Genomic DNA, 45,911 nt, shown 5'->3' on the forward strand with positions numbered 1-45,911 from the left:
GGAAGTCATGCACGAGCGCAATGCTCACAACTTCCCCTTAGACTTGGCTGCTGGTGAGCAAGCTCCTGTTGCTATCTCTGCTCCTGCTATCAATGGCTAATCTTCTGAGATAGCAATGTTACAGCCTCGTAAAGTAGAAGAGTGAAGAAAAAAGCCCTCCATTTTGGAGGGCTTTTTTCTTCGTTTTGTAGTCTGATTTGTTCTGAACCTTAATTTATCTGATAAATCAAATGCGAGGCGATCTTCCACACTTTTCAAATTCTGATGTTTTCTTATTTTCCTCTGCTTATAGTTATTAAAGAGCGATATAGTTGAGGCCTGTAACTCTATCACCTATCACCTGCTATAAAACAATTGTGTAGTCAATAGATGTTGGTTATCACCTAAAAAATCAATCAGTTTGCCTTATGTGTATGGAATTTGGGCGGGAAATCTGCGGCAATCTCGAAATCGCAGAAACACGGGAATGGTTAGTGACCAATAGCATTGGTGGTTATGCTTCTGGCACGGTGGCAGGTTTACTAACTCGACGGTATCACGGCTTACTCATTGCCGCTTTACACCCGCCTTTAGGTCGCACCTTACTGTTGGCAAAACTAGATGAAACTGTATTGTATGGCGATCGCACTTATCCCTTACATACAAATCGCTGGGCAAATCAAACTGTGAGTCCCCAAGGTTATCGACACATTGAATCTTTTACCTTAGAAGGGACAATTCCCCTGTGGCGGTTGGCGGTGGCGGATGCTTTGCTAGAAAAGCGCATTTGGATGCAGTTGGGCGCAAACACTACATATATCCAATACATTCTGCGGCGTGCAACCCAACCTTTGCAACTAACCCTCAAAGCAATGGTCAACTACCGCGATTATCACAGCGACACCCACAGCAACGGTTGGCAAATGTTGGTGGAAGCGGTGGAACAAGGAATTTGTGTGACGGCTGATCCCAGTGCTACACCATTTTATTTGTTGAGTGACAAAGCCAGTTCTACACCCGTTCACAACTGGTATTATGACTTTGACTTGGCAGTAGAACGCGATCGCGGTTTAAACGACAAAGAAGACCATCTCCACGCTGCCACCTTCGCTGTGACTCTCCATCCTGGGGAAACAGTTACCTTTGTCGCCAGCACAGAAAAACAAATTGATTTACATGGTGAAACGGCTCTCAAATTACGCCGCACTCAAGAACAAAAACTATTAGGACTGTGGCAGAGTAATCGACCCATCACAGCACAGGAGTCTCCCGCCTGGATTAAACATTTGGTATTGGGGGCTGATCAGTTTATTGTTGATCGTTCTGTACCAGAAGAATCTCACGGCAAAACCATCATCGCTGGTTATCCCTGGTTTAGTGATTGGGGAAGGGACACAATGATTAGTTTACCTGGGTTGACAATTGCCACTGGTCGCCCAGAGGTAGCACGGGCAATTCTCCGCACTTTTGCCAAGTATGTCAATCAGGGAATGCTACCCAATCGCTTTCCTGATGTTGGCGAGGAACCAGAATACAATACAGTCGATGCGACACTGTGGTATTTTGAGGCAATTCGCGCCTATGACAATGCCACCAATGACGATCATTTACTCAGTGAACTGTTTCCCGTACTGGCAGATATTATTTATTGGCACTGTCGCGGTACACGCTATGGTATCCACCTTGATCCCACCGATGGTTTACTTTATGCAGGTGAGATAGGTACACAACTCACTTGGATGGATGCCAAAGTCGGCGATTGGGTAGTGACACCCAGAATTGGCAAACCAGTAGAAGTCAATGCCCTGTGGTACAATGCCCTACGCACAATGGCTAAATTTGCCCGTCAACTGGGTAAACCGCATCAAGAATATGAAGCAATGGCAGACCGCGCCTTAGCAAGATTTTCCCGCTTTTGGAACGAGGCTTTGGGTTACTGCTATGACGTGATTGATAGTCCTGATGGTGATGATGGGGCGTTGCGTCCAAATCAAATTTTTGCTGTATCCTTACCAGAAAGCCCCCTCACCCCTACCCAACAAAAAGGCGTGGTAGAAGTTTGTGGCAGAATGTTGCTGACTTCTCATGGATTGCGATCGCTCTCACCTGAACATCCACAATATCAGGGAATATACGGTGGCAATCAGTATCGGCGTGATGGTGCTTACCATCAGGGAACAGTTTGGGGTTGGTTATTAGGGCCATTCGTCCTTGCCCATTTGCGGGTTTACAAAAATCCACAACAGGCGCGGCAATTTTTAGAACCAATGGCAAATCATCTCACAGCATCCGGTGTTGGCAATCTCAGCGAAATTTTTGATGGCGATGCACCAATGACTCCGCGCGGCTGTACTGCCCAGGCTTGGACGGTGGCGGAGGTTTTACGTGCTTGGTTGGCAACGGAGAGTTAGGAGATGAGGGAAGGGAGACAAGGGAGACAAGGGAGACGAGGGAGATGAGGGAGACAAGGGGAGATTGGGAGTACCAGAATCAATCTGTTTGCTGTTTTTGTTTGTATAATCAGATACAGAGGCAATGCTATAATGAATGAAGGCTGGAGATTTGAGGAATCAATTAAGTAATTAGCGTTTCATCACCCTGACACCCCACGCACACCCCTAAAGAGAGATGAGCAATTTGCCACAAAATGGAACTCATAGCAGCGAGAATCAGCAATACGCTTCTTTGATAGAACAACTTGATTTGATGATTCGGGCGCGGTATCCCTTACTGTATGTGATTTCTGTGGAAGAAGAACCTGTAGAAGAAGTGCTGTTGCAAGTTGCAGCGCGTTCTGCGCCTCAGCGACAGGTGTTATTTTGGGATATTGTGCGGGGTTGGAGTGATAATGGTGCGGATAAAGGTTCTGTGATGGCGGCTTTATTACGCATTGCGAAAGCTGACTCGCAAACAGCAGCAATGTTTGTGCTGCGGGATTTGCATCCGTTTGTGAAAAATCCTACCACTGAGAAGAATGCACCGATTGTTAGGGAATTACGAAACTTAGCACGGGAGTTAAAGCGATCGCGTAAAACCATCATCACCACCAGTCATACTTTAGAACTTCCCGATGAACTACTGCAAGAGGTGACAGTTGTTGATTTTCCCTTACCCAGCGTCAGTGAAATCGATTATTTAATTACTCAGTTAGTCGTTCCAGATAAATTAAATATTGCAGGCTTGGCGCGAGAACAATTAATTAAAGCTTGTCAAGGTTTAAGCCGCACTCGCATTTCTAGGGTTTTGGCAAAAGCTTTAGCCGCCAAACAGCAGGTAAATGAGTCTGATATTGATGGTGTATTAGAAGAAAAAAAACAAGCAATTCGCCAAACAGGCATTTTAGAGTTTTTCACACCCCAAGAATCACTCAAGCGCGTTGGGGGATTAGATCAACTCAAACAATGGGTATTGATGCGCCAAGATGCTTTTACCGAAGAAGCCAGACGCTACGGTATTCCTAATCCCAAGGGGATGTTACTGGTGGGAATACAGGGAACGGGTAAATCTCTTTCAGCGAAAACTATTGCCCATGAATGGCGTTTACCCCTACTGAGGTTAGATTCTGGACGGTTGTTTGGTGGAATTGTCGGTGAAAGCGAAAGCCGAGTCCGCCAAATGATTCAGATAACCGAAGCAATGGCCCCTTGTGTATTGTGGATTGATGAAATTGACAAAGCCTTTGGCAATATTACCAGTGGGGTTGATGGGGATTCAGGTACATCGCGGCGGGTATTTGGCAGTTTAATTACTTGGATGCAGGAGAAAACTAGCCCAGTTTTTATTGTCGCCACTGCCAATAATGTGCAGATATTACCAGCCGAGTTGTTACGCAAAGGCAGATTTGATGAGATTTTCTTTTTGAATTTACCAACAGAAACAGAACGCCAAGAGATTTTTAAAGTTCATTTGCAAAGGTTACGTCCCAACCGCCTGCGAGAATTTAATTTAATTTCCTTGGCGAAACAAACACAAAACTTCAGTGGTGCGGAAATCGAACAAGTAATTATTGATGCTATGCACCAAGCATTTTCCACAAGAATAGAAGGACAAAGACGAGACTTCAATACAGAAGATATTTTACAGGCAATAGCGCAGACTGTACCCTTAGCTGCGATCGCCCGTGACCAAATCGAAGCCTTAAAGCAATGGGCAGCAGAAGCCGGTGCCAGGGCAGCGTCCAATGATATTCAATTAGTGGAGGAATTAAAACAATACTCAAACCAAAAAGGCATTGGCCCTTTAGAGGTCGATTAAAATAGAAAAACTATTTATTTTCTGCGCCTCGTTTTTAATCCAAAATCCCAAATCTAAAATCCAAAATTGGAATTATGTCTCATTTCACAACCATCAAAGTACAAATCAAACGCGGTGAAATTCTGCATGAAGTTTTGCAAGAACTAGGCTATCAAGTTGAGTGCAATACTAATGTTCGTGGATATCAAGGAAATACCACTCAAGCCGAGTATGTAATTCGCCAAAAAAACGGTTATGATTTGGGCTTTCGCCGCAATGGGGAGAATTACGAAATAGTAGCCGATTTTTGGGGCGCAAAAATTAATCAACAACAATTTGTTAACTCAATTAGTCACAAATATGCTTATAAAACTTTAATGGTAACAGTGCAAGAACAAGGTTTTAATGTTGAAGATGAAGAAGTATTAAAAGATGGCACTGTGCGGGTAGTAGTTGGGCGTTGGGTTTAATTATATTCGTGAGAATCAAGATACCCGACTTCTCGAAAAAGTCGAGTATCTGAACCTCTACCAAATTCATCCGCGTCCATCTGCGGTTAATTATTTTTTCCTCTCGCTTAATATATTGAAAATAGCTATATATTCAGCACAAAATATGTCACACTTTACTAGCATCAAAACTCAAATTAAAAATTCAGACGCATTAATTAAAGCCTTGGCAGATGTTGGGTTTAAAAATGTTGAACATCACCAAGTAGCACAGGCATTATATGGTTATCAAGGTGATGTGCGTCCTGAAAGTGCAGAAGTGATTATTCGCAAACAATATGTTGGTTCTTCGAGTAATGACATCGGCTTTAAGCGCCAAGAAAACGGTCAATTTCAAGCAATTATTTCTGAGTACGATCGCAGAAAATATAATCAGTCTTGGTTAAATACCTTGATGCAGCGTTATGGATATCACGCCTTGATGGCATCAGCTGAGGCGCAAGGCTTTACAATTGAAGCAGATGAAGTGCTGGAAGATGGAACAGTTAGAGTAGTTGTGGCAAGGTGGACATAATTAATTTGTGTTGAATTTACCCTGATATACCCCAAATCTTGATAGTTTTATCAAGACTGGTGCTAACAAGAGTTTTGCCATCAGGACTCAAAGCCATAGACCAAACAATCCCTAAATGTCCTTCTAAATTGTGAATGGTTTCACCTGTTAGTAAATTCCAAATTCTAATCACACCATTCTTTAAACCACCAAACAAAGTCTTACCATCTTGGCTAACACATAATGAATGAATATCATTATCGGCTTCTAGGGTAAGTGTATAAATTTTCTTGCTTGTTTCGATATCCCAAACATCAAGTTGAGTTTCTCCTCCAGCAATAGCAATTTTGCCATCTGGACTAATAGCAATACAAGAAATTCCTGGCATCGAAATATTTAAACCAAATGTTTCATATCCTAGAGTTGTGAGTTGTTTTTTGCGTTTCCAGTCCCAAACTTTGATTGTCCTATCATTAGTACTACCACTAATCAAAATTTGACCATCAGCACTCAGAGCAACTTTAACAATATTCATTCCCCAAACGTGACAAGGATGACTACCTAATTTATAGTATTTTCCCAAATGAGGCTGTTGCCAAACATGAATATTTTTATCTTGGCTACCACTAATTAAAGTGCCATCAGGAGCAACCACAAGTGATAAAGTAGCGTCAGTATGACCTTTGAGTGTGCGAATTTGTTGCTGGTTTTCTAAATTCCAAATTTTGATTTCCTGCCAATCGTTAGCATACAAAGTTTTGCCATCTGGACTAAATGCCAGTCCATAAGGTGCTGATAAACCTTCGCTTAATGTGCAGATTAATTGGCTTGTTTGAATATGCCATAATTTAATAGTTTGATCGTGGCTGCTACTAGCAATAGTTTTTCCATCGGGACTAAATGCGATTCCACATACATCTGATGTATGTCCACTAAAAGTAGTTAAGCATTCAAAAAATTGATAATGATATAAATTGAATTCGGCAATAATTTGTTCAGCACTAACTTTTTTTCTTTGATGTAATAACTTATATGCTGCTGCTTTTAACTCTACTGGTTCATGTTGCAAACTTTGAATGACTAACTCTACACCTACATCACCATAATCTATTGCTGGTGCGATCGCAGCGATTTTTGCTTCCAGATTATTACTTAACAGGCGATATTTAACACCTTCAATTCCGCCGAGAACTAACCCATTTACAGGAGGTGGTGTTTGTCCTCCCAGCACAACATCATATCCTCGCGGTTGCTGGAGATTTTCTGGCATTATTGTTTCCTCGATACTAATTAGGACTAACGCAGGAAAACTAAAAATTAAAGCTTTGGGGAAGGGTATAAGGGTTTTGAATAATTACACCCCTGCACCTCTACACCCAATCTCAACAGATAGTATTGATGTGTAAGTCCTGACTAATACCAGTGTTCCCAAATTTCAGATGATGTTACATCTGGCTAATTTCTCTGCAAGTGCAGATAAGGTTCTGCAACCTGTCCAAAAGTCACCTAAACCCCAACCGATAAATGCACCACCACGGGGTAAATGTCCGACATTAGCGTTTAAACCAAATTGCAAATCGTTCCAATAACGCCAACTACCTTGAGAAAACCATCCCACACCTTTACCAAAGCGACACCAAGCTTCCCAGTCAGGGTTAGCTGTACCGCCAACTTTTTGCCAAATATAAGTTTGGACTGCAAAGCCAAAGCGGCCATTGCTATATTTTTGCCAGAGAGTTTCAATGGTGTTTAAGTCTGCACAGGGAAATTTTTCAATGTCGGTGGGATCTAAACATCCTTGTTGTGTGCGATCGCAAATTTGCAGCATCATAGCGGCAGTTTCTTGATCTGCATCTTGCCATTTTCCCGCAGCCAGTAATTTTTGTAAATTACTGTAGTTTGCGCCAACCGCAGAGATTAAGGGAGGTTCGGTGTCTAAAGAGGATTGTAATTTTGCTAATGCTTGTTGTCCCAGCAGTGATGATATTGTTAATTGCAGTTTTTCCGATTCAGGATTGATAATTTCAAACACCAGCCTGATTCCCGCTTCACCATATTTTAACGCTTCCGCAACAGCCAGAACTTGTTCTTCTACCGAGACAGCACTAGTCAAACGCCGTTTCACACCTGCAATACCACCTAAAACCACTCCATCTTTTGGCGGTGGGATTTTTCCACCCAGAACTGCATCATATTCTCGCGGTTGATTGAAATTTTCTGACATTGCGGTTGTTATTTGGAGAAGGCTTGCACTCTATCAATACAGCCCCGGCTTACTGCTTCTCGTAAAATATCTGTGATCCCCCGTCGTTTAAAGTAAAGTGCTGCATAGTTACGTTGTATCTGTGTACCGTTGAACAGGTAATGTCGGATTCTGTCTTTACCTTCATGAGTATCAACTAAGCCAAGTGTAAAGTCAATTAACTTACAAGTGGCGCTATTGCGATCGTGTTCTAAATTATCCATTAGTGTATCGATATCAGACACGCCGCCAGCACGCGCCATCGCCACAAAAGCATCATATCTGTCAATTTTATGGCTATATTCTTGTAGTATTTCTTGCACTATAGGTTCTGGTCGAGAAGCAAGTAGGGAATAAGCTGCTTGGCGGACTTTCCACAATCTATCTTCTAACGCCCAGATTACCAGTTCTAAACCTGCTTCGCCATACTTGAGTGCTTCTTCTAGTGCGGCAATTTTTTGTTCAATTATTGGATTTGCCAACCGTCTTTTAACACCTTCTAGTCCTCCTAAGACTACAGCACCAGCAGGGGCATTTTCTTGACCACCAAGCACAGCATCATACACTCTGGGGCGATTATAATTTTCTTTCATCAAGTTTTTAGTATTAAGCCTACTACTTAGTATTCCCCATTACTAAGGTTAGGCGATCGCAATTTTCATTCAACTTTTTTTCCTGGAAAAGCACGAATCTTATCAAACGCTACTACTTGATTCTAAAATTCCTACCAAAATCTTCATTAAATCTGGCAAATCATCGGGAATGCGATACAGCGAAATATCCTGAAAAATCTGCTGCTTTGTTTTTTCTAAACGACCAAAACGCCAAGCATCACCAATTGTTACTGCACCATAAAAAATATCACCTTCTTCTACTTCAGAAATAGCAATTAACTCTACTGCCATCTGCGTAAAGCCTCTAGTTAAGTCATCATTTTTCGCTTCAACTACCAATAAACTTAGATTGCTTTTCAGGTAATAATCTAAATTACCTTTTAACCAGTTGTTTACTGTCAATGAATACTCAATCCTGATTTGACATTGACAATAACGAGCAACTTCCAGCAATGTAGGTGCTACAAGTGTTTCACGTCGTGCTGTCTCGCTGCTCAAGCTAACTAGTGGTAAAGATTCATCAATTCGCTGTTGTAATTCTGGCAAACGTTCTAAATTGCGATCGCTACGTGGTAACTCCATTCGTGTCTTTAGCAAACTATAACCCAATTCCGCTAAAATTTCGTCTGCTTCGTAAGGCATTTCAAAATAGGAGCGAAATGTGTAAGATTGCCCTTCTTGCAAAAGATGACGACGAGTCATAATTTTTTGTTTGCAGCTACACATTAAATTACTATTAAATGTTAGCGTTTTAATTAGCTAGTACAACAAGTCAAAGGTAAAAATAAATAATACTTATCAAGTAAGCGTTTTGAGTATCTAAAACAGCGTCATATTGTTTTGGTTGGTTCTGATTTTCTGGCATTACAATTTACTAAATTAATATTATTTTTGAAACGAACCGCCAAGGCGCAGAGAGAAGATTATTTGAGTTTAGCGATCGCACCTCTATTTACTAACATTTTCCCTGTCAATAAATCCTTAACTGTTACTACTAACACCCGTTGTTCGTTGACTTCAAATTGTGCTTGGATTCTGTCAATTCCGGTTTGTCCTGGTGGTTCAAGATAAGCGACACATACTTGTTGATGATGGGTTTCTAGGGAACGATAGCTATCTTGTTTGATTAAGTGACTACTCGTCATTCTGCCTTGTGCATCATAAGCAACTTCCGCTTGGGAAACTTCGGCTACTTCACCGATGTCAAGGCGAATTTCTCGCTGTCCTTCGGTGGCTACTTGCAATGTTAAAGCTTCCGAACGCGCCCCTGGATATTTTGCTCCTTTTTCAATTAAGGTGAAATAAGAATAAGTTTTGCTGTGGGGTTCCCAAAGGCGAATCGCGTAACTGTGGCGGAGGTAATCATCAACTGCTACCATTTCGCTTAATGCTAATGCGCCATGTGCGACAGCTTCAAAGGGTTTATCTAACTTGACTTTTTGTCTACCAAAATAAGAAATTACTAATTGTTGAATGGCGGGGATTTGACAAGTACCACCGACGAGTAACACTTGTTCTATAGATGATTTACTGATACCTTTAGCAAGTGCGATCGCTAATACTTCATCGATGGCTTGTCTTAACTGTTCTAATAATTGTTGATTTTCTAAAATTTCGCCTAACTCTTCCCGATGTAACTGCAATTCATGGGACATAAAATTTTCATCATCAAACCAAGCTTCCTTGGCTAAATCTGTTGTCGAAAGTTGAATTTTTACCCTTTCTGCTACTTCCAATAAATTCATAAAACCGATTTCCCCGACTTCTTCACGGGAAGAACCGATTTTGTGTAAATAATGTTCTACAATCCAAGTATCAATATCGACACCGCCAATAAAAGCATCCGACTTGGCGAGAACTTCCGCGCGTATGGCTTGCTGTTCGGCTGCAACACTCACAGTCCGCACTAAACTTAAATCCAGAGTTCCGCCACCAAAGTCCACCACCAAAACCACACTACCAGGACGCTTGACGGCATAACCAAGGGCGGCGGCTGTTGATTCATCCACAATTTGCACTGTGGGCATATTGAGTTTATCGCCCAAGTCCCGAAACCAGTCAAGATACCTTTCAAATGCACCTACAGGAACGGTAAAAATAACGTGACTTGGCTGCAACTGCTGTTCAACTTGCTGCCAAATCTCCTTCAGAAACAATTCTGAAATGATCTCTGCACTATAACTATTACCATCCAACAGTCGCGGAGGCGGGACAAAATCCGCCGCTAAGTCTCGTTTAAAAGCCCGAAAACAGCGTTCCGGCTGGGAAAACCCCAAGCGTTTAGCGCGTACCGCTTCACCAAACAAAATGCTATTTTGTCCCTCAACAAACACCAAACTTGGTACAACACTTACCTGTTCCGTCCCCACCTCAAACCGCCGCGACATCCCCTCAAATCGCAAAGTCCGCGGCTTTTGCGTAATCAAGTCTGTGGTACAAACAACAGTATTACTCGTACCAAAGTCAATTATTACTGTAGTCATTAGTTATTAGTCATTTGTCATTGGTCATTTGTCATTGGTCATTGTTACAGACTTATCCCCCTCATCCTCCTTGTCCCCCTTGTCTCCCTTGTCTCCCTTGTCTCCCTCATCCCCCTTCCTTCACCTCCCCCCCGGCAAAGTCCGACTCACCTTAGCTGGACAAAGAATTTTACCTTGATGCTGATAGCCGACAAATCGGATGTAAACCAATTCACCTTCAGTAATATCAGTTTTGTCTGGTTGATGAAGTTGGGAATTATAAGGTACTTGTTCCCAAGGTTTACCAATGAGTTCGTAACCCCATTTACCAAGGAGGTTATCTAGAGGGGTAAACATAGAAAGGAGATTTTTTGCAGGTAATTCAGGTTTCACACTCACCATTTGATGAATGCTGGGATAGTTGGTGAGTAATGTCTGCAATTGTTCAAAGGTGGTAACGCGCAACTCTTCGGTGAGTCGAAGTTGCTGCTGTTGCAATTCTTGATGCAGTCGCAAGCCTTCTTGGTGTAGTGCTTCTTTTTCAGTAGTAATTTGGGCTAGTTTGTGGGCTAATTCTGAGTATTTATCTTGCCAGATGAGGACTTCAGCTTCTAGGAGTTGAATTTGAGATTGTTTGTTGAGTTGCAGGATTTTCGCACCATTGATCATTAGAATTATCAATAGTGGCGAAAAAGTTGCGATCGCCATCACAACCAAGCTTTCTACAGAAAACATTCCGATATCTTGGATATCTGCAATCATTTCCGCCCCTCCTATTTTTGCTTGAGAGACTGTTGTTCTGTTCCTGTAACGTTTTCTTCTCCTTCGTAATATTCAGGAAGCAGTTCTTGGCTTTCTACCTCTCCTAAAGCACCCTCAATTCCCGATGTTGCATTGGTACAACTTACACCAGAACCATTAATCACAGTCTCGGTAATTTTGCCGTCTTTACCAATGCGATACTCAATTTTTTGATACTCTGCCATAACTCAAATATTGATATTTTCTAGGTTTTACAGAACTACTTAGCTACTTTGTTGTATCACTTCTGCTAGTAAACGGCAATTGTCAAAAAAAGTCTGCTTTGGCGAGTAGAGCTTGAGTGTTGAAAACCTACCACTTATTGGCTGCTCTACCTCTAATTAATATAGGTTGGGGAATAGTTGTAAATTTATCAACTGATCCCAAGGAATAATCATCTAATTTAAAATCAGCGAAGGGCTGATTGATTAACCGATATCTCAGAGCTTCATCAACAATTACCCCTTTAGATTTCTTGCGTATCCCAATAATGATAATACTGCTTTGATAATCTGTTATATCTTGATTAGATGGGCATTTACCGCGCTGAAATTGACCAAGATTTAATAAGCGATAACCTTTGACACTAGATGTATTTTTAAATAATTTTTGGGATAATAATTGCAGTTGCTTGGCACGTTCGAGGGCGAGACGTTGGGCAACAACTAAATTACCTTCACAAGTTGCTGTCCCCACAGAAATAATTTCTGTAGGGTATTCCATAATTTTCTGAATACCTTCTTGTTCAAGATTTAACTTTAAAAAATCAACACTTACAACTTGGTCATTATATTTAATTTGGAAACTGCTATTTAACAGCCATTTATATTCTGTTGATAAAATAGCAATGCTAAATTCTGCGGTTTTACCTTGACTATCTCTACCTTCTTGATAACCAAAAAACTCGATTTTACCTTTTGCTTCAGGGGCTTGGGTTTGGGTAATGAGGGTAGAAATTTTAGGCGATCGCATCCCCAAAGCCATGACACTAATTACACTTAATGACACCATTAATGCTGCTAAAAATGCAATTAAAGGCAGCTTATCTCCTATTTCTGTTTTGGCAACTGTAGGAGAAAAATATTTTTCTTGTAGATTACTAGTTAAATTCAACTTCACATACTGTTGTTCAATTTCTCCCAACTGCTGCAATATCTCTTGAGCATTCTTAGGTCTATCTGTAATATTCGTTGCCATTAACCAGTCAACTAAATCTAACAACCCTGGTGAGACATGAGCGGAAAAATTTCGCCATTGCAGCAAATTTTTCCGTGCATCATACATATCTAAAGGATGTCGCCCGGTTAATAAAAATGCAAAGGTACGTCCCAAGGCAAAAAAATCTGATTGTGGTACGGCTTGACCTTGCATTTGTTCTAATGCACCATAGCCCGATGAAATAATTGATGTCATTTCACCACCATGATTAAATTGCGCCAGATATTGCCTGCTGACTGCTTGCGATGTGCCGAAATCAACTAAAACTAATTGCCCATTAGACCGCAGTTTAATATGAGATGGTTTAATATCTTGATGCAGATATTGTTTACTATGTACCAAATTTAAAATTTCGGCTAATTGTTGCAACCATGCAATAGCTTGGGTTTGAGAAATAGGACGATATTGTTGTTGATTCATCCACTGTTCTAAATCCCAACCATCGATTTTTTCCATCGCTGTGCAGTGTAATATCAAACCATCGCGCGTTTGATATTGAAAATAACCATCAACTTTAGGAATTCCGGGATGATGTAATTGACCTAAAACAGTCGCTTCTTGTTGAAAAATCTTAATAGCTGCTGCGTCATTTGACAGTTCCTCGCGCAGTACCTTGAGGATGTTTGGCGTATCGTTGGTGTGTGCTTCATAGACTTTGCCAAAGCCAGTTTTGTCACTCAACAAGCGAATGACACGGTAACGCCCCGGTAATTCTAACGGAGAACCACAACTTTGACAGAAGCGGTGTTTATCGTTATCTTGATTGTTCGGTTTAGGACAAACTGGATTTATACAAAGGCTCATGGGAAGTCAAAAGTCAGAAGTCAGAAGTCAAAAGTCAAAAGTCAAAAGTCCAGAAATTTTGACAAATGACTAATGACCAATGACCAATGACAAATTACTCATTTACACTCTGCTAAAAAAGCAGCCACAGTCCGGTTAAATGAGTCGGGTTCAGTCAGAAAAGGCCAATGATTTCCCGGAACTTGACACAGGCGTAAGTTTTTCAGATTGTTTTTATAGGGTTTTAATTGCCATTCTTGGCGGTTGAGACCTTTATCGGACTTAACAAACAAGGCGGGTGTATCGATGGGGTTGATAAAGCCCGGTACGCGCATCACATCTTCAAAAATGCCATCACGGGCGGCTATGGTGAACTTACTACCCCAACTCCCATCCGGTTTTTGTTCGATTCCCCCTTGGAATACCTGCTGTTGTAGTTCGTTCCAACCTTGATATTGGTTTAATTGTCGGGCGATTTGTTCGGCTTCAACATAACTAGCAAATGGCCCCATCCCTTTGAGAAAGGATAAAAAGCGGTACAAGAAGGGAAAAGTCGCCTTGAAGAATTCGGGCATTTTCCAGATGAAAATCGGGTCAACCAAAACCATACTCCGCACTCGCTGGGGGTTTTGCCTAGCCCAGATTACAGCTAATTTACCAGTCCAGGAATGACTTACTACATGGGCGGAAGACCATCCCAATTTATCCATGAGGGCTTCGAGGTCAGCGATCGCACTTTCAAAGCTATAATCTTTTTCTGGTTTGCTGCTTTCACCATGACCGCGCATATCTGGCGCAACTATGTGGTAATCTGTCGCTAAATATGCGCCCAAGCTAGACCAAACAAGTGCATGGTCGCCTAAACCATGTAACAACAACAAAGGTTCTTGACCTTGATTCCACTCTAAATAAGAAAGTTGAATATCAGATTTAACTAAGGTTTGTCGTCTAGAGATCATTGTCAATCTACCTTTGGAGAGATAGCTTTGCGATTATATAGTACTGCGAAAAGCTCTACCTGCTAAAGATCAGCCTGAATAGTTAGGTAAACCTAGCCGTCCCCAGCACCAAATTTCATCACCTACACGGAGTCATCCATTGCTTACATAACTTTATATAACACTTTTAGTAACTCACCCCTCATCACTGCTTGCTATGTCATACTAGGAAGTGAGAGTTAATTCGGCGACCGCGTTTGTTTTTATTATTGACAGGCTTTTTCCTTTTGGTATTTACAGACTTTTCTCCGAAACCTAAATCTCTACACATCTATGATTTCGGAGACAATCTATGTCAGTTTATGTAGGCAATCTTTCTTATGAAGTTACAGAAGATAGTCTGAGTGCTGTTTTTGCAGAATATGGCTCAGTCAAGCGTATCCAGTTACCTACAGACCGTGAAACAGGTCGGATGCGCGGTTTCGGTTTTGTGGAAATGGGTACAGATGCTGAAGAAACAGCAGCTATTGAAGCCCTTGATGGCGCTGAATGGATGGGACGCGACCTCAAAGTAAATAAAGCTAAACCAAAAGAAGATAGAGGTTCATTTGGCGGTGGTAATCGTGGTGGCGGGGGCTACGGTGGTAGAAACCGCTACTAAGGCTTTATCAAATTAGCTCTTGCAGCTAACCCATTAATCCAGCATCCGAATTGCATTTATTACCGGCTTAGGCAGAAATGCTTGAGCCTTTTTAATACAAAACTGGGCTGGAAAATCAGCTAATACCATTTTGGATTTTAGATTTTGGATTGAGAAAGTGTTTACTGGTAAGCTTTTGGGCAATCCATTTGTCACAATCATTCTCCAATTTGGTATAAAATCTAATTTCTGGAGTTCTCTATGTCAAACTCAACCCCTCCCGTTGAGCCTGCTGTTTTAGTTACTATTATTGGTGAAACTGTCCTGAAAGACCGGATTGTGAAGCTTCTCAAAAGCCATAACGTCAGTGGCTATACAATTAATCAAGTGCAAGGTGAAGGCGGTCACGGAAGACGCTTGGCAGACTTAGCAGGCTACAACACTAATATCGAAATCAAGACCATAGTTTCATTAGAAACATCAGATGCAATCCTTTGTGTCCTCAAACAAGAGCAAGGTCAGCACGCTTTAATTGCTTTTCGCCATAATATAGAAGCATTTTATTGATTAAATTTTTCTCAGGCATTCTTTAGAGATATGTAGTCTTATACAACCACGACCAGTACTAGTACAACAAGTCAAAAGGAAAAACCTTTAATATTAAATGGCTGAATGTCATATCCACTAACATTCCAGAATCGAGAATCGTGTTTTTCCAAATAACCAATTACCAGGTGTATCAAGTATGGAAGCTACTGAAAACTTAATTCCCGAATTTGAAAAATTATTTAGACAAAAATTACAACTAAATAATTGTAAACTTAGAAAAAAAAGACAAGAGAATAATTACGAAATCATTACTCCTGCTAAAGACATTTTTTTGATGTACTGGAGTAACTTCCCAGAAATTAAGTTGGTATATCAGGCTGTAGGAATACGCACACAGCAGACTGTAGTTTACGAGCGAGCTATTCGCGCTCATATTGACTTTTGTGTGAGTAGTATCTAAGCCATTCAGCGTTCTCTAGGTCTTATATAGTGCTGATAGCAACTATCTTAAATTTACAGCACTTTTAAAGTAAGTGAGGCACATCATGAGTAATGAGTAATAAGTAAATTTCTTACTCATTACTCATTACTTTTTTCAATCAGTTGCTGTACTTCATCAACATCGAATCTGCTGTGCTACCAGCACCTACCATAAAAAACTACTTCGGTTTCATGCTTTACCTAGTAAAACACTGAAGATATTTTAAACAGGCATAATTTGAACAACTAGTGCGCGTTTATCAAGGGACTGGACTTTACCAGCTTGACCCAAATCATTAACAATACGGTCTAGCATATCCCCAGCCTGCTGACGATATTGATTTTCTCGACCCCTTAAACGAATAGCAAATTTTACTGAATCGCCTTTACTTAACCACTGAAGTGCTTGACTAATACGCAAATTATAATCACCCGCACCAACATTCGGACGGAAGCGAACTTCTTTTACAGTAGGTCTAGCACTTGAACTTTGGCGTTTCTTCTTTTGATACTGAAGTTTGCCATAATTGAGAATCTTAGCTACTGGAGTATCTTCGTTCTGGGAGACTATTACTAAGTCAAGCTCAACACTTTCGGCTAACCTGAGAGCCTCAGAAGTGGCTATCAAACCACGATTATTATTTTCATGGTCAATCAAGAAGACTTGAGGTGACTTAATTTGCGAGTTAATTAGCTGCTTTTGGACTACGATAATTTTTTCCTCTCAATTATTCAACGACTTTGCTTTGCTTTGCAAGTATTACTAAGGTAACACAAGTACTATCTCTCTTTCTTCAGCCATCTGGCAGAAAATACTGAATGTTGATTTGCCATAGAATCCTAGTTTATTGTGGCAAGTTATCTGTGTTGAGTTCTCCACCAGCATCTACTGTTCCTGAATCCTTGACATCACTGCTTAATACTTCTTTAGTAAAATATTTTAAAGTTGAAGCTAAAGCTAATTGAGCAGCTACGTTATAAGCAAGTTCTTGAGAAATTTCTGGTTGTTGATGTAATAATGTCTCAACAAAGCTTTCAAAATCACGCATTACGGAATATCTGTGTAATGCTGCTTTTTTATCGATAAGATTAAATTTTTCATCAATTTTCTCTTTCGCTTCTTTTTCTGCTTCCTCAACAGAATTAGCAAATCCACTGTTATGACACAGTTCGCCATAAATCTTGTAGTAATAAGCTTTGCGGCTTAATGATTCCTCTGCAATGATGATTGAATGGAATTTGTATTCAATTCTGTAATTATTAGGTTCCATAAATAATTTTACATAATTAACGAAAAGTTGTTTTGGAGCTAAGATATAAGCCTATAGGAATCCGCTTTGATTGTTGAAATTATCTGTAAAAGCTGGGAGTGTGGAGTAGAAAAGAGCATTTTGTGGGTGTACTGATTTTTTTCAGAAATCAAATATGAGTCCTATATTGCTACTAAAATAAATTGAATGCACCAATTTAAATCTCATCTTCCAGATTAACATGAGATTTAAAAACTTTACAGAATATATTTATTCAACTTGATTTAATTATTTCCTGTTGAGTTTATCTCATAAATATTTCATCGTTGCATTCGCCAAATTTTGATACTTTTGTCACTACTACCACTAACTAAGGTTTGGGAATCGGGGCTAAAAATTACAGAATAAACAGTCGTAGTATGACCCGTCAATGTCTTAATTAGTTTACTATCACTCAAATTCCATAATTTAATTGTGGTATCACCGCTACCACTGGCTAAAGTTTTACCATCTGGGCTAATGGCAACAGCAAAAACATCTGCGTTATGACCTGTTAGTGTCTGAATTAATTCACCTGTTGCTAAATTCCAAAGTTTAATGTTTTTATCGTTACTACTACTGACTAAAGTCTGTCCATCTCTACTAATAGCGAGAGAAATCACAGCATCATCATGAGCAGGAATTGTCTGAATTAGTTCACCAGTTGCTAAATCCCAAAATTTAATGGTTTTATCATTACTACCACTAACTAATGTTTTGCCATCAGGACTAATTGCTAATGACATTACAGAACTAGTATGGCTACGAAGAGTCTTAATTAACTGACCAGTTTTTAAGTTCCACAGCTTGATAGTTTTATCACCGCTACCACTAGCTAAAGTTTGTCCATCGGGTGTAATCGCTATTGACCAAACAGCACCTTCATGTCCCTTAAGCTTGTGAATTAATTGCCCAGTTGCCAAGTTCCAAATTTTAATGCTCTGGTCATTACTACTACTGGCTAAAATTTGGTCATCTGGACTAATAGCCAAAGCAATTACGCCACTATTATGAGCCGAGATTTCTCGAATTAAACTGTTATCTGCTAAGTTCCAAAATTTGATGGTTTTATCACTACTCCCACTCACTAAAGTTTTACCATCTTGAGTAATTGCTAGGGTTTTAACGTAGTTAGTATGAGCGTTAAGAGTTTTATCTAGTTGCAGATGCTCGATTTGGTTATGATGTAGAAATGGCAGTTTTGGTAATTGAAATAAACCATAACTCAATACTCCACCAAAAAACAAGAGAGTAGCAAAAGTGATGATTCTAGGAAATCTAGAAGTCTGGGTGGTTTTGGGTATGGTTGCCTGTTCTAGTTGGATTAGCTGCTGTAAAATAATTTCCGCAGTTTGTGGCCTATCTGCGGCTTTTCTCGCCATTAAATTATCTAAGAAATCGGCAAATTTTGGTGACACATTGGCAGATGAACGCCAGTTTAAAACATCTTCACGAGCGTTGTAAAATCTCAGTGGATATTGTGCCGTGAGTAAATAAACAAAAGTCCTACCAATAGCGAAAAAATCTGATTGGGGGACAGCTTGACCACTGGCTTGTTCTGGTGCAGTATACCCGGCTGAAAATACTGCTGTAATGCGATTACCTTCGCCTAATTTGGCTAAATAAGTATGGGTAGCATCTCTCGCAGTGCCGAAATCAATTAACACTAATTGACCATTATTTCGCAGCATGATGTTGGCTGGTTTGATATCACGATGAAACCAGCCTTGACTATGGACTATATTTAAGATTTCAACTAATTGCTTTAACCAAGCGATCGCCTGTTTTTCGGAAATCGGTTGATAACTTTGTTGTTGTAACCATTCTTCTAAATTAACTCCATCAATTTTCTCCATTACTAAACAATGGAGTTTGAATCCATGACTGGTTTGATATTGAAAATAACCGTCAATCTTGGGGATTCCTGGATGATTTAATTGACTCAAAACATTGGCTTCTTTCTGAAAAAGTTCCACTGCTTTAGAATGGTCGTTGAGGTGTTCTTTTAAAACTTTGAGAATTTTGGGCGTATTTCTGGTGTAAACTTCATAGATTTTGCCAAAGCTAGTTTTATCACTTAACAGGCGCATAACCCGATAGTGGTCTTCTAGAAGTATTTGGGAACCACAACTTTGACAAAAGCGGTGATTATCATTCTCCGGGTTTTGTGGATTAGAACAAAAGGGGTTGATGCACAGGCTCATATCAAGCTACAGGCAGAATGTATCAGTAGTATACGTTGTGTTGAGTTTAGAGTCATTTGTTATAAGTGAATCTATCTAACTTATCACCCCAACTCGGTGTTTTTACGCTATAAGAATAATAATGGGGACTAAGAAAGTAAGAAACACTCTGCGACAATCTCTGTCTGTCTTTCGCTACAGTGGACGGGCGATAAATTTAGTGTGGACTACCAGCCGTGGTTTGACGTTGAGTTTGGCGACGTTAACTTTAGTGGCTGGACTTTTACCAGCTGCGATCGCCTACATCGGTAAACTGATTGTAGATGCTGTATTATTGGCGGCGCAAGGTAATGTAGTCACTGGTTATCACCCTTTATGGTATGTTGCTTTAGAAGCGATCGCAGTTATTTTATTAGCTGGTAGTCAGCGCGGTTTGCTTATTTGTCAATCTTTACTACGAGTTTTACTTGGTCAACGGGTAAATGTTCTCATCTTAGAAAAAGCCCTGACTTTAGAACTGCATCAGTTTGAAGACTCAGAATTTTACGATAAACTCACCAACGCTAGGCGCGAAGCCTCTGTTCGTCCCCTTTCTCTCGTCAACCGCACATTTGGCTTAGTCCAAAACGCCCTTTCTCTCGTTACCTACGGCGTGTTGTTAGTGAAGTTTTCCATTTGGGCTGTCATAGTTTTAATTGTAGCAGCCATGCCTGCGTTCATTGCCGAAACTAGATTTGCAGGTGAAGCCTTTCGCTTATTTAGTTGGCGTGCGCCAGAAACTCGTCAACAACACTACATCGAAAATCTCTTAGCACGGGAAGACTTTGCAACCGAAATCAAACTCTACCAGCTAGGAGAAATGCTGTTAGCACGTTACCGCGAAGTTTTTCATCAACTTTTCGGCGAAGACAAAGACTTAACTCTGCGTCGGGGACTGTGGGGATATCTGTTAAGTTTAGTCAGTACCATTGCTTTTTACATTGCCTACGCATGGATAGTTTTAGAAGCAGTGGCGGGAAAAATTTCGTTGGGAGATATGACTATGTATCTCACCGTGTTTCGTCAAGGACAGTCTACTTTTTCTAACGCTTTGACTTCCATTGGTGGGATGTACGAGGATAACTTATATTTATCGAATCTCTACGACTTCTTAGAAGAAAAAGTTACTCAACCTTGGGGTTACGCTACCAAAGGTTTGTTTCCTCAAGATGGGATTCGCTTTGAGAATGTCTCTTTTACTTATCCTGGAAGTAATAAACCAGCTTTAAAAAATATCTCCCTACATTTACAACCAGGGGAAAAACTCGCAATTGTGGGTGAAAATGGTTCTGGTAAAACAACTTTAATTAAACTCCTGACTCGACTTTATACACCCGATTCCGGGCGGATTTTATTAGATGGTTTGGACTTACAAGAATGGGATGTTGATATTTTACGGCGGCGCATTGGTGTGATTTTCCAAAACTTTGTGCGTTATCAATTTACAGTGGGTGAAAATATTGGTGTTGGTGACGTGAAAAATCTCGAAGATAAACATCGTTGGCAAATTGCAGCCCAAAAAGGATTAGCCCATTCTTTTATTGAAAAACTACCTCAAAACTTTCAAACTCAACTCGGACGCTGGTTTAAAGGTGGACAAGAATTATCTGGCGGACAGTGGCAAAAAATTGCTCTTGCTCGTGCCTTTATGCGTACCCAAGCAGATATTTTAGTTTTAGATGAACCAACATCGGCTATTGATGCTCAAGCTGAATTTGAAATTTTTAATCATTTTCGTACCTTGACGGAAAATCAAATGGTGTTTTTGATTTCTCACCGCTTTTCTACTGTCAGAATGGCTGACAAAATTGTGGTGATTGAACATGGCGAAGTCAAGGAACAAGGTACCCATGAAGAGTTACTGAAATCGGGGGGAATTTACGCCAAGTTATTCTTGTTGCAAGCAGCCGGATATCAGTAGTTTAGTAAACCCTTTCTCAATCCACAACGGTATAAACTTGATTATCAAAAGATTAAATCAGGTTAATGGTTAGTTATTATTTTTTACATTCACTGGTAGCATGAAATGATTTGATGATAAATAGTCAACATAATTTCCTCTAGAATTTCAAGCGATCGCCCAGATGGATATTCAAGCGATCGCTCTTCATTCTAACTATTTAGACATACATAAAAATAGTTAAATATTTGCAAAGACATAATAGAAAAGTATAAATTTATTTGTGAAATGAATATTAAATTTTTTGTAAACAAAATTTGCTTGATCGCCACAATAACCTTGTAATGCACATTTAGATAGATACTAATGTTACAACAAGAATATCTTGTGAAGTGTGCATCTATGAAAGAACAAGCTTTATCCTTCTTACGCCAAGCTTTAAATAAACCAACAGCGAATTTTCGTCCTGGACAATGGGAATCTATACAAGAGTTAGTTGAGAGGCGATCGCGGTTACTCGTTGTTCAACGTACTGGCTGGGGTAAAAGTTTAGTTTATTTTTTAGCAACACGATTACTTAGAGATCAAGGTGCTGGTTGTAGTATTTTAATCTCACCTCTTCTAGCTTTGATGCGAAACCAAATTGCAGCCGCACAACGGATAGGAGTAAAAGCCGCAACCATTAATTCTAGTAATCAAGAAGAATGGGAACTGGTTCAAATTAAATTGTTAGCAGGAGAAGTAGATATTTTACTAATTTCACCTGAAAGATTAGCTAACGATGAGTTTAGAGAAAATATTTTATTACCAATATCACAACGCATAGGTTTATTTGTAGTTGATGAAGCTCATTGTATTTCCGATTGGGGTCATGACTTCCGTCCCGACTATCAGCGCATTATCAGAATCTTACAAGCACTACCACAAAATATTCCTATTCTAGCTACGACTGCTACAGCGAATAACCGAGTCGTTGATGATATTATTAATCAATTAGGAGCTAATCTACAGGTTAGAAGAGGTGATTTAACTAGAGAAAGTTTGCGTCTACAAAATATTTACCTTCCCAGTTCAGCCCAAAGAATGGCATGGTTAGCTGAAAATTTATCAAACTTACCTGGTAGTGGAATTATCTATACATTAACTGTTAGAGATGCTAATCGAGTTGCTAATTGGTTAACCATCCAAGGTATTAACGTAAAAGCATACCATAGCGATTTAGAAAGTGAGAGTCGTATAACTTTAGAAGACGAACTCCTAAATAATCAAATTAAAGCTTTAGTAGCTACGACTGCTTTAGGTATGGGTTTTGATAAACCAGATTTAGGTTTTGTGATTCATTATCAACGTCCTAGCTCTGTTGTACACTATTATCAACAAGTAGGAAGAGCAGGTAGAGCCGTAGACACTGCTTACGGTATTCTTCTCAGTGGTGATGAAGATGATGAAATTACTAATTATTTCATCAACACAGCCTTTCCACCACGAATACATACACAACAGGTATTAGATGCACTCAACCAAGCTACAGAAGGTCTTTCTGTTCCGCAATTAGAACAAAATCTCAATCTTTCACGAGGGCAAATTGATAAAGTTTTAAAACTTTTATCTCTAGAATTTCCTTCACCTGTAAGTAAACAAAGTTCAAAATGGTATGCTAACCCCATAAATTATCAACCTGATATTGAAAAGATTGCCAAATTAACAGAAATTCGTCGCCAAGAACAAGCCAAAATGTCAGAATATATGCAAAGTACAGGATGCTTAATGGCTTTTTTGGCAAAAGAATTAGATGACCCTCATTCAGCTAATTGTGGTAAATGCGCTATTTGCTTAAGTATGCCTTTATTACCAGTAACTTGTTCAATAGAGATGGTAAATCAAGCAGTTATATATCTACGCCGTAGCAATCAAATTATTGAACCGCGTAAAAAATGGCCATCACAAGCATTGCCAAGTTATAGATTTTCTGGAAACATTAGAGACAATTTAATAGCAGAAGAAGGAAGAGCATTATCTCTGTATGGTGATGCTGGATGGGGAGAATTAGTAAAGCAAGGTAAATATAGAGATAATCATTTTGATGATGCATTGGTGCAAGGTATGCGGGAAATGATTCAACGTTGGCAACCACAACCTTTTCCTACTTGGGTAACTTGTGTTCCTTCATTAAATCGACCAGAACTTGTACCTAATTTCGCACAAAGATTAGCTAATCAGTTACGTCTACCTTTTAAACCTATTGTGCGGAAAGTGCATCAAACAAAGTTACAGAAATCTATGAGTAATAGTTACCAACAAGCCCATAATTTAGATGGGGCATTTGTTATTGATACTTTCCCAGGTATGAGTGGTGCTGTCTTTCTTGTAGATGATATGGTAGATTCCCGTTGGACTTTTACAGTAATTGCTGCACTGTTACGTAGTGCTGGTAGTGGTCAGGTTTTTCCTGTAGCCTTAGCACTCAATTCATTAGGACAAGGGGAGTAACAATCATGTTAAACCATGTTTTACCACCAGATACACAAGTAATTTTACTTTTATGTGCCAGCTTTGGGCAAAATCGCCAGATTGAACCTCAACCTCTTACCTTAAATGAGTATAACTCTGTAGCTGAATGGTTGATAGAAAATCAAATGCGTCCAGCAGATTTACTCGAAGCAAATGCAAAATATCTATTACAAAAAGCTAGTTTTAATAAGATTGAAACTGATAGACTATTAGCTCTATTAGAACGCGGTGTAATGCTAAGTTTAGCAGTAGAAAAATGGACGAGTAAGGGTTTATGGATACTTGGTAGAAGTGATAGCAACTATCCAAAACTTCTGAAACAACGCTTAAGACATTCCGCACCAGCTATTCTTTATGGAGTAGGAAATGTTGAATTACTGTCAAGAGGAGGATTAGCAATTGTTGGTTCTCGTGATATTGATGAAGAAATTCTTAATTACACTCAAAAAGTTGCCAAAGCTAGTGCTATGGGAGGAATACAAATAGTTTCAGGAGGAGCGCGTGGGGTAGATCAAGCAGCAATGCTCAGTGTTTTAAATGCAGGTGGAACATCTGTTGGTATACTGGCAGATAGTTTGACTAAAGCAGCCGTTAATAGCAAGTATCGCTCTAGCATTAAAGACGGTAGACTTACCTTAGTTTCTAGTTATGATCCTGACGCTGGTTTTAATGCTGGTAACGCGATGGGACGAAATAAATACATATATAGTTTAGCTGATTATGCCCTTGTCGTTAGCTCATCCTTTGGCAAAGGTGGTACTTGGGCTGGTGCAGTAGAAGCATTATCTAAAATTAAGGAAGTTCCCGTTTTTGTCAGAATGTCTCCTAATGCTGCTGAAGGTAATCAACAATTGTTTAATCAGGGAGCAAAATCATTTCCTTCTGAACCTTGGAATGATTCTTTAAAAGAACTTTTAGAAAAACATAGTTGTTTGGTGGAATCTGTTGAATCTCCCAAAATTCAGACAAGTATAAAAGTAAATGTGTCCACTGATAATCAAGATTTAAAGGTAATTCCAAAAATTGATATATATACTGCTGTTTTACCTGTAATTCTTAGCCATTTAAATCAACCCAAAGATACGAAATCTTTAGCACAATCTTTGGAAGTTAGACAATCACAGATGCAAGATTGGTTAAATAGAGCAGTGGAAGAAGGAAAAGTCAGAAAAATTACCAAGCCTGTTGCTTATGTAGTAAATCAATCAGCTAATCAACTCTCTTTATTGTGATGTTTAATTTTTTGTTGATATATTAATGATTTTATCGAAAAGTAGGAAGTTGCTGATCGCACCACAACTCCTAAGTTAAACCAAAAAAAAAGCCCCCCGGTAGTTAGCCGAGGGATTCTGCAAGTCGGTAATTGTCGCACAAAGACATTCGCGGATATCACCATACCAACTTAGACCTGAGGAAATCTGCCAAAATGCCAGATTGGTGTTTGGGTGGAAAATAGTGATTACCTTGACTCTAAAGACCAACTCTCGGTTACTTGGTGAACTAAAGACAGATGTTTCACAATCAACCGGCAACCCCGATTAGAATTTAAGTAAAGAAATATTGCGTAGCTTACGGGCATGAAACGGATCGTCTTAATTGCTGGGTTTGAATCGTTCAACGCTGACTTATACAGGAAAGCGGCTGCTGTGGCTGAATCTCGCTGTCCTGATTTAGACATTCGCGTGTTTAGCGATCGCGATATTATCAGTAAGCGTGCGGAAGTGGAAGCAGCACTGCATAACGCCGACGTATTCTTTGGCAGCTTACTATTTGATTATGACCAAGTTTTGTGGTTGCGCGATCGCCTTACCCAAATTCCCATCCGGCTTGTGTTTGAGTCAGCTTTAGAATTGATGAGTTTAACCAAGCTGGGAGACTTTGCCATTGGTGACAAACCCAAAGGAATGCCCAAACCAGTAAAATTCATCCTCGACAAATTCAGCAACGGACGCGAAGAAGACAAACTCGCAGGTTACATCAGTTTCTTAAAAATCGGCCCAAAACTCTTAAAATTCGTTCCAGTCCAAAAAGTCCAAGACTTACGCAACTGGCTAATTATCTATGGTTACTGGAATGCTGGCGGCCCCGAAAACGTCGCTTCTTTATTCTGGACATTAGCCGAAAAATATTTAGGCTTAAAAATTGGCGACATCCCCCCGCCAGTCGAAACCCCCAACATGGGATTACTCCATCCCGACTATCAAGGGTTTTTTGAATCGCCAAAAGCATATCTGGAATGGTATCAGCAGATCCCCCCTAACCCCCCTTTTCAAGGGGGGTTGGGGGGATCTAAACTTCAAAATCCAGTTGTTGGAATACTGCTTTACCGTAAACACGTCATCACCAAACAACCATATATTCCCCAACTAATTCGCCGCTTTGAAGCAGCTGGTTTAATTCCCTTACCCATTTTCATCAACGGCGTAGAGGGACACGTAGCAGTACGGGATTGGATGACAACCGACTACGAACAGCAACAACGGCAACTTAATAATATTGAAACTCCCTCACTTTCCCCAGATGCAGTTAAAGTTGATGCCATAGTTTCTACCATTGGTTTTCCTTTAGTCGGCGGCCCGGCTGGTTCAATGGAAGCAGGACGGCAAGTAGAAGTAGCCAAGCGTATCCTCACAGCGAAAAATGTGCCTTATATTGTCGCCGCACCATTATTAATCCAAGATATCCATTCTTGGACACGCCAAGGTGTCGGCGGCTTACAAAGTGTAGTTTTATATGCCCTACCAGAACTCGACGGGGCTATTGATACCGTTCCCCTCGGCGGTTTGGTTGGCGAAAATATTTATCTCGTACCTGAACGGGTACAGCGATTAATTGGTAGAGTCAAAAGCTGGGTTGCTTTACGCCAAACACCAGCATCGGAACGGAAAATTGCCATTATTTTATATGGTTTCCCTCCTGGTTATGGTGCAGCCGGCACAGCTGCATTGTTAAATGTGCCTCGCAGTCTAATTAAATTCCTTCACGCACTTAAAGACCAAGGTTATAACGTTGGCGACATCCCAGAAGATGGGGAAGAATTAATTCGCCAAGTGAAAGCAGCTGATGAAGAAATGGAAAGATGGGAAGTAAATCAACCTTTTCCTGATTCAGCCAATACTGTTAATGCAAGAAAATTAGAAAAATGGTTAGGATATCTCCGCACATCTCGCGTTGAAAAACAATGGAAATCTTTAACAGGTAGCGGGATTAAAACTTATGGCGATGAACTACATATTGGTGGAGTGCAGTTAGGAAATGTCTGGATAGGTGTACAACCACCGTTAGGCATTCAAGGCGACCCGATGCGGTTAATGTTTGAACGCGATTTAACTCCGCATCCTCAATATGCGGCTTTTTATAAATGGTTGCAAAATGAGTTGCAAGCTGATGCTGTGGTTCACTTTGGAATGCACGGTACAGTGGAATGGTTGCCGGGTTCGCCTTTAGGAAATACAGGTTATTCTTGGTCGGATATTTTGTTAGGTGATTTGCCGAATCTATATATATATGCAGCGAATAATCCTTCGGAATCAATTTTGGCGAAGCGTCGCGGTTATGGTGTGTTAATTTCGCACAATGTACCGCCTTATGGGCGTGCAGGTTTGTATAAGGAATTGGTGGCGTTGCGCGATTTAATTGCGGAGTATCGAGAAGATCCGAAAAAGAATTATGTGTTGAAGGAAGGGATTTGTAAAAAGATTGTTGATACGGGTTTGGATGTCGATTGTCCGTTTGAGGATACGAAAAAGTTGGGCATTCCTTTTACGCCAGAAAATATCAGAATGTTTAGTGGTCACGCTTTTGATGATTATCTGGTGAAGTTGTACGAATATTTGCAGGTTTTAGAAAATCGGCTGTTTTCTTCTGGGCTGCATACTTTGGGTGAAGCCCCAAATGAGGAGGAGATGGCGGCGTATTTGGAGGCTTATTTTGGTAGCGAACCGCCAAGTCGCCAAGAACGCCAAGAGGAAGAGGTAGAGATAAGAGATTTACTGGAGAGAACTACGGATGAGTTAACAAATCTGTTGCGGGGGTTAAATGGTGAGTATATTCCGCCTGCGCCTGGTGGTGATTTGCTGCGTGATGGGGCGGGTGTTTTGCCAACGGGTAGGAATATTCATGCGTTAGATCCTTATAGAATGCCTTCACCTGCGGCCTATGAAAGGGGTAGGGAAATTGCCCAGAAAATTATCGCCCAGCATTTAGAAGAACACGGGAAATATCCTGAGACGGTGGCGGTGTTGTTGTGGGGTTTAGATGCGATTAAAACTAAGGGTGAATCTTTAGGAATTCTACTGGAATTAGTTGGTGCTGAACCTGTGAAGGAAGGTACTGGCCGAATTGTCCGTTATGAATTGAAACCTTTGGCTGAGGTGGGACATCCCCGCATTGATGTGTTGGGTAATTTGTCAGGGATTTTCCGCGATAGTTTTGTAAATATCATCGAATTGTTGGATGATTTGTTTTTACGTGCGGCTGAGGCGGATGAGTCGGAAGAAGAGAATTTTATTCGGAAACACGCTTTAGCTTTAAAGGCGCAAGGTGTAGAAAATGCTTCAGCAAGGTTATTTTCTAATCCTGCGGGTGATTTTGGTTCTTTGGTAAATGATAGGGTTGTCGATGGTAATTGGGAATCTGGGGAAGAGTTAGGTAACACTTGGCAAAGCCGCAATGTGTTTAGCTACGGGAGACAAGATAAAGGCCAGGCTAGACCAGAGGTGTTGAATCAGTTGTTAAAAACGAGCGATCGCATCGTCCAAGAAATCGATTCGGTAGAATATGGTTTAACCGATATTCAGGAATATTACGCCAATACAGGCGGTTTGAAAAAAGCAGCCGAAAAACAAGGCGGTAAAAAGGTAACTACCAGCTTTGTGGAAAGTTTCTCTAAAGACACCACCCCCCGCAACCTAGAAGATTTGCTGCGGATGGAGTACCGCACAAAATTACTCAATCCCAAATGGGCGCAAGCAATGGCCAATCAAGGTTCTGGCGGCGCGTTTGAAATTTCGCAACGAATGACAGCCTTAATTGGTTGGGGTGGTACTGCTGATTTTAAAGATGATTGGGTATATGACCAAGCCGCAGATACCTACGCTTTAGACCCAGAAATGGCTGAGAAATTACGCCAAGCCAACCCCGAAGCTTTCCGCAATATTATTAGCCGAATGTTAGAAGCATCGGGGCGCGGTTTCTGGGAAGCTGATCAAGATAAGTTGGATAAGTTGCGTCAGTTATATGAATTAACTGATGAAGAGTTAGAAGGCGTGACAGTTTAGAAAATGCCAATTTTATGAATAGCTTAAAGGAGTTCTGTAATATAATTTTTCAGTAATTCAATTAGCTCTTCTTTACTCAATATATTTTCTGCAACTTGCATTGTTAATTCATAAGCTTGCTCTGGTGACATATTCAATTCATAATCATTCAGATTCAAAAATGTCACCATCACATCAAAAGCAGTACGCTTATTACCATCTACAAAAGCATGGTTATGAGTAATATGAAACAAGTATGCTGCCGCTTGTTCAACAATTGTAGGATGTAAAAATTCACCTGCAAAAGTAGCTTGGGGTTGATAAATAGCCGAATCTAGCAAGCCTTCATCGCGTACACCTAGTGAGCCACCATATAAATTAATCTGCTTACTATGTATACTTAAAACATCTTATTTTTCAATAAATTTAGGACTATGCAAGATTTCTGTACACCCAATCCCATTTTTTCGTAGATGCCAAAGAAATTAGCATAGCCTCTGATTCCTTGGGAGTAATATCTTCCAAAGCCAAATTTTTTAATTTCTCTTCAGCTAGTATGTTGATTAGTAAACCAGCTTTGATTAAGGCTTGTATTGCATATTTTATACTTTCTTCAAGAATATATTTTTCATTATGGTTATAAAATTCAGATTCAGCTTCATTTTTAATTAACCTGTATAAATTTTCAGCATCTGTAATGAGATTGGCCAAAATTATCTTTCCTTGTTTAAAAAAAATTAAATCTGAGAATTGATCAAAAATTTCTTTAAATAGAAGATTATATTTCACAAAAATCAAAACTAGTAATTGTCCTTGCTGTACTTGTTCCTTTAATACATCACCAAGATGACTCAATTTGCTGAGTTTGCTCTGTAGCCGCGTCAACTCTTCCTGAATTTGACTTAGAGATATTTGCCGACTATTTGCGAACTCGTATAATGCTGCTATTGTTTCATCTCGCGGATCTGGTTCATTCAGGCATTTCTCAAGTGTTTCTATGTTCTTTTGAATGCTTGCAATTGTTTCTTGTGAGAATATAAAGCTGTTTACCATTATTTATGTACTGGCTTGTTTAACTATAAACTTTGCCTATAACTATTTTAGCTGCTCTTCAGCTATTTGAATTTTTATTCATCTCTATCGCAATCCTAAATGATTTACAAACATCTATCTCCCTTGTCTACCTTGTCTACCTTGTCTCTCTAAATAAAGTCTCTTTTTCCGACTATTCACTCTCACCACTGTAATGTAAAGGCAGTTTAACTATTACCGTAGTCCCCACATCTTGTTGACTTTCTAAGCTAATTTCACCACCATGTAAGTCTACACACTGTTTCACCATCGCCAGCCCTAAACCTGTTCCTTGAATTCTCCGCGCATTACTCGCCCTGTAAAAAGTTTGAAATAAGTTAACTTGGTCGGTTTCTGGAATACCTATGCCCTCATCTTTAACCTGAAAAATTGCCATATCATCTTCCAAAGTTAAATTAAACCAAATATGACTTTGTGGCGGAGAATATTTCACAGCATTGGAAATTAAATTAGTCAAAATACAATAAATTAATTCCTCATCCATATAAATTAAATTACATTCTCCTGCATAATTAAAAATAATATTTTTCTGTCCAGCCGCTTTCATTTGCATTACTTCTGTAATTTCTTGACAAAAGCTAATCAAATTTAAAGGCGCAGGTTTATATTCTAATTTGGCAGTTTCACTTTTACTCAGAAATAAAACTTCATCTAATAGCTGCAACATGTGGTTGAGAGCATCTTGCACACGCTCGAAATAAATATTTCTTCGCGCCTCATCCATATTATTTTGATTTTGCAGAATATCTATAGCAGTTCTAATTGTAGTCATGGGGTTACGAAACTCATGGGAAACCATCGCCACAAAATTAGACTTTAGCTCATTAAGTTGTTGTTCTTTTGCTAAAGCTTGACGGCTAATTTCTTCACTTTCTCTTAACTTATTGAGAATTTCTTCTCGTTCAATAGCATAGCGAATAGCCTGGACTAACCTTTGGATAGTAATTTGGTCTTTGACTAAATAATCTTGAGCGCCTTCTGCTAAAGCCTGCATTGCTAATTCTTCATCATCAATTCCTGTTAAAATCACTACAGGAATATCTGGAACTGCGGCTCGATATGTCTTCAAAGTCTCTAGCCCAAAAGAATCTGGTAGTCCCAAATCTAACAAAACGACATCAAATTTTTCTCTTCGGGGATTTATCTTCTCCAACTCATTTACTTTAGAATTATTCTCTGATAAACTTAAATTTATCGCTTCAGATAATTGTTCAACATGCAGCATTTCTAGTTTATGTTGAACTGTATGAGCAAATACTTGATGTAATAGTTTGGCATCACTAGGACTATCTTCTACCAACAGAACGCGAATTATCATTTTTTGCATAAAATATATTTATATAAGTTGCTGCAATGAGCATTAAATTTCTTGATTGTGAAAATAATGCTCAATCATAATCGATATTGAACAATATAGAAAAATATCTATGAAACTGATAAATCTGGTGGTAGGGTAACTGCCGTTAACCAAAAATCTTTAATTAAATGCACAACCTCAAGAAATTGATAGACATCAAGAGGTTTGGTTACATAACAATTAGCACTGAGATGATAAGAACGTAGTATGTCTTGTTCATCGGCTGAAGTAGTCAGCACTACAACCGGAATATGCTTCAAATTGGGGTCAGATTTAATTTCTGTCAGCACTTCTCGCCCATCCATCCCCGGTAAATTCAAATCAAGTAAAATTAAATCGGGACGAGGAGCATTAGCAAACTCTCCTTGCTGGCGTAGATAATTCATTGCTGTTTCACCATCTTCTACCCAGTGCAAGTTATTGGCAATCTTGGCATTGACAAAGCCTTTCATCGTGAGATTAGCATCGCTGGGAGAGTCTTCAACTAGCAAAATTTCCACACGCCGATGTACCTGAGTCTTTTCAACACTGTCATTAACCATATATTACACGTCTTTGTTTAAACTTTCTGGGATAGCTGATTCATGAAGAGTGAAGTAAAAAGTTGTACCAACTCCCAACTGAGATTCAGCCCATATATGACCATTGTGACGCTCAACGATTTTTTTACAAATAGCTAAACCAATTCCTGTCCCCGAAAATTCACGCCTGGTATGTAGACGGCGAAAAACTTCAAAAATCCGGTTAAGGTACTGAGATTTAATCCCAATACCGTTATCTTGTACTGAAAATAACCAAATTTGGTGGTTGTGAGTCAAATCTTCTTCCCCTACACCCTTCCACCCCTGCACCCCTACACCCCTACTCTTGTCTACTCTCGCTGCACTTATATGAATTCGTGGCGGTACGTCTTGGCTGCGAAACTTGATAGCATTACCAATCAAATTTTGAAATAATTGGATTAACTGGGTTTTGTCTGCAAGTAGGTTGGGCAATAACTCATAAGTGATCACAGCTTGACTTTCTGCGATCGCCACCTGTAAATTACTCAAAGCCTCACTCAGCACAAGATTGCAATCAGTCAGCGTAAATATTCGACCCCTTGTCCCTATGCGCGAATAAGCCAGCAAGTCTTTAATCAACTGCTGCATTCGTCTCGCACCATCAATAATGTAATCTATATATTCTTGGGCAGAATCATCTAACCTTTCTCGATATTCCTCCACCAATAATTGACTATAGCCAGTTACAGCCCGCAACGGTTCTTGCAAATCATGAGACGCTACATAAGCAAACTGTTCTAATTCTTGATTCGAGTTTCTCAGTTCCTCATTTAGTTTTTCTAATTCTGCTGTACGTTCCTGAACTTTAACTTCTAATTCGGCTTTGGCTTGTTGTAGTGCTTCCTCTGCGAGTTTGCGGTCTGTAATATCAGTATGAGTTCCTATCCACTCTTGAATTTGGTTATCAGCATCTAATATTGGAACTCCCCGCACAGCAAAAAATCGATAACTACCATCAGCGACTCGCACACGATGTTCCAATTTATAAGGACTTTTCCATTCTCTAGCCTGATTCCATAAAAACTGAGAAAACTCTCGGTCTTCAGGATGAATTGCATTCAGCCATCCCCATACTTGAATTTCTTCCTGAGTTTGACCAGTCAAAGCTATCCATGAGGAATATTCTTGAGGAAAACCTTGAGCATCAGTGAACCATACTGCTTGAGATGTCGCCAGTACCAATGAACGATATCGTTTTTCACTTTTTTCTAAAGCCAGTTCCGCCAACTTGCGCCGCGTAATATCTTGAAAGAAAATTGATAACCCTTCTTGGCTAGGATAGATGCGATTTTCAAACCAGCGATCCCACGGTGGATAATACTCTTCAATCTCAATTACTTTCTGTTCGGACACAGCTTGGTAATAAGCATCATAAAACTTTTGTCCTACGCCTTCGGGAAACTCTTCCCAAATATTTTTGCCAATCAAATCTTCTGGAAGACGATTGAAAATTTGTCCCGCCCTTTGATTCACGTAGGTATAACACCAATTTTCATCTAAAGCCACAAAAGCATCAGTGACAGTTTCTAAAAGATTTACCAGCTTTGCTTTAGCTGCTTGCTGTTCTAAAAAAATCGCTTCTGCTGACAAAACTTGATTAATCTGAATTTGCTTTTGCAGTAGTAAATAAACTCCTACTATCAGAACAGCACTCAAACCATACCCTAAAAACACTAAAAAAATAATTTGGATTACACCTTCATCTGTGTTTGCTATCCGCCGCTTTAATAAGTTTTTTTCTTCCCTTTCTATTACTTGCTTGATATTGTTAATTTGATTATCTATATTTATATTTATGGTCTGATTACTTTTAGCAAATTCAATATTTATTGCAAAACTTTTCTGTTCCAGAATTTTAATAGATGTTTCTAGAAAATGAATTTTTTGCGTAATTTTAAGTTCAAGTTTTTGAATTTGCTCTTGTTGTTTAAAGTTATCCCTAGTTAAATTTCTGATAATTTGAATTTGTTGTGATACCTTTCGTTTTTCTTGCTCATAAATTTCTTTATATTTTACCTGGCGGGTGAAAATATAACTGCTGTGTGCAGTTTCGGCATTTCTCAGATAAATGTACAGATGATCTGAAGTTTCTAGCACTTGCTGAGTATGAATAACCCAGTGTTTTTCTTGCATTAACCGCAGAAAACTGATATAAGAAATCACCCCAACACCACAGAGCAATAATAATGCTAAAGAAAAGCTGACTGCAACAACTTTTGAGGAAAGTCTATTCATGAGCAACTCGCAGGATTGCAGATGATAAATAATATCTAGTCTTTATCAATCATTAACAATGTCATGAATCAAATGATACATCCATTAGGTAAAAATTTCATTCAATTTTTGTGTATATTTAAGATTTATATTTAAATTTGGTTGGTATCATTTTTTCTAAAAATTTGCTGCTTTGACCCTTTGATTATCTATATTAAAAATATATCCAATGATAGATGACAAAATAATATATTAGATTTTTATTTTTCCTGACTCATACCTAATTTACTAAGAATACTCAGCAAATATAAAAATTGAGTGAGTAATTAGCTTTTTATCACTTCTACTCACTCAATTTATTCTGATTTAAAATTATCAAATAATTTCTATCAGACTATTTTATTTTTACCTGATAAATAATCTCGCCAATTAACGAGATTCGGTACCTTGATTAGGGCTACCTGCTACATCATCTTCCCCAGGTGCTTCTGGTCTAGCAGTCTTTCGCGCATCAGACTTTGAAGCATCGCCTGTTTTGCGAATATCTTCTTGTAAAGGGGTTTGATAACCACCAGAAGCTGTCGGGGTGGTATCTTGATTGTTATCAGACTTTTGTTTTTGTTCTTCAGCCATAACCATAAACTCCAATGATTAATTCTTGGCTTTATTGTAGGAATATTAAGAATGTAAAGTTATCTATCTAAAATATGGTTATGACTGAATGTTTACTCTGTCATAAGTATTATTTAGTTATTTAAAAAACAAAGAGCTTAATGTACGCCCAAAATTTATCATTACCATCTGGATGTGTTCTGCGTCAGGCAAATTCAACTGATAAGTGGTCAATTCGCTCATTAGTATTTTCGGCTAAACTTGACCCTACTCAATTACGTTGGCAACAGTTCTCTGTTATTGAGTGTGAGGGTAGTTTAATTGCTTGTGGACAACTGCGTAATTTTTCTGGCGCACAAGAACTTGGTAGTTTGGTGGTTAAATCAACTTGGAGAGGTCATGGTTTAGGTAGTTTGCTTACGCAGCATCTAATTAGTCAAGCTACACAACCACTATATTTAGAATGTTTGGGTGAGCAATTGTCAAGGTTTTATAGTCGCTTTGGTTTTGTAACAGTTGCTTTTGAAAATCTACCTCCATCTCTTCAGCCTAAACTTCGCGTCTCGCAATTGGCTAAGAAGCTATTACGAGTACCTGTTGTGTTTATGAAATATGAGAGGAGTGGGAGATGAGGGGGACAAAGAGATAAGGGCGATGAGGAAGAAAGACAAAGCATCACTGTTGACTATTTGACAAAAATTGTGAGCAGAACAGGCCCTAATAAGTAATGATGACTGACACAGGTAAGTCCAGATGCAGAACCTAAAGTTTCTCTTTGTTTGGGACTGTAAAAACGGACTCCTAAAGGAGAAATTGGCAGTTTTTTAGGTTCTAGTTCTTGTTTAAAGGTAAAGTCAACTAAGTAAAAGCGTCCGCCGGGAGTCAGGACTCGCGCTACTTCAGTGAGAACTTTTTGCGGTTCTAAATAATGCAAAAAGCTGATAGTGTTGAACACAGCATCAAATTGACCTTCTCCAAAGGGTAAAGACTCAGCATTACCCTCGACATAAATTAAACGTGGATGGTGGCGGTTGCTAATTCTCGCCATTCGTAACATATTTGGTGATAAGTCTAAACCTGTACCACGCAACTCAGGAAATTTGGTGGCGAGGCGTTCTAATAAGCGTCCAGTCCCACATCCTAGATCGAGGACGTTGACTTGTTCTGGTAAATCAACATATTCTAATAGGCGTTGGTGAATAGCTCGATAAAATACTGAGGGAAATGTCCAATCGTAGCTAAAAGCCCAGTTGTTAAAGAGAGATTTTTTGTTAGCAAAGAAATTTTCAGTCATTGGTTTGCACTTGTGTGACAGCGATATCTAGCCTAACGTGCAGGTTCACAACTGTGGGAACTCAATCAATGATTCCGAAATCTAAAAACTTGGATATGTATTTAAAGATGTGACAGGAAAAGATGATCTGTGAGTCTAGCAGACTCAAGCGATCGCATCATGATATTTATCTATATTTAATCTTCCGGTAAATTACTATGACATCTATAACTTTGTTTCATTTACACAAAGATTTCTTACAAAAAGTTCGTAAATGGTTAGAAAGTCGAGAAATAAATAACATTCAATTGGCTCATTTTGTGTGTAGAGTGATACCATCACAATGTCCCTTTGAAAGAGATGTCACTTTATTTGGACGGAAACTGTTTCACATTCCAGCAATGTGTAAACTAAATCCCTTTTATGAGCAATTAGTAAGTCTACGTTTTCGGGCTTTGTGTTATCTTGCTGATGAATGTGGTGAAGATGTAAATGTTTATTGCTAAACTTTGAAATTCACAAATATCAGCCATCGGTAATTACAGACATACGCTTGTTATCTGCTTTAATCTATACTAAGCTATTTAAGGACTAATTAGACATACATCAAACTAGTTCTCGATTTGTATCACTCATAGCAGTCGAAGTATAAGTGAGGAAATTTAAAAAGCACGAATACAAGGCATAGTAAGACTTTTACCTTCTGCCTCCTGCCCTTCGGGTTCGCAGTCGCTCATGGGGGAAACCCCCAAGACCGCGCTGTCTCACCTCCTGACTTCTGCCTCCTGCTATACTGCCTTACCTTGCTGAAATTATTAACATCATCAATATGACGCACATCTTACTTGTAGAAGATGAGGTCAAACTGGCGCGATTTATCGAATTGGAACTGAATTACGAAGGTTATCAAGTCAGTGTCGCCTACGATGGATTAACTGCCCTAACTGCGGCGCGAGAGTTACATCCAGACTTAGTTATTTTAGATTGGATGTTACCAGGGTTATCAGGTCTAGAGATTTGCCGCCGTTTGCGGAGTACTGGAGATAAAGTCCCAGTCATATTATTAACTGCTAAAGATGAAGTCAGCGATCGCGTGGCTGGTCTAGACGCGGGTGCTGATGACTATGTAGTGAAACCATTCAGTGTGGAAGAACTATTAGCCAGAGTCCGCGCTCATCTGCGCCGCAACCAAGAAGCCGATGCAGCCGACATCTTAGAATTTGAAGACCTCAGCTTAAATCGTCGCACCAGAGAAGTGTATCGCGGCAATAGATTAATTGAATTAACCGCCAAAGAATTTGATTTGCTGGATTATTTGCTGTCCCATCCCCGACAAGTAATTACCCGCGATCGCATTTTAGAAGAAGTTTGGGGTTACGACTTCATGGGCGATTCCAACATCATCGAAGTTTACGTCCGCTACTTGCGCCTCAAACTCGAAATCAACCATGAAAAGCGCCTGATTCAAACCGTCCGAGGCGTTGGCTACGTACTGCGTGAGTAGAAGTATGAAGGTTTGTAACCTGTAACCTGTAACCTCTCACCTGTAACCTCATTGCAAACAACCGTTAAACTTCATTGCAAAATAAGAAGGTAATTCGAGCAACATGATAAGTTTTGATGATGTGAATCAACAGTGCGATAAGGAGAACACAGTGGCAACGGAATCTCATTTACTAACGGGCAAAGCTGTACAAAACGACGATTTTAGTGAATATGTTGCTCATTTACAGCTACACATGACGCTACAAGCTCGCAATCTGGTTCCAACCTTCAAGCATTCTGTGGAAGATAGCAGACAACAACTCCTCCATCAAACCCAAGCCAACTTTGAAAAGTTAATTTCTCGGCAAGGTTTGTAAATATAGGAAATTTAACGAAAAGTCAAATAAAATAAAAGCAGGTATTTTTGGGTTAACGCCAATAGCGGACTCATCTAACCTGCTTTTTTTTGCTTTTGTAAGTCTTTGAATCAAAAAATCAACCTTTTGAAGCAATAGCCAGCAACGGAAAGCCGTTAAAATTGTTATTGCAACAGTTCCACCCACGAGCAGTTAGTTAAGGCTAAATGGCCGCTTGAATCAAAATGACTTCATTACTTCCTCGAAATCTCAGCGTTGTCATCCGGCCAGTCCACTATCGGGATCTGGATGGAATTGAGCGATTAACACAAGAGTCATTCACCGCCACGACTTTGGCAGGCTCCAATTCTGCCGAGGGTCAAATGCAATCCCTCCGTCGGTGGTATGGCTTACTTAAATTTTTGAGTTGGTTCCCCAACCCACTCCAGTATCGTTTCTGCGCTTATGTTGCTGAACAGGGGCGAATGCTGTTGGGAATGATTCAAGTATCACCATTCAACCGCACTCACAGTACTTGGCGCATTGATAAGGTGATGCTAGATCGGGCTGCGGACAAACAAGGAATTGGCTCACAATTGCTGCGCCATTGCTTCGAGTCGATTTTAGAAGCGCGGACTTGGTTATTAGAAGTAAATATTAACGATATAGAAGCATTAGCTCTCTATCGCCAAAATGGATTTCAACGTTTAGCAGAAATTACCTATTGGAAAATAGAAGCCGATTTACTGACAGAATTGGCACAAGCAGAACCAGATTTACCCAATTTGCTGCCAGTAAGTAACGCTGATGCCCAGTTGCTTTATCAACTAGATACAGCATCAATGCCACCTTTGGTACGTCAAGTCTTTGACCGCAACACCCGCGATTTTAAAACCAGTTTATTTGGGGCGTTGACCGATGCTGTCAAGCAATGGATCACCAAAACAGAAGTTGTCAGTGGTTACGTGTTTGAACCGCAACGCAAAGCCGCCATTGGCTATTTTCAAGTACAGCTTGACCGCAAAGGCGAAACTCCCCATGTGGCAACGCTGACCGTCCACCCTGCTTACACTTGGTTGTATCCAGAGTTGCTTTCGCAATTGGCACGGATAGCGCAAGACTTCCCCCAACAAGGTTTGCGATTGGCTTCGTTAGACTACCAACCTGAAAGAGAAGAATATTTAGAACGAATTGGTGCAAAACGCACGGAACATACTTTGATTATGTCGCGTTCAGTTTGGCACAAACTCCGAGAATCAAAATTTGTCTCCTTAGAAGGGATTCAATGGACAGATGTGCTGCAAGGTTTACAACCAGCACGTAAACCCATACCAGGAGGGATGTCTTGGGCAAAAACTGGACAGCAGCCATCTTCAGAGATACCAGTGCCAAGCAAATCAGAATCCATCAACTTTAAATGTAACAACGGTCACACGGAGCCATCTTGCCAAAATGAATCAGTCGATGGTCAACAGGAAAAGTAGTCAAAGCTTACATGGTGAGGTTTAGAGGATGAAGGTTTCAGACTCAGTACTCACTACGTGGCACAGATCATAATGGATAAAAAACAGTATATTTCAGCACTAGGATTAGATGTCGGACGGAAACGAATTGGCGTAGCAGGATGCGATCGCACCGGTTTAATTGCTACGGGAATTACAACAATTGAACGCTCATCTTTTGAGCGCGACGTTGAGCAGTTCCAAAATATCGTCAATGAACGTCAGGTAGAAATTTTAGTTGTTGGTTTACCTTATTCAATGGATGGTTCATTGGGATTTCAGGCTCATCAGGTGCAGAAATTTGCCACCAAACTGAGTAAGGCTCTCAAACTACCCATAGAATATGTTGATGAGCGCCTCACCTCTTTTCAAGCAGAGCAAATGCTCATCGCCGAGAATCTCTCACCATCGCGTCATAAAGGTTTAATTGACCGCAAAGCCGCAGCTTTGATTTTACAACAATGGTTAGATTCTCGGCGCTCTGCCGCAGTTAAAATGCTGTCGAGTATGGATAGCTTTTGACGTGATATTCTGAAAGCAATTACTGAGCAGTTGTGTCTAAATGTGAAACTATTAGCTTGGCATTATTTGTCATTTAACAGGAAAGCAATATTCACAGTTGCGGTAAAGATAAAGTTTAACTAATCGGCTATGTTTCCTTCTCCATTTTCTGAAGATAACGATCGCGATCACACAGGTTCCATCACCTTGACAGATGACACAGGGCGAACCCTCGAATGTTATATAGAACATTCGCTCTCTGTAGATGGACAAGAATACGTCTTACTGCTTCCTGTGGACTCACCCATAGAAATTTTCGCTTGGGAAGGTGACGACGACGAAGAAGAAGCCGTTTTAGTAGAAGATGATGCTATCCTTGACGAAATTTTTGGTACCGCCCAAGCAGTTTTATCTGAGCAGAACCTAATTCTGAAAAACACGGCTTACGCTTTGACAGTGGCGGGTGAACTACCAGCTGTAGATGAGTCGGAACTTTTTACATTAGAAATCGAAGACGACGAAACCGATTTAGAGCCAGAACAATTACAGCTACTCGCCAGTTTCTATCATCATGAGCAGGAGTATGCCATTTATACCCCCCTCGATCCACTGCTGTTTTTTGCCAGAATCACTAAAGATGGCGAACCGGAATTACTTTCTCCCGAAGAATTTCGCCAAGTGCAACCACTCCTAGAAGAACAACTTTTTAACGAAGTGGAATAAAATCTGCTCAAAATTGAAAATAAAAATGTCTCATTTTTAGACAAGGTTTTAGATTTGGGTGCAGGGGTTTAAGGGTGTAAGGGCTTCGCCATGAGCGTCAGCCGCACGGTGTAGGTATCGAAAATCCTTACACCCCTATACCCTTTCACCCCCTGCACCCATTCTCAACAATGCTCTTACTTGGGAGCATTTTTCATTGTGATCCTGAAAATTATCTATGACTTGGAACAATCTCTTACAGCCTGACTTGATTTTACACGGTTCAGTTTTGCAATTGACTCAAGAAGTTATTCAACAATATGGGCTGAAGGGACTTGTCTTAGATGTGGATGAAACACTCGTTCCTTTCACAGTGGGGACTCCTTCGCCAGAGTTGAGACAATGGGTAGAAGAAATCCGCGTTAATGTTGATTTGTGGTTGGTGAGCAATAACTTAAGCGAAGCTCGCATTGGCAGTATTGCCCGTGCTTTGAATTTACCTTATTACTTGGGTGCAGCCAAGCCCTCTCGCCGCAAAATTAGAGCCGCTCTCCAAGCAATGGATTTACCAGCACATCAAGTAGGAATGGTGGGCGATCGCTTGTTTACCGATGTTTTGGCTGGTAATCGCCTGGGAATGTTTACAGTTCTCGTAGAACCGATTATTCATCCTGATGCTGCATTGCGTTCTCATCCCGTCCGAAATTTTGAAGTCTGGATTTCTGAAATCCTGGGAGCCTCTATCACACCTAAACGCAGCGTTGTTAACAAAAAGTAACAAATCGTCAGGAAAAGAAAGCTAAAGAAATAATTAAGGATGAAATAGAAACATATAATATGGGGGATTATAAGTATTAATAACATGGGGTCAGCCAAAAAAAGACCCTAGTAAATAGCAAATAACTATAAACTAGTAAAGCGTCAGCCTTCACCTATAGAAGGATTGGCGCTTTGCTTTTTTGTGCTTTGTCATTTGTCTTTAATAACTAATGACCAATGATCAATGACTAATGACTAATGACCATGACCAAAACAATTGTCGTCAAAATAGGTACTTCTAGCCTGACTCAACCAGAAACCGGGCAATTAGCACTTTCTACGATCGCAACTTTAACCGAAACACTTTGTCATTTAAGACAGCAGGGAAATCGTGTGATTTTGGTTTCCTCTGGTGCGGTGGGTGTGGGCTGTGCCAGATTAGGCTTAACAGAACGTCCAAAAGCGATCGCCCTCAAACAAGCAGTAGCCGCAGTTGGTCAAGGCAGGTTAATGCGGATATATGACGATTTATTTACAACCTTACAACAGCCAATTGCCCAAGTTTTGCTAACTCGCAGCGACTTAGTACAGCGTAGCCGATACCTCAACGTTTACAACACCTTTAAAGAATTGCTGGGACTGGGTGTAATTCCCGTAGTAAATGAAAATGACACCGTGGCGGTTGAGGAACTGAAATTTGGTGATAATGATACCCTTTCGGCATTAGTAGCGAGTTTAGTTGAAGCAGATTGGCTATTTTTACTCACCGACGTAGATAGATTATATTCAGCCGATCCCCGTTCTGTACCAGATGCCAAACCCATTGCCTTGGTGAGTAATATTAAAGAATTGGCGCAACTGCAAATCCAAACAGGCGGACAAGGTTCACAATGGGGTACTGGTGGGATGGTAACAAAAATATCCGCCGCCCGAATTGCGATCGCCGCCGGAGTGCGGACGGTAATTACTCAAGGGCGATTTCCCCGCAATCTCGAAAAAATTATCCAAGGGGAACCTTTAGGAACGCACTTTGAACCACAACCAGAACCCACATCAGCTAGGAAACGCTGGATAGCTTACGGACTTGTGCCGACGGGAAAATTGTATTTAGATCAAGGTGCGATCTCGGCAATATCACAAGCCGGAAAATCATTATTAGCCGCAGGTATCAAAACATTAGAAGGCGAATTTGACACCCAAGACGCTGTGCAGTTGTGCGACACCAACGGTAACGAAATAGCCAGAGGATTAGTCAACTACAGCAGCGATGAACTACAGAAAATCTGCGGGCGACACTCCAGAGAAATTCCCGAAATTTTGGGATATGTGGGCGCAGATACCGTAGTGCATCGAGATAACTTAGTTTTGACTTAAATAGAATGGTTAAATTATGGCGGATAAGTTATTACCAACGGATGGCTATGATGACTTCTTACGGGAGTTAAAAGAACGTATACACAGCGCCCAAGTAAAAGCAGCTTTGTCTATTAACCGTGAATTGGTATTACTTTATTGGCAAATTGGGCGCGAAATTATCATCCGTCAGCAGCAGCAAACATGGGGTAGCAAAGTTATTGAACGTCTTGCACAAGATTTACAAGTTGCTTTCCCTGATATCAAGGGATTTTCAGCCAGAAATCTGAAGTATATGCGAGCCTTTGCTGAAGCTTATCCAAATGAACAAATAGTGCAGCAGGCTGCTGCACAAATTCCTTGGTTTCATAACTGTGTAATTTTAGATAAAGTTAAAAATAATTTAGAGCGTGAATGGTATATACGAAAAACTATAGAAAATGGCTGGAGCAGAAATATTTTAACTCTCCAAATTGAGAATAGACTTTTTGCGCGTCAGGGAAAGGCTGTCAATAACTTTAACGTTAGATTACCGTCTCCTCAATCAGATATTGCTAGAGAAACGTTAAAAGACCCTTATATTTTTGATTTTTTGAGTTTAGGAGAAGCAGCCCAAGAACGGGAATTAGAAAAAGAACTTGTAAAACACATTACTCAATTTCTTTTGGAGTTGGGTGTAGGATTTGCTTTTGTTGGACAGCAATATAATTTAAAGATAGGAAATGAAGATTTTTACATAGATTTGCTTTTTTATCATGTGAAATTACATTGTTTTGTAGTGATTGAACTGAAAACAGGCAAATTTAAACCTGAATATGCAGGAAAAATCAATTTCTATCTTTCGGCTGTAGATGATTTGCTCAAATCTCCTGTAGATAATCCTTCAATTGGTTTAATTTTATGTGCAAGTAAGGACAATATTATTGCTGAGTATGCGCTACGTGATGTCAATAAGCCAATAGGTATTGCTGAATGGCAAACTAAACTTACTAAGTCACTGCCCAAAGAGTTACAAACAAAGTTGCCAACTATTGAGCAGTTGGAAGCAGAACTAGAAAATTTGTCAGCAGAAATAGAGAATGATTGATTAGCTTACCTCTAATCTTAAGTTCGAGCTAATAAAGGAGCCGCCGCTAATAGTGTTTGTGTATACGGATGTTGCGGATGGGCAAAAATTTGTTTTGTTGGGCCGAGTTCGACAATTTTACCGCCATTCATTACCGCAATGCGATCGCACAAAAATCTCGCTAACCACAAGTCATGGGTAATAAATAGATAAGTTAACTCAAATTCTGCCTTTAATTGCAGCATCAAATCTAATACTTGCGACTGTACACTGGCATCTAACATACTCACTGGTTCATCGCAAATCAACAGTTTAGGACGAGTAATTAAAGCCCGTGCGATCGCTACTCGTTGTTGTTGTCCTCCCGACAAATCTGATGGGTAACGTTGATAATAAACTTCTGGCGGTGTTAAACCAACTTTTTGCAACATCCACAATACTTCTTCTTTGGCTTTGGCTGCATCAGCCAGATTGTGAATTAATAAAGGATCACCTATACTCTGCCCTACAGTCATCGCCGGATTTAAACAAGCATGGGGATCTTGAAACACCATTTGCATTTGTCGGCGAGAAGCGCGAATTTCTTGGCGTGATAGCTTGGTTAAATCTTGTCCTAAAAATTCGACTTTGCCAGATGTCGGACGAATTAGCTGTAAGATTGTCCGCGACAATGTGCTTTTACCACAACCAGATTCACCAACTAAGCCTAAAATTTCTCCGGGAAACAGTTCCAGGTTAATTCCATCTACGGCTTTGATTGTCTGACTTTCTGCTTTAAACAGTCGTTCAATCAAGTTAGGTTCTATGGTGTAGTGTTGCTGGAGTTCTGTAACTCGTAGAAGTGGTGATTGACTATCAAGTGTTGGTTGTGAAGCATCTTCTCCACTTTCATCCACAGCTTGAATATGCAAAGCGGCTTGTAAAAGCGATCGCGTATATTCATGTTGGGGATTGCCAAACACCGATGATGTCGCCCCCATTTCTACCATTTTGCCGTTATACATTACACCGATGCGGCCGCAATATTCTGCCACCATTGCCAAATCGTGAGAAATTAGCAACAGTGCCATATTTTCTTCCGCGCACAGACGGGTTAATTCTTGTAAAATCTGGGCTGAGACAGTGACATCTAAACTAGTGGTAGGTTCATCCGCCACAATTAACTTAGGATTTAGAAGGAGAGCAAGAGCGATCGCTACCCGTTGTCGCATTCCACCGCTAAACTCATGCGGATACTGATTCCACCGACTCGCCGGGATTTTCACCTTTTCCAAAGTCGCCAGTGCTTTTTCTTTCGCTTCCTTGGCTGATAGTTCTGGTGAATGTGCTTGTAAAGTTTCCAGACAATGCTTACCAATCGTCATTAATGGATCAAGGCGTGTCATCGGGTCTTGGAAAATTAATGCTACTACTTCCCCCCGAAATTTCCGCAACTGAGTTGGTGTTAACTCAAATACTGACTGTCCTTGAAAAGTTACCCGTCCCTCAATCCGGCTAGATGGAGGTAACAACCGCATTACCGCCCTTCCCAAAGTAGATTTACCGCACCCAGACTCCCCCACCAAACCCATTCTTTCCCCAGGTTGTAGCGTCAAAGATACATCATCCACCGCCCAACTGAGTTCTTCCTCGCCGCGCTGAGGATAAGCAACTCGCAAATTTTCTATACAAAATAAAGCATTACTCATATTTATTTCTTAGCCCAGAGCTACCAGCTAGAATAATTTCAAATTTTAGCTAGTGTATCAAATTCCCCAAACTTCCTGTTCTAATTCCAAGAAACCCCAAACCAAAAAGGCGCTCCCTTCACGGGGAGCGCCTTTGATTAACTATTTATTGCTTCTATCTCAGAAGATTAGCCATTGATAGCAGGAGCAGAGATAGCAACAGGAGCTTGCTCACCAGCAGCCAAGTCTAAGGGGAAGTTGTGAGCATTGCGCTCGTGCATCACTTCC

At 40.1% G+C, this 45,911-nt stretch carries 41 protein-coding genes and 2 pseudogenes; 22 read left to right on the top strand and 21 right to left on the bottom strand.

What is annotated here, in order from left to right; translation table 11 throughout:
- The 5 genes and pseudogenes from H6G79_RS30180 to H6G79_RS30200 form a co-directional block, all read left to right on the top strand.
- Nucleotides 1–100, top strand: a pseudogene (locus H6G79_RS30180) (photosystem II protein D1); the annotation flags it as partial.
- A gap of 307 nt (nt 101–407) precedes the next feature.
- Nucleotides 408–2,390, top strand: coding sequence for an amylo-alpha-1,6-glucosidase (locus H6G79_RS30185; protein ID WP_190593899.1), 1,983 nt, complete (start codon nt 408–410; stop codon nt 2,388–2,390).
- 217 nt (nt 2,391–2,607) lie between these two features.
- On the top strand, nt 2,608–4,233 hold the full coding sequence (locus tag H6G79_RS30190) for an AAA family ATPase (protein ID WP_190593900.1): 1,626 nt from the start codon (nt 2,608–2,610) through the stop codon (nt 4,231–4,233).
- A 74-nt stretch (nt 4,234–4,307) separates the two neighbouring features.
- Nucleotides 4,308–4,682: a DUF1257 domain-containing protein gene (locus H6G79_RS30195; protein ID WP_190593901.1), complete on the top strand. Its 375-nt coding sequence runs from the start codon at nt 4,308–4,310 to the stop codon at nt 4,680–4,682.
- Nucleotides 4,683–4,827: 145 nt separating this feature from the next.
- A complete protein-coding gene (locus H6G79_RS30200; protein ID WP_190593902.1) occupies nt 4,828–5,235 on the top strand; it encodes a DUF1257 domain-containing protein in 408 nt (135 codons plus the stop codon).
- Nucleotides 5,236–5,251: 16 nt separating this feature from the next.
- Here H6G79_RS30200 and H6G79_RS30205 read toward each other — a convergent pair whose 3' ends face one another.
- The 9 genes from H6G79_RS30205 to H6G79_RS30245 form a co-directional block, all read right to left on the bottom strand.
- Nucleotides 5,252–6,484: a WD40 repeat domain-containing protein gene (locus H6G79_RS30205; RefSeq protein WP_190593903.1), complete on the bottom strand. Its 1,233-nt coding sequence runs from the start codon at nt 6,482–6,484 to the stop codon at nt 5,252–5,254.
- 165 nt (nt 6,485–6,649) lie between these two features.
- A complete protein-coding gene (locus tag H6G79_RS30210; protein WP_190593904.1) occupies nt 6,650–7,438 on the bottom strand; it encodes a GUN4 domain-containing protein in 789 nt (262 codons plus the stop codon).
- Nucleotides 7,439–7,446: 8 nt separating this feature from the next.
- A complete protein-coding gene (locus H6G79_RS30215) occupies nt 7,447–8,049 on the bottom strand; it encodes a hypothetical protein (RefSeq protein WP_190593905.1) in 603 nt (200 codons plus the stop codon).
- Between the two features lie 102 nt (nt 8,050–8,151).
- A complete protein-coding gene (locus H6G79_RS30220) occupies nt 8,152–8,772 on the bottom strand; it encodes a hypothetical protein (RefSeq protein WP_190593907.1) in 621 nt (206 codons plus the stop codon).
- A 221-nt stretch (nt 8,773–8,993) separates the two neighbouring features.
- Complete coding sequence (locus H6G79_RS30225; protein ID WP_190593908.1) at nt 8,994–10,553, bottom strand: Hsp70 family protein; 1,560 nt, start codon at nt 10,551–10,553, stop codon at nt 8,994–8,996.
- A gap of 120 nt (nt 10,554–10,673) precedes the next feature.
- Entirely contained in the window at nt 10,674–11,294 is a 621-nt protein-coding gene (locus tag H6G79_RS30230) for a molecular chaperone GrpE (RefSeq protein WP_190593910.1), read from the bottom strand.
- A gap of 11 nt (nt 11,295–11,305) precedes the next feature.
- Entirely contained in the window at nt 11,306–11,518 is a 213-nt protein-coding gene (locus H6G79_RS30235) for a DUF2997 domain-containing protein (RefSeq protein WP_190593912.1), read from the bottom strand.
- A gap of 127 nt (nt 11,519–11,645) precedes the next feature.
- Nucleotides 11,646–13,355, bottom strand: coding sequence for a serine/threonine-protein kinase (locus tag H6G79_RS30240; RefSeq protein WP_190593914.1), 1,710 nt, complete (start codon nt 13,353–13,355; stop codon nt 11,646–11,648).
- A 98-nt stretch (nt 13,356–13,453) separates the two neighbouring features.
- Nucleotides 13,454–14,293, bottom strand: coding sequence for an alpha/beta fold hydrolase (locus H6G79_RS30245; protein WP_199332992.1), 840 nt, complete (start codon nt 14,291–14,293; stop codon nt 13,454–13,456).
- Between the two features lie 331 nt (nt 14,294–14,624).
- Between H6G79_RS30245 and H6G79_RS30250 the strand changes: the two genes are divergently transcribed.
- From H6G79_RS30250 to H6G79_RS30260, 3 genes are all read left to right on the top strand, one after another.
- Nucleotides 14,625–14,933, top strand: coding sequence for an RNA-binding protein (locus H6G79_RS30250; RefSeq protein ID WP_190593916.1), 309 nt, complete (start codon nt 14,625–14,627; stop codon nt 14,931–14,933).
- Between the two features lie 240 nt (nt 14,934–15,173).
- On the top strand, nt 15,174–15,479 hold the full coding sequence (locus tag H6G79_RS30255; protein WP_190593917.1) for a P-II family nitrogen regulator: 306 nt from the start codon (nt 15,174–15,176) through the stop codon (nt 15,477–15,479).
- Between the two features lie 178 nt (nt 15,480–15,657).
- Complete coding sequence (locus H6G79_RS30260; RefSeq protein WP_190593919.1) at nt 15,658–15,921, top strand: hypothetical protein; 264 nt, start codon at nt 15,658–15,660, stop codon at nt 15,919–15,921.
- A gap of 243 nt (nt 15,922–16,164) precedes the next feature.
- Here H6G79_RS30260 and infC read toward each other — a convergent pair whose 3' ends face one another.
- The 3 genes from infC to H6G79_RS30275 all read right to left on the bottom strand — a co-directional run bounded on the left by infC (nt 16,165) and on the right by H6G79_RS30275 (nt 19,434).
- Nucleotides 16,165–16,656, bottom strand: a complete 492-nt coding sequence (gene infC, locus H6G79_RS30265) for a translation initiation factor IF-3 (protein ID WP_190593956.1) — start codon at nt 16,654–16,656, stop codon at nt 16,165–16,167.
- A gap of 130 nt (nt 16,657–16,786) precedes the next feature.
- Complete coding sequence (locus tag H6G79_RS30270; protein ID WP_190593921.1) at nt 16,787–17,212, bottom strand: hypothetical protein; 426 nt, start codon at nt 17,210–17,212, stop codon at nt 16,787–16,789.
- Nucleotides 17,213–17,511: 299 nt separating this feature from the next.
- Entirely contained in the window at nt 17,512–19,434 is a 1,923-nt protein-coding gene (locus tag H6G79_RS30275; protein ID WP_190593923.1) for a serine/threonine-protein kinase, read from the bottom strand.
- A gap of 121 nt (nt 19,435–19,555) precedes the next feature.
- Here H6G79_RS30275 and H6G79_RS30280 point away from each other — a divergent pair, with 121 nt between their 5' ends.
- From H6G79_RS30280 to bchH, 4 genes are all read left to right on the top strand, one after another.
- Nucleotides 19,556–21,373, top strand: a complete 1,818-nt coding sequence (locus H6G79_RS30280) for an ABC transporter ATP-binding protein (protein ID WP_190593924.1) — start codon at nt 19,556–19,558, stop codon at nt 21,371–21,373.
- A gap of 345 nt (nt 21,374–21,718) precedes the next feature.
- Nucleotides 21,719–23,842 carry a RecQ family ATP-dependent DNA helicase gene (locus tag H6G79_RS30285; protein WP_242048627.1) on the top strand — a complete coding sequence of 708 codons (2,124 nt, stop codon included), beginning with the start codon at nt 21,719–21,721 and terminating at the stop codon, nt 23,840–23,842.
- Between the two features lie 5 nt (nt 23,843–23,847).
- Nucleotides 23,848–25,095: a DNA-processing protein DprA gene (locus H6G79_RS30290; protein WP_190593925.1), complete on the top strand. Its 1,248-nt coding sequence runs from the start codon at nt 23,848–23,850 to the stop codon at nt 25,093–25,095.
- 345 nt (nt 25,096–25,440) lie between these two features.
- Nucleotides 25,441–29,142, top strand: a complete 3,702-nt coding sequence (gene bchH, locus H6G79_RS30295; protein WP_190593926.1) for a magnesium chelatase subunit H — start codon at nt 25,441–25,443, stop codon at nt 29,140–29,142.
- Nucleotides 29,143–29,165: 23 nt separating this feature from the next.
- Here the strand turns inward: bchH and H6G79_RS30300 are convergent, their stop codons facing one another.
- The 6 genes from H6G79_RS30300 to H6G79_RS30325 form a co-directional block, all read right to left on the bottom strand.
- A complete protein-coding gene (locus H6G79_RS30300) occupies nt 29,166–29,519 on the bottom strand; it encodes a type II toxin-antitoxin system death-on-curing family toxin (protein WP_313934703.1) in 354 nt (117 codons plus the stop codon).
- 34 nt (nt 29,520–29,553) lie between these two features.
- Nucleotides 29,554–30,174 (bottom strand): hypothetical protein, encoded by a 621-nt coding sequence (locus tag H6G79_RS30305; protein ID WP_190593927.1) that lies wholly within the window; start codon nt 30,172–30,174, stop codon nt 29,554–29,556.
- Nucleotides 30,175–30,346: 172 nt separating this feature from the next.
- Nucleotides 30,347–31,540 (bottom strand): ATP-binding protein, encoded by a 1,194-nt coding sequence (locus H6G79_RS30310; RefSeq protein WP_190593928.1) that lies wholly within the window; start codon nt 31,538–31,540, stop codon nt 30,347–30,349.
- A gap of 98 nt (nt 31,541–31,638) precedes the next feature.
- Nucleotides 31,639–32,112 carry a response regulator gene (locus H6G79_RS30315; protein WP_190593929.1) on the bottom strand — a complete coding sequence of 158 codons (474 nt, stop codon included), beginning with the start codon at nt 32,110–32,112 and terminating at the stop codon, nt 31,639–31,641.
- A gap of 3 nt (nt 32,113–32,115) precedes the next feature.
- Nucleotides 32,116–34,368, bottom strand: coding sequence for a PAS domain S-box protein (locus H6G79_RS30320; protein ID WP_190593930.1), 2,253 nt, complete (start codon nt 34,366–34,368; stop codon nt 32,116–32,118).
- A gap of 408 nt (nt 34,369–34,776) precedes the next feature.
- Nucleotides 34,777–34,980 (bottom strand): hypothetical protein, encoded by a 204-nt coding sequence (locus tag H6G79_RS30325; RefSeq protein WP_190593931.1) that lies wholly within the window; start codon nt 34,978–34,980, stop codon nt 34,777–34,779.
- Between the two features lie 140 nt (nt 34,981–35,120).
- Here H6G79_RS30325 and H6G79_RS30330 point away from each other — a divergent pair, with 140 nt between their 5' ends.
- Complete coding sequence (locus tag H6G79_RS30330; protein WP_190593932.1) at nt 35,121–35,591, top strand: GNAT family N-acetyltransferase; 471 nt, start codon at nt 35,121–35,123, stop codon at nt 35,589–35,591.
- 53 nt (nt 35,592–35,644) lie between these two features.
- Here H6G79_RS30330 and H6G79_RS30335 read toward each other — a convergent pair whose 3' ends face one another.
- Nucleotides 35,645–36,253, bottom strand: coding sequence for a class I SAM-dependent methyltransferase (locus H6G79_RS30335; RefSeq protein WP_190593934.1), 609 nt, complete (start codon nt 36,251–36,253; stop codon nt 35,645–35,647).
- Between the two features lie 197 nt (nt 36,254–36,450).
- Between H6G79_RS30335 and H6G79_RS30340 the strand changes: the two genes are divergently transcribed.
- The 9 genes from H6G79_RS30340 to H6G79_RS30380 all read left to right on the top strand — a co-directional run bounded on the left by H6G79_RS30340 (nt 36,451) and on the right by H6G79_RS30380 (nt 43,977).
- Nucleotides 36,451–36,738, top strand: coding sequence for a Mo-dependent nitrogenase C-terminal domain-containing protein (locus H6G79_RS30340; RefSeq protein ID WP_190593936.1), 288 nt, complete (start codon nt 36,451–36,453; stop codon nt 36,736–36,738).
- A gap of 323 nt (nt 36,739–37,061) precedes the next feature.
- Complete coding sequence (locus tag H6G79_RS30345) at nt 37,062–37,736, top strand: response regulator transcription factor (RefSeq protein ID WP_190593938.1); 675 nt, start codon at nt 37,062–37,064, stop codon at nt 37,734–37,736.
- A gap of 103 nt (nt 37,737–37,839) precedes the next feature.
- A complete protein-coding gene (locus H6G79_RS30350; RefSeq protein ID WP_190593940.1) occupies nt 37,840–38,094 on the top strand; it encodes a hypothetical protein in 255 nt (84 codons plus the stop codon).
- 224 nt (nt 38,095–38,318) lie between these two features.
- Nucleotides 38,319–39,557 (top strand): GNAT family N-acetyltransferase, encoded by a 1,239-nt coding sequence (locus H6G79_RS30355; protein ID WP_190593943.1) that lies wholly within the window; start codon nt 38,319–38,321, stop codon nt 39,555–39,557.
- A gap of 72 nt (nt 39,558–39,629) precedes the next feature.
- Nucleotides 39,630–40,097, top strand: a complete 468-nt coding sequence (ruvX, locus tag H6G79_RS30360) for a Holliday junction resolvase RuvX (RefSeq protein WP_190593945.1) — start codon at nt 39,630–39,632, stop codon at nt 40,095–40,097.
- Nucleotides 40,098–40,226: 129 nt separating this feature from the next.
- Nucleotides 40,227–40,799 carry a DUF3727 domain-containing protein gene (locus H6G79_RS30365; RefSeq protein WP_190593946.1) on the top strand — a complete coding sequence of 191 codons (573 nt, stop codon included), beginning with the start codon at nt 40,227–40,229 and terminating at the stop codon, nt 40,797–40,799.
- Nucleotides 40,800–41,016: 217 nt separating this feature from the next.
- Nucleotides 41,017–41,556, top strand: a complete 540-nt coding sequence (locus H6G79_RS30370) for a YqeG family HAD IIIA-type phosphatase (RefSeq protein ID WP_190593948.1) — start codon at nt 41,017–41,019, stop codon at nt 41,554–41,556.
- 245 nt (nt 41,557–41,801) lie between these two features.
- On the top strand, nt 41,802–42,911 hold the full coding sequence (proB, locus tag H6G79_RS30375) for a glutamate 5-kinase (protein ID WP_190593960.1): 1,110 nt from the start codon (nt 41,802–41,804) through the stop codon (nt 42,909–42,911).
- Between the two features lie 16 nt (nt 42,912–42,927).
- Nucleotides 42,928–43,977: a YhcG family protein gene (locus H6G79_RS30380; protein WP_190593950.1), complete on the top strand. Its 1,050-nt coding sequence runs from the start codon at nt 42,928–42,930 to the stop codon at nt 43,975–43,977.
- Between the two features lie 17 nt (nt 43,978–43,994).
- On the opposite strand, the gene H6G79_RS30385 is transcribed toward H6G79_RS30380, so the two are convergent.
- Together H6G79_RS30385 and H6G79_RS30390 are read right to left on the bottom strand one after the other, a co-directional pair.
- Nucleotides 43,995–45,644, bottom strand: coding sequence for an ABC transporter ATP-binding protein (locus H6G79_RS30385; RefSeq protein ID WP_190593952.1), 1,650 nt, complete (start codon nt 45,642–45,644; stop codon nt 43,995–43,997).
- A gap of 167 nt (nt 45,645–45,811) precedes the next feature.
- A pseudogene (locus tag H6G79_RS30390) lies at nt 45,812–45,911 on the bottom strand (photosystem II protein D1); the annotation flags it as partial.

Source organism: Anabaena sp. FACHB-83, assembly GCF_014697485.1.
Lineage (GTDB): Bacteria > Cyanobacteriota > Cyanobacteriia > Cyanobacteriales > Nostocaceae > Nostoc_B.

What these genes read in the sequence shown, in the direction of transcription:
- H6G79_RS30185 (WP_190593899.1), top strand. Translation starts at nt 408, where the DNA reads ATGTGTATGGAATTTGGGCGGGAAATCTGCGGCAATCTCGAAATCGCA.
- H6G79_RS30190 (WP_190593900.1), top strand. Translation starts at nt 2,608, where the DNA reads ATGAGCAATTTGCCACAAAATGGAACTCATAGCAGCGAGAATCAGCAA.
- H6G79_RS30195 (WP_190593901.1), top strand. Translation starts at nt 4,308, where the DNA reads ATGTCTCATTTCACAACCATCAAAGTACAAATCAAACGCGGTGAAATT.
- H6G79_RS30200 (WP_190593902.1), top strand. Translation starts at nt 4,828, where the DNA reads ATGTCACACTTTACTAGCATCAAAACTCAAATTAAAAATTCAGACGCA.
- H6G79_RS30205 (WP_190593903.1), bottom strand. Translation starts at nt 6,484, where the DNA reads ATGCCAGAAAATCTCCAGCAACCGCGAGGATATGATGTTGTGCTGGGA.
- H6G79_RS30210 (WP_190593904.1), bottom strand. Translation starts at nt 7,438, where the DNA reads ATGTCAGAAAATTTCAATCAACCGCGAGAATATGATGCAGTTCTGGGT.
- H6G79_RS30215 (WP_190593905.1), bottom strand. Translation starts at nt 8,049, where the DNA reads ATGAAAGAAAATTATAATCGCCCCAGAGTGTATGATGCTGTGCTTGGT.
- H6G79_RS30220 (WP_190593907.1), bottom strand. Translation starts at nt 8,772, where the DNA reads ATGACTCGTCGTCATCTTTTGCAAGAAGGGCAATCTTACACATTTCGC.
- H6G79_RS30225 (WP_190593908.1), bottom strand. Translation starts at nt 10,553, where the DNA reads ATGACTACAGTAATAATTGACTTTGGTACGAGTAATACTGTTGTTTGT.
- H6G79_RS30230 (WP_190593910.1), bottom strand. Translation starts at nt 11,294, where the DNA reads ATGATTGCAGATATCCAAGATATCGGAATGTTTTCTGTAGAAAGCTTG.
- H6G79_RS30235 (WP_190593912.1), bottom strand. Translation starts at nt 11,518, where the DNA reads ATGGCAGAGTATCAAAAAATTGAGTATCGCATTGGTAAAGACGGCAAA.
- H6G79_RS30240 (WP_190593914.1), bottom strand. Translation starts at nt 13,355, where the DNA reads ATGAGCCTTTGTATAAATCCAGTTTGTCCTAAACCGAACAATCAAGAT.
- H6G79_RS30245 (WP_199332992.1), bottom strand. Translation starts at nt 14,293, where the DNA reads ATGATCTCTAGACGACAAACCTTAGTTAAATCTGATATTCAACTTTCT.
- H6G79_RS30250 (WP_190593916.1), top strand. Translation starts at nt 14,625, where the DNA reads ATGTCAGTTTATGTAGGCAATCTTTCTTATGAAGTTACAGAAGATAGT.
- H6G79_RS30255 (WP_190593917.1), top strand. Translation starts at nt 15,174, where the DNA reads ATGTCAAACTCAACCCCTCCCGTTGAGCCTGCTGTTTTAGTTACTATT.
- H6G79_RS30260 (WP_190593919.1), top strand. Translation starts at nt 15,658, where the DNA reads ATGGAAGCTACTGAAAACTTAATTCCCGAATTTGAAAAATTATTTAGA.
- H6G79_RS30270 (WP_190593921.1), bottom strand. Translation starts at nt 17,212, where the DNA reads ATGGAACCTAATAATTACAGAATTGAATACAAATTCCATTCAATCATC.
- H6G79_RS30275 (WP_190593923.1), bottom strand. Translation starts at nt 19,434, where the DNA reads ATGAGCCTGTGCATCAACCCCTTTTGTTCTAATCCACAAAACCCGGAG.
- H6G79_RS30280 (WP_190593924.1), top strand. Translation starts at nt 19,556, where the DNA reads ATGGGGACTAAGAAAGTAAGAAACACTCTGCGACAATCTCTGTCTGTC.
- H6G79_RS30285 (WP_242048627.1), top strand. Translation starts at nt 21,719, where the DNA reads ATGTTACAACAAGAATATCTTGTGAAGTGTGCATCTATGAAAGAACAA.
- H6G79_RS30290 (WP_190593925.1), top strand. Translation starts at nt 23,848, where the DNA reads ATGTTAAACCATGTTTTACCACCAGATACACAAGTAATTTTACTTTTA.
- bchH (WP_190593926.1), top strand. Translation starts at nt 25,441, where the DNA reads ATGAAACGGATCGTCTTAATTGCTGGGTTTGAATCGTTCAACGCTGAC.
- H6G79_RS30305 (WP_190593927.1), bottom strand. Translation starts at nt 30,174, where the DNA reads ATGGTAAACAGCTTTATATTCTCACAAGAAACAATTGCAAGCATTCAA.
- H6G79_RS30310 (WP_190593928.1), bottom strand. Translation starts at nt 31,540, where the DNA reads ATGCAAAAAATGATAATTCGCGTTCTGTTGGTAGAAGATAGTCCTAGT.
- H6G79_RS30315 (WP_190593929.1), bottom strand. Translation starts at nt 32,112, where the DNA reads ATGGTTAATGACAGTGTTGAAAAGACTCAGGTACATCGGCGTGTGGAA.
- H6G79_RS30320 (WP_190593930.1), bottom strand. Translation starts at nt 34,368, where the DNA reads ATGAATAGACTTTCCTCAAAAGTTGTTGCAGTCAGCTTTTCTTTAGCA.
- H6G79_RS30325 (WP_190593931.1), bottom strand. Translation starts at nt 34,980, where the DNA reads ATGGCTGAAGAACAAAAACAAAAGTCTGATAACAATCAAGATACCACC.
- H6G79_RS30330 (WP_190593932.1), top strand. Translation starts at nt 35,121, where the DNA reads ATGTACGCCCAAAATTTATCATTACCATCTGGATGTGTTCTGCGTCAG.
- H6G79_RS30335 (WP_190593934.1), bottom strand. Translation starts at nt 36,253, where the DNA reads ATGACTGAAAATTTCTTTGCTAACAAAAAATCTCTCTTTAACAACTGG.
- H6G79_RS30340 (WP_190593936.1), top strand. Translation starts at nt 36,451, where the DNA reads ATGACATCTATAACTTTGTTTCATTTACACAAAGATTTCTTACAAAAA.
- H6G79_RS30345 (WP_190593938.1), top strand. Translation starts at nt 37,062, where the DNA reads ATGACGCACATCTTACTTGTAGAAGATGAGGTCAAACTGGCGCGATTT.
- H6G79_RS30350 (WP_190593940.1), top strand. Translation starts at nt 37,840, where the DNA reads ATGATAAGTTTTGATGATGTGAATCAACAGTGCGATAAGGAGAACACA.
- H6G79_RS30355 (WP_190593943.1), top strand. Translation starts at nt 38,319, where the DNA reads ATGACTTCATTACTTCCTCGAAATCTCAGCGTTGTCATCCGGCCAGTC.
- ruvX (WP_190593945.1), top strand. Translation starts at nt 39,630, where the DNA reads ATGGATAAAAAACAGTATATTTCAGCACTAGGATTAGATGTCGGACGG.
- H6G79_RS30365 (WP_190593946.1), top strand. Translation starts at nt 40,227, where the DNA reads ATGTTTCCTTCTCCATTTTCTGAAGATAACGATCGCGATCACACAGGT.
- H6G79_RS30370 (WP_190593948.1), top strand. Translation starts at nt 41,017, where the DNA reads ATGACTTGGAACAATCTCTTACAGCCTGACTTGATTTTACACGGTTCA.
- proB (WP_190593960.1), top strand. Translation starts at nt 41,802, where the DNA reads ATGACCAAAACAATTGTCGTCAAAATAGGTACTTCTAGCCTGACTCAA.
- H6G79_RS30380 (WP_190593950.1), top strand. Translation starts at nt 42,928, where the DNA reads ATGGCGGATAAGTTATTACCAACGGATGGCTATGATGACTTCTTACGG.
- H6G79_RS30385 (WP_190593952.1), bottom strand. Translation starts at nt 45,644, where the DNA reads ATGAGTAATGCTTTATTTTGTATAGAAAATTTGCGAGTTGCTTATCCT.